This is a genomic window from Streptomyces sp. NPDC006733 (genome assembly GCF_040636125.1).
Classification (GTDB): Bacteria; Actinomycetota; Actinomycetes; order Streptomycetales; family Streptomycetaceae; genus Actinacidiphila.
Window position 1 is genome coordinate 1 of sequence record NZ_JBEYJD010000014.1, and the last position, 57269, is coordinate 57269.

The 57269-nt window shown below is 71.0% G+C and carries 44 protein-coding genes and 5 pseudogenes (1 of these 49 running past the window's edge); 22 read left to right on the plus strand and 27 right to left on the minus strand.

Annotated elements, in window-relative coordinates:
• The 8 genes and pseudogenes from ABZ721_RS14480 to ABZ721_RS14515 all read right to left on the minus strand — a co-directional run.
• The coding region (locus ABZ721_RS14480) for a glycoside hydrolase domain-containing protein (protein WP_358788951.1) at positions 1 to 801 on the minus strand (801 nt) is incomplete at its 3' end.
• 475 nt (positions 802 to 1276) lie between these two features.
• Complete coding sequence (locus ABZ721_RS14485; RefSeq protein ID WP_358788952.1) at positions 1277 to 1717, minus strand: DoxX family protein; 441 nt, start codon at positions 1715 to 1717, stop codon at positions 1277 to 1279.
• A gap of 84 nt (positions 1718 to 1801) precedes the next feature.
• Positions 1802 to 2236: a YdeI/OmpD-associated family protein gene (locus ABZ721_RS14490; RefSeq protein ID WP_358788953.1), complete on the minus strand. Its 435-nt coding sequence runs from the start codon at positions 2234 to 2236 to the stop codon at positions 1802 to 1804.
• A gap of 155 nt (positions 2237 to 2391) precedes the next feature.
• Entirely contained in the window at positions 2392 to 2805 is a 414-nt protein-coding gene (locus ABZ721_RS14495) for a VOC family protein (RefSeq protein ID WP_358788954.1), read from the minus strand.
• A gap of 108 nt (positions 2806 to 2913) precedes the next feature.
• A pseudogene (locus ABZ721_RS14500) lies at positions 2914 to 3195 on the minus strand (glyoxalase); the annotation flags it as partial.
• Positions 3196 to 3251: 56 nt separating this feature from the next.
• Complete coding sequence (locus ABZ721_RS14505; protein ID WP_358788955.1) at positions 3252 to 3773, minus strand: AraC family transcriptional regulator; 522 nt, start codon at positions 3771 to 3773, stop codon at positions 3252 to 3254.
• Positions 3774 to 4058: 285 nt separating this feature from the next.
• A complete protein-coding gene (locus tag ABZ721_RS14510) occupies positions 4059 to 4469 on the minus strand; it encodes a VOC family protein (RefSeq protein WP_358788956.1) in 411 nt (136 codons plus the stop codon).
• A gap of 387 nt (positions 4470 to 4856) precedes the next feature.
• Positions 4857 to 5420: a TetR/AcrR family transcriptional regulator gene (locus ABZ721_RS14515; protein ID WP_358788957.1), complete on the minus strand. Its 564-nt coding sequence runs from the start codon at positions 5418 to 5420 to the stop codon at positions 4857 to 4859.
• A 101-nt stretch (positions 5421 to 5521) separates the two neighbouring features.
• On the opposite strand from ABZ721_RS14515, the gene ABZ721_RS14520 reads away from it, so the two are divergent.
• The 3 genes from ABZ721_RS14520 (at position 5522) to ABZ721_RS14530 (ending at position 8536) form a co-directional block, all read left to right on the plus strand.
• Positions 5522 to 6388 (plus strand): hypothetical protein, encoded by an 867-nt coding sequence (locus ABZ721_RS14520; RefSeq protein ID WP_358788958.1) that lies wholly within the window; start codon positions 5522 to 5524, stop codon positions 6386 to 6388.
• Between the two features lie 145 nt (positions 6389 to 6533).
• Positions 6534 to 7403, plus strand: coding sequence for a PhzF family phenazine biosynthesis isomerase (locus ABZ721_RS14525; RefSeq protein ID WP_358788959.1), 870 nt, complete (start codon positions 6534 to 6536; stop codon positions 7401 to 7403).
• Between the two features lie 242 nt (positions 7404 to 7645).
• The gene (locus ABZ721_RS14530) at positions 7646 to 8536 is read left to right on the plus strand and encodes a TIGR04222 domain-containing membrane protein (protein WP_358788960.1); all 891 of its coding nucleotides are present in this window, start codon (positions 7646 to 7648) and stop codon (positions 8534 to 8536) included.
• A gap of 170 nt (positions 8537 to 8706) precedes the next feature.
• On the opposite strand, the gene ABZ721_RS14535 is transcribed toward ABZ721_RS14530, so the two are convergent.
• From ABZ721_RS14535 to ABZ721_RS14550, 4 genes and pseudogenes are all read right to left on the minus strand, one after another.
• Positions 8707 to 9237, minus strand: a complete 531-nt coding sequence (locus ABZ721_RS14535; protein ID WP_358788961.1) for a hypothetical protein — start codon at positions 9235 to 9237, stop codon at positions 8707 to 8709.
• 359 nt (positions 9238 to 9596) lie between these two features.
• A pseudogene (locus ABZ721_RS14540) lies at positions 9597 to 10121 on the minus strand (capsule biosynthesis protein CapD); the annotation flags it as partial.
• Between the two features lie 797 nt (positions 10122 to 10918).
• Positions 10919 to 11563 carry an NAD(P)-binding domain-containing protein gene (locus tag ABZ721_RS14545; RefSeq protein WP_358788962.1) on the minus strand — a complete coding sequence of 215 codons (645 nt, stop codon included), beginning with the start codon at positions 11561 to 11563 and terminating at the stop codon, positions 10919 to 10921.
• A 70-nt stretch (positions 11564 to 11633) separates the two neighbouring features.
• Positions 11634 to 12446 (minus strand): inositol monophosphatase family protein, encoded by an 813-nt coding sequence (locus ABZ721_RS14550; RefSeq protein ID WP_358788963.1) that lies wholly within the window; start codon positions 12444 to 12446, stop codon positions 11634 to 11636.
• A gap of 119 nt (positions 12447 to 12565) precedes the next feature.
• On the opposite strand from ABZ721_RS14550, the gene ABZ721_RS14555 reads away from it, so the two are divergent.
• The gene (locus ABZ721_RS14555; RefSeq protein WP_358788964.1) at positions 12566 to 13477 is read left to right on the plus strand and encodes a LysR family transcriptional regulator; all 912 of its coding nucleotides are present in this window, start codon (positions 12566 to 12568) and stop codon (positions 13475 to 13477) included.
• Positions 13478 to 13810: 333 nt separating this feature from the next.
• Here ABZ721_RS14555 and ABZ721_RS14560 read toward each other — a convergent pair whose 3' ends face one another.
• On the minus strand, positions 13811 to 14218 hold the full coding sequence (locus ABZ721_RS14560) for a RidA family protein (RefSeq protein ID WP_358788965.1): 408 nt from the start codon (positions 14216 to 14218) through the stop codon (positions 13811 to 13813).
• A 134-nt stretch (positions 14219 to 14352) separates the two neighbouring features.
• On the opposite strand from ABZ721_RS14560, the gene ABZ721_RS14565 reads away from it, so the two are divergent.
• Positions 14353 to 14733: a helix-turn-helix domain-containing protein gene (locus ABZ721_RS14565; RefSeq protein WP_358788966.1), complete on the plus strand. Its 381-nt coding sequence runs from the start codon at positions 14353 to 14355 to the stop codon at positions 14731 to 14733.
• 469 nt (positions 14734 to 15202) lie between these two features.
• Here the strand turns inward: ABZ721_RS14565 and ABZ721_RS14570 are convergent, their stop codons facing one another.
• A complete protein-coding gene (locus ABZ721_RS14570) occupies positions 15203 to 15865 on the minus strand; it encodes a class I SAM-dependent methyltransferase (protein WP_358788967.1) in 663 nt (220 codons plus the stop codon).
• 71 nt (positions 15866 to 15936) lie between these two features.
• Here ABZ721_RS14570 and ABZ721_RS14575 point away from each other — a divergent pair, with 71 nt between their 5' ends.
• Positions 15937 to 16605 carry a TetR/AcrR family transcriptional regulator gene (locus tag ABZ721_RS14575; protein ID WP_358788968.1) on the plus strand — a complete coding sequence of 223 codons (669 nt, stop codon included), beginning with the start codon at positions 15937 to 15939 and terminating at the stop codon, positions 16603 to 16605.
• The gene (locus ABZ721_RS14580) at positions 16602 to 16973 is read left to right on the plus strand and encodes a hypothetical protein (RefSeq protein ID WP_358788969.1); all 372 of its coding nucleotides are present in this window, start codon (positions 16602 to 16604) and stop codon (positions 16971 to 16973) included. The genes ABZ721_RS14575 and ABZ721_RS14580 overlap by 4 nt, the downstream gene beginning before the upstream one ends.
• A gap of 224 nt (positions 16974 to 17197) precedes the next feature.
• Here the strand turns inward: ABZ721_RS14580 and ABZ721_RS14585 are convergent, their stop codons facing one another.
• The 4 genes from ABZ721_RS14585 to ABZ721_RS14600 all read right to left on the minus strand — a co-directional run bounded on the left by ABZ721_RS14585 (position 17198) and on the right by ABZ721_RS14600 (position 21704).
• Positions 17198 to 17323, minus strand: coding sequence for a hypothetical protein (locus tag ABZ721_RS14585; RefSeq protein WP_358788970.1), 126 nt, complete (start codon positions 17321 to 17323; stop codon positions 17198 to 17200).
• Between the two features lie 1163 nt (positions 17324 to 18486).
• Positions 18487 to 19695: a hypothetical protein gene (locus ABZ721_RS14590; RefSeq protein WP_358788971.1), complete on the minus strand. Its 1209-nt coding sequence runs from the start codon at positions 19693 to 19695 to the stop codon at positions 18487 to 18489.
• A gap of 396 nt (positions 19696 to 20091) precedes the next feature.
• Positions 20092 to 20505, minus strand: a complete 414-nt coding sequence (locus tag ABZ721_RS14595; protein WP_358788972.1) for a hypothetical protein — start codon at positions 20503 to 20505, stop codon at positions 20092 to 20094.
• Complete coding sequence (locus ABZ721_RS14600) at positions 20502 to 21704, minus strand: alpha/beta hydrolase (RefSeq protein WP_358788973.1); 1203 nt, start codon at positions 21702 to 21704, stop codon at positions 20502 to 20504. The genes ABZ721_RS14595 and ABZ721_RS14600 overlap by 4 nt, the downstream gene beginning before the upstream one ends.
• A 113-nt stretch (positions 21705 to 21817) precedes the next feature.
• Between ABZ721_RS14600 and ABZ721_RS14605 the strand changes: the two genes are divergently transcribed.
• The 4 genes from ABZ721_RS14605 to ABZ721_RS14620 all read left to right on the plus strand — a co-directional run bounded on the left by ABZ721_RS14605 (position 21818) and on the right by ABZ721_RS14620 (position 25852).
• Positions 21818 to 22453: a GNAT family N-acetyltransferase gene (locus ABZ721_RS14605; RefSeq protein WP_317872945.1), complete on the plus strand. Its 636-nt coding sequence runs from the start codon at positions 21818 to 21820 to the stop codon at positions 22451 to 22453.
• A gap of 35 nt (positions 22454 to 22488) precedes the next feature.
• Positions 22489 to 23334, plus strand: a complete 846-nt coding sequence (locus ABZ721_RS14610; protein WP_358789081.1) for a PaaX family transcriptional regulator C-terminal domain-containing protein — start codon at positions 22489 to 22491, stop codon at positions 23332 to 23334.
• Positions 23335 to 23924: 590 nt separating this feature from the next.
• On the plus strand, positions 23925 to 24068 hold the full coding sequence (locus tag ABZ721_RS14615) for a hypothetical protein (RefSeq protein ID WP_358788974.1): 144 nt from the start codon (positions 23925 to 23927) through the stop codon (positions 24066 to 24068).
• A gap of 98 nt (positions 24069 to 24166) precedes the next feature.
• A complete protein-coding gene (locus ABZ721_RS14620) occupies positions 24167 to 25852 on the plus strand; it encodes a serine/threonine-protein kinase (protein WP_358788975.1) in 1686 nt (561 codons plus the stop codon).
• Positions 25853 to 26329: 477 nt separating this feature from the next.
• Here the strand turns inward: ABZ721_RS14620 and ABZ721_RS14625 are convergent, their stop codons facing one another.
• A complete protein-coding gene (locus ABZ721_RS14625; protein WP_358788976.1) occupies positions 26330 to 27199 on the minus strand; it encodes a universal stress protein in 870 nt (289 codons plus the stop codon).
• A gap of 495 nt (positions 27200 to 27694) precedes the next feature.
• Here ABZ721_RS14625 and ABZ721_RS14630 point away from each other — a divergent pair, with 495 nt between their 5' ends.
• Positions 27695 to 28651: a universal stress protein gene (locus ABZ721_RS14630; RefSeq protein ID WP_358788977.1), complete on the plus strand. Its 957-nt coding sequence runs from the start codon at positions 27695 to 27697 to the stop codon at positions 28649 to 28651.
• Between the two features lie 426 nt (positions 28652 to 29077).
• Here ABZ721_RS14630 and adhE read toward each other — a convergent pair whose 3' ends face one another.
• Positions 29078 to 31729, minus strand: coding sequence for a bifunctional acetaldehyde-CoA/alcohol dehydrogenase (gene adhE, locus ABZ721_RS14635; protein ID WP_358788978.1), 2652 nt, complete (start codon positions 31727 to 31729; stop codon positions 29078 to 29080).
• A 617-nt stretch (positions 31730 to 32346) separates the two neighbouring features.
• On the opposite strand from adhE, the gene ABZ721_RS14640 reads away from it, so the two are divergent.
• Both ABZ721_RS14640 and ABZ721_RS14645 read left to right on the plus strand, forming a co-directional pair.
• Positions 32347 to 33111, plus strand: a complete 765-nt coding sequence (locus ABZ721_RS14640; protein ID WP_358788979.1) for a GAF and ANTAR domain-containing protein — start codon at positions 32347 to 32349, stop codon at positions 33109 to 33111.
• A 268-nt stretch (positions 33112 to 33379) separates the two neighbouring features.
• Positions 33380 to 34450 (plus strand): zinc-dependent alcohol dehydrogenase family protein, encoded by a 1071-nt coding sequence (locus ABZ721_RS14645; protein WP_358788980.1) that lies wholly within the window; start codon positions 33380 to 33382, stop codon positions 34448 to 34450.
• Between the two features lie 63 nt (positions 34451 to 34513).
• Here the strand turns inward: ABZ721_RS14645 and ABZ721_RS14650 are convergent, their stop codons facing one another.
• The gene (locus ABZ721_RS14650) at positions 34514 to 36361 is read right to left on the minus strand and encodes a PAS domain S-box protein (RefSeq protein ID WP_358788981.1); all 1848 of its coding nucleotides are present in this window, start codon (positions 36359 to 36361) and stop codon (positions 34514 to 34516) included.
• Between the two features lie 264 nt (positions 36362 to 36625).
• Entirely contained in the window at positions 36626 to 37156 is a 531-nt protein-coding gene (locus ABZ721_RS14655) for a GNAT family N-acetyltransferase (RefSeq protein ID WP_358788982.1), read from the minus strand.
• Between the two features lie 260 nt (positions 37157 to 37416).
• Between ABZ721_RS14655 and ABZ721_RS14660 the strand changes: the two are divergent.
• From ABZ721_RS14660 to ABZ721_RS14670, 3 genes and pseudogenes are all read left to right on the plus strand, one after another.
• Positions 37417 to 37854, plus strand: a pseudogene (locus ABZ721_RS14660) (pyruvate formate lyase family protein); the annotation flags it as partial.
• A 366-nt stretch (positions 37855 to 38220) separates the two neighbouring features.
• Complete coding sequence (locus tag ABZ721_RS14665; protein WP_358789082.1) at positions 38221 to 39102, plus strand: universal stress protein; 882 nt, start codon at positions 38221 to 38223, stop codon at positions 39100 to 39102.
• A 64-nt stretch (positions 39103 to 39166) separates the two neighbouring features.
• Positions 39167 to 40272, plus strand: a pseudogene (locus ABZ721_RS14670) (putative PEP-binding protein); the annotation flags it as partial.
• A gap of 878 nt (positions 40273 to 41150) precedes the next feature.
• On the opposite strand, the gene ABZ721_RS14675 reads toward ABZ721_RS14670, so the two are convergent.
• From ABZ721_RS14675 to ABZ721_RS14685, 3 genes are all read right to left on the minus strand, one after another.
• On the minus strand, positions 41151 to 41984 hold the full coding sequence (locus ABZ721_RS14675; RefSeq protein WP_358788983.1) for an alpha/beta hydrolase: 834 nt from the start codon (positions 41982 to 41984) through the stop codon (positions 41151 to 41153).
• A 105-nt stretch (positions 41985 to 42089) separates the two neighbouring features.
• Positions 42090 to 42929 (minus strand): alpha/beta hydrolase, encoded by an 840-nt coding sequence (locus ABZ721_RS14680; RefSeq protein ID WP_358788984.1) that lies wholly within the window; start codon positions 42927 to 42929, stop codon positions 42090 to 42092.
• 434 nt (positions 42930 to 43363) lie between these two features.
• Positions 43364 to 44512 carry a serine hydrolase domain-containing protein gene (locus tag ABZ721_RS14685; RefSeq protein WP_358788985.1) on the minus strand — a complete coding sequence of 383 codons (1149 nt, stop codon included), beginning with the start codon at positions 44510 to 44512 and terminating at the stop codon, positions 43364 to 43366.
• Positions 44513 to 44963: 451 nt separating this feature from the next.
• Here ABZ721_RS14685 and ABZ721_RS14690 point away from each other — a divergent pair, with 451 nt between their 5' ends.
• Together ABZ721_RS14690 and ABZ721_RS14695 are read left to right on the plus strand one after the other, a co-directional pair.
• A complete protein-coding gene (locus tag ABZ721_RS14690) occupies positions 44964 to 48095 on the plus strand; it encodes a BTAD domain-containing putative transcriptional regulator (protein WP_358788986.1) in 3132 nt (1043 codons plus the stop codon).
• A 948-nt stretch (positions 48096 to 49043) separates the two neighbouring features.
• Positions 49044 to 49625, plus strand: a complete 582-nt coding sequence (locus ABZ721_RS14695; protein WP_358788987.1) for a sigma-70 family RNA polymerase sigma factor — start codon at positions 49044 to 49046, stop codon at positions 49623 to 49625.
• 610 nt (positions 49626 to 50235) lie between these two features.
• Here ABZ721_RS14695 and ABZ721_RS14700 read toward each other — a convergent pair.
• On the minus strand, positions 50236 to 50937 hold the full coding sequence (locus ABZ721_RS14700; protein ID WP_358788988.1) for a hypothetical protein: 702 nt from the start codon (positions 50935 to 50937) through the stop codon (positions 50236 to 50238).
• 574 nt (positions 50938 to 51511) lie between these two features.
• Here ABZ721_RS14700 and ABZ721_RS14705 point away from each other — a divergent pair.
• Together ABZ721_RS14705 and ABZ721_RS14710 are read left to right on the plus strand one after the other, a co-directional pair.
• Positions 51512 to 52912: an APC family permease gene (locus ABZ721_RS14705; protein ID WP_358789083.1), complete on the plus strand. Its 1401-nt coding sequence runs from the start codon at positions 51512 to 51514 to the stop codon at positions 52910 to 52912.
• Positions 52913 to 53017: 105 nt separating this feature from the next.
• On the plus strand, positions 53018 to 54700 hold the full coding sequence (locus ABZ721_RS14710) for an NAD(P)/FAD-dependent oxidoreductase (RefSeq protein ID WP_358788989.1): 1683 nt from the start codon (positions 53018 to 53020) through the stop codon (positions 54698 to 54700).
• 101 nt (positions 54701 to 54801) lie between these two features.
• On the opposite strand, the gene ABZ721_RS14715 is transcribed toward ABZ721_RS14710, so the two are convergent.
• A complete protein-coding gene (locus ABZ721_RS14715) occupies positions 54802 to 56976 on the minus strand; it encodes an NACHT domain-containing protein (protein ID WP_358788990.1) in 2175 nt (724 codons plus the stop codon).
• A gap of 291 nt (positions 56977 to 57267) precedes the next feature.
• Here ABZ721_RS14715 and ABZ721_RS14720 point away from each other — a divergent pair.
• Positions 57268 to 57269 (plus strand): annotated as a pseudogene (locus ABZ721_RS14720) (transposase); its annotated part runs 333 nt beyond the window's last position; the annotation flags it as partial.

The window sequence follows — 57269 nt, forward strand, 5'->3', positions numbered from 1 at the left end:
GGCGTTGCGGTCGACGGTGAGGGTGTAGCCGCCGCGGGTCTCCTTGCTGTTGGCCTGGTACTGGTGGGCCCGGCTGTGGTCGGTGTACAGCTTCGGGTTCCAGGGCCAGTCCTTGGTGGTGGTCTCCTGGCCGTTCCACAGGGCGTACCAGAGGTTGCCCGGCAGGTCCGTCCGGTCCGGGGCGGTGGCGATGGCCTTGGCGCTGGAGGTGCTGAAGCCGTAGAGGCCGCCGCGGTAGGTCTTGGCGCGGAGGGTCTTGCTGAAGGCCCGTACATAGGTCAGGGTGGCGTCGTTGCACGCCTTGTCGGCGCTGTTGTACGACTCCATGTTGAGGTAGACGGGGCTGCCGGCCTTCATGCCGAGCGCAGCCGCCTTGGCGATCGCGTCGTTGGCGTTGCTGACCCCGACTGCGGCGGCGGTGGCGGCGGTGAACCGCTCCTTGTTGCCGCTCGTCTGGCACGGCGGCTGAGCGCCGACGTAGAGGGGGATGACCCGCCAGCCGGCGGTGTTGACCGACTTCACCCAGGATTTGGTCAGATTGGGCTGGGAGCACCCGCGGTTCTTCCCGCCGATGTAGACCGCGACACCGCTGTAGTAGTTGTCCTTCTTCCACGCGTTCATCGTGGCGAGGGAGGGGGCGGTGCAGGCGTCGAACGCCCGGCCGGTGTAGGTCTTCTGCGCCGGCCAGGCCGTGGCCGCCATCGAGGTCTGCGCTACGACCCCGGCACCGGCCACGACGACGACGCCTGTCGTCGCCAGCGCGATGTAGCGGCCTTTTTTGGACAACCGGTGCTTCGACATTCCCCGCCCCAAAACGCATCAGGCTCCGGGTCCCCGGAGCTGGATCATCATAAGCGGGAGCGGTGGGACCGCCGTGGCCGGTCCGGTCCTCCGCCACTGCCCTCCGGGCGGGGCGGTCAGCGATCCGCCCGGCGGCCCGTACGGACCGCGGTCGGGTGCCCGTCGCAACCGCCGCGCCGGGCGGTCCTGCTCCGGTTCGCCCGCCGGGCACCTCCGCCGGTGCGAGAGGAGCCACCGTCGAGCCTCGCCCGTCGCCTCTTGCGACCTGCGGTTCTGCTGAGTTCGGTTCGCGTGTTGCGCGCTTTTCGGCAGGGCGGTGGTTTGATCGATGAGGCAGGGCTCTGGGCCCTTTCGTGCGGCGAGGAACGCTGCGGTATGGCCCGATACCGCCCTCACGAGCGGCAAGCGCTCACTCAAGGACATCCTCGCCCGCGCAGACGCGGGTCGGTGCAGGTCAGGGGATCCCTCGAAAGTGCTACATCGTGCTCATCTCCCTGGATGGATGTGTCGTTCGGGCTGTCTGCGCGGTGCGGGCCCGCAGGAGGTCGCGCCAGTCGGCGGGCCAGTTGGCCAGCGCCAGGATGCCCATGATGAGAAGGTGGGCCGGCGCGGCCCAGCTCTCCACGGCCGGGTCGTGGTTGACGATGTGGGTGGTGGCCGCGCCGGTGAGCACGAACATCAGCGTGATGGCTCCCAGGAAGCGGGTTCGCTTGTCGGGGATCACCAGCAGGACAGCTGCGGCACCTTCCAGGGCGCCGACCACGAAGCGCATCCAGGACGGGTAACCCCACTCGACGAACTTCACGGAGTACGCCGAGCTGAAGATCGTGTCGCCCGGCCAGTACTTGGTCACGGCGCCCAGTACGAACTCGAAGGCCAGGAACCAGTACAGGGCGGTCATGAGGCGCTTTGACATGCGTGTCCTTTCAGCAGGAATTCGGGCAGGGTCGGGCCTCCGCGCGGCGCGTTCCAGGCCGCGCGGAGGCGTTGCTGTCGGGGGTCAGCCCCGCAGGGCCGCGATGGCCTTGTCGATTCGCCGCCTGCGTGTCTCGGGCTTCTTCGCGCTCTCGATGGCGCGCACGTGCTCGCGCTGGCGGCTTTGGGACAGGGTGTTGTATGTGGCGCGGGCGAGCGGGTCGGCGTCGAGAGCCTGGGCGAAGTCGGGGGGCTCGACGACCACGCGCGGCTCGGTGTCGAGTTCCAGCTCGACCTCGACCTCCTCGCCGATCGCGACATCCGCGGCTTGGCGGTTGGCGTGGCTGAGGCCGAGCAGGTGGCGGCCGCGCAGGATGGCGACCCGGCTCTTCCAGCAATGCCCGTTGACCGTGATCGTCACGGGCGGCCGCGCGCCCCCGCCCAGCGCTGCTACGACTTCGGGCGGAACTTCCAGGCCCCGCATGGGATCCGGCGGCTCGACGTAGGCTCGAAACTTCATGCTCTTCCTCCTGCTGTTCTGCCCGCCCACGGCGGATCCGGCCCGCTCGGCTGCGATCAACGCTGCCACGTCTCCCAACGGCACCATCGCCGGGTCCGGGACGGCTGCGGCACGCGCCGCGCCGTTCCGGACGGCGATGGGGCACGCGAGCGCGGCTACTCGGCGTAGGGCTGGTCGGTTCCCTCGGCGCTGTAGCCGAGGCTCCAGATGTAGCCGTCCGGGTCGGCGAAGGTGCCGCCGTATCCGCCCCACGGCAGAGCTCCGGCGGGCTTGAGGATCGTGGCGCCGGCCTTCTGGGCCTCTGCCATGATCTCCTCGACCCGTGCCTCACTGCGGACGACGTAGGTCAGGACCAGCCCGCTGAAGCCGCTGCCTTCCTGGTCCGTGCCCACCTGGTCGGCGAGGCCCGCGCGGCTGTAGAAGCCGACGGGCGAGGCGCCGTCCGATGCGAAGAACACCGAGATGCCGAAGTCGTTCTGGATTTTCCAGCCGAGCCCCTCGGTGTAGAACTGCTTGGCCCGGTCCATGTCCCGGACACCGAGGAGGATGGAGCTGACGTGGGCTTTCATGGCGTACTCCTTGCATGGTAGAGGTAGGTGTGCCGGGCATCCGGGCAGGGGCCCGACGGCCCGCAGCGGCGCGTGGTGGCCGGTCGAGCAACAGGGCGGGGCGGAGCGTCAGTTCGGCGTGGCGGCGAGCGCCGCGGCGGTCTCCCAGGCGAACGCGTCCGGGTCGGTGAAGGCACCGGCGGTGCTGCCGAGGACGAGGCGGTGCGAGCCGGTGTCATCGACGGGGGCGCCGAGGTCCTTGGCCAGGGCGCGGCGCTTGTACAGCGCGAGCTTGATGGGGCTGGACTGGCAGGGGGCGAAATCGGCGTACGTGCCCCCGACGCTCTTGGCCACGGTCAGGCCCCGGTCGGCGTAGAAGCGGCGAGCGGCCTCGAGGTCGGTCACCTCGAGGGTGACCGACGCGAGGGACGTGGTGGCTGCGGTGGAAGCGGTGGTTGCCATGACCATCACGCTAGGGGCTGCCCGGCGGCCGGGGCTTCTCGATTCCTGACCGGTCGGGAGACGTGCTGCGCCACGCACCCCGGCATCTTCTCCACCGTGCTCGCCGACCGCGCATCGCAAGCCGTACCGGCGGCATCGGCCGGGTCGGCGGCCGCGTCCGCCGCTTGGCGCCGGAAGGCCCCGGGCGGCATGCCGACCAGCTCGGTGAAGCGCGCGGTGAACGTGCCCAGGGACGCGCAGCCGACCGCGCAGCAGACCGCGGTGACACTGAGGTCGCCCCGCCGCAGCAGCGCCGTCGCCCGCTCGATACGACGCGTCATCAGGTACGCGTACGGCGAGGCACCGTAGGCGTCCCGGAACTGCCGGCTCAGCTGCCCGGCGGACAGGTTCATCTCACGGGCGAGCGCCTCCACGTTCAGCGGCTGCGCGTAGTGCCGGTCGATCCGGTCACGGACACGGCGCAGTCGCGCGAGGTCAGTCAGGCGCTGCGCCTGCACGCGGGCACGCCGCCATTCAGGCTGACACATCAGGACCCTCCCCTTGGTCGGTCATTTCCGATGACGTTTGCGCGCGTCCGCGGGCCCGCCTCGGCCGGCACCGCGGACGCGCGGCGGTGTGGACCGGCCCTGCGGACGCTCGCAGCCGCCGGGCAGGGGCGGACGGGGTGCGGGCTCATGACCGGTGTCTCGAAGGCCCGGACGCGGTCGCGGCGCGCGACCGGCAGGGCCGGCACGTCCGCTCCGGTGCGCTGCCGTGTTCCTGAGGGGTGGTCACGGTGCCGGCCCGTGCGGCCGCGGCGATTGCCGCACGGCTCAGCGCAGCTCCTGGATGCGGACCAGGTTGCCCGCGGGGTCGCGGAACGCGCAGTCGCGGATCCCGTACGGCTGCTCGGTCGGCTCCTGGACGACCTCGGCATCACCGGCCTGCACCTTCTCGAACACGGCGTTGAGGTCCGGGGTGGCCAGCAGGATCCAGCCGTAGGTGCCCTTGGCCATCATCTCGGTGATCGTGCGGCGCTCGGCCTCGGTGATGCCGGGATCGGCGGCAGGCGGCGCCAGAAGGATTGACGTGCCCGGCTGGCCAGCCGGGCCGACCGTGATCCAGCGCATCCGGCCCTGCCCGACATCGCTGCGGATCTCGAAGCCGAGGACGTCGCGGTAGAAGGCGAGCGACGCGTCCGGGTCGTCGTGCGGAAGGGTCGTCGTGTGAATGGTGATGTCCATGGCGAGCAGGGTAGAGGCGACCCCAGGGGCCGCGCTTCTCGAATCCTGATCGATCCGGCCGCGCCCGGACCGTCAGGGGCGTGTCACGCGGAGCGCACGGTTCCCGCGGCGGTGCCTGCGCCACCCCGTCAGCCGCCCTCCCGGTGCACCGACGACGTGACGCCGGTCGGCCGTCCGCTGGATCGGCCGGCTGGTGCTGGGGCCTTGGCCCGGGGCCGGGCGAAGCGCCGCGTACCGATCGACTGCGGGCTGCGGCGGCCTCCTGGTCCCCTCACCACACGGTGCACTCGATGCTCCTCCCGCGAGCCGCCAGGTGGTGTCCGCACCCTGTGATACCGCTTTTCCGCACGAGCGCGTGCCGCTGCCGCTGACCGCCAGGCGGTGTCGCTACTCACGCACACGGCCAGGACGGAACATCTCGGCCGTGAGCGCCCGGAACGCCTCTTCGGGATCCCGTCCGTCCAGGGGGCCGTCGAGGTTGTGGGAGAGCAGCAGTGTCGCGAAGCCGTGGGCTACCGACCAGGCCGCCATGAAGCCGATGAGCGGGTCGTCGCCGTAGCCGGCGACGGCCGTCCGGAGCTGGGTGCGCGTTGCTTCGCGCGCGGCGATGAGGTGGGGGTCGTCCGGGCGCAGGAGTTCGGGGCTGAACATGATCTGGAAGTGGGCGGGGTGGGCGGTGGCGAAGCGCACGTACAGCACGCCCAGGTCGCGCAGGTCTTCCGCCTCGCTGAGCGCGGTGGACAGGATGCCGTAGCCCTCGGCGGCGATGGCGCTGAGCAGGCCGGCTCGGTCCTTGAAGTGGTGGGCGGGCGCGGCGTGGGAGACCCCGGCGCGGCGGGCCAGGTCGCGCAGGGACAGGGCCGCGGGTCCCTCGGTGGCGATGACGTCGAGGGCCGCGGTGATCACGGCGCGTCGCAGGTCCCCGTGGTGGTAGGCGCGTTCGGTGGGCATGGTCAGCAGATTACCCGCAATCTAGGCGTTGACAAGTTAGGATCGCGGACGGCAATCTAGTCGATGTCAAGATGTGCTGGGTCACCGGAAGAGGGATCGTCATGGACCACGACAACGGACGCGTGCGGCAGATGTGGCACCTCCTGGAGCCGGTGCACGCTGTCGTCTACTACGCCCCCGAGGTCTTCGACGAGGTCGGGGCGCTCGGGTTCGACACCGCGCAGCGCTGGCCGAGCTACTTCGCGCTGCGGGCGGCGCCACTGGGGACCCCCGGCGCCGGTCAAGTGGCCTCCGCCTTCTACAGCTTCGATCCGCACATGGTCGCCGAGCACATCCCCGCCGCCTGGGACATCGCCGCACCCGAGGCGGTGCTGGCCGCCCGGGAGCGGGGCGTCGATCGGGCGTACCGCGCGCTCCTCGGCGACCGGATAGTCGGCGCGGACCTCGCCGAGGCGGCCACGCTCGCCCGCCGCGCGGCGGAGGCCGCGCCCACCGCGGGCCGCCCGCTCGCTGCCGCCAACGCCGCGCTGCCCTGGCCGAAGGAGCCGCATCTCGTGCTGTGGCACGCCGCAACGATTCTGCGCGAGCACCGCGGCGACGGCCACCTTGCCGCCCTGCTGACCGCATCACTCGATCCCGTGGAGGCGCTGGTGTCCTTCGCCGCGATCGGCGCGGCCCCGGAAGAGACCTTCGCGAGCCGCGGGTGGGGTGAGCCCGCATGGGCAGCCGCCCGCGAACGGCTCATCGCGCGGGGCCTGCTGGATGCCGACGGGGCGGTGACCGATGCGGGACGCGCGGTGCGCGCCGAGGTCGAGCGCCGCACCGACGACCTGGCCGCGGCCCCCTGGCGCGCGCTCGGCGCCGACGACACCGCACGGCTCGCCGAGCTCCTGGGCCCTTTGTGGCTGGAGGTGCTCGGCTCCGGCATGCTGCCGTCCCAGAACACCCTCGGCATCGGGAAGGTCTGAGGGAGACCTCGCCGCCGCGAGGGCCGCGGCGCGGGCGGCGCCGCCCGCGGCAGGGCGGTACGCTCCGGGACGCGGTCGGGCGGCCGGTGCGGCCAGGTCCGCCGTGCGCGGTGGCCGGTTCGTCGAGCGTCCAAGGGGGTGGCCGATGTTCTGGCCGGAAGTCACGGTGGTTGACGCGTGCGTGCGGCGCGACGGCCGGGGCGGCAGCCCCACGGCCGTCACCGACGACGACCCCGCGGCCACGGACGCGGACCGGCGTGCGCTCGCTGCCGCGGCCGGCACCTCGCACGCGGCGTTCCTCGGCCCGGGGCGGGCCCCCGATGGTGGCCGGCCGGTCCGGTTCTTCACCGCCACCGCCGAACTGTCCGGCTGCGGCCACGGCACCGTGGCCGCGCAGGCCGTCTGGTTGACCCGCACCGCGCGGGGCGAGCTGCACGACCGCCAACACACCGGCGGGCGCACGTTCGACACGGTCGCGATCCGCCGTCCCGCCGGGATCGAGGTGTGGTTCGACCAGGGCCTGGTCGCGCTGCGTCACCCGGCACCGGACGAGCGCGCCGCGCTCGTCGCCGCGCTCGGGCTCACCGCGGACGACCCGCATCCGACCCACACGTCACGGATCGCCGCGCCCGGCACCCCCCGCCTGCTGGTCCCGGTCCGCGACCGGGCGGCGCTGCTCCGCGTCCAGCCCCGCCTCGGAGAGTTGGCCACGGCGTGCCGGCGGTACGGGCTCCTCGGCTGTTTCGTGTACGTACCGCCGGTGGGCGACCGACCGGGGGCGGCGCGGATGTTCGCGCCGGCGATCGGTGTCGCCGAGGACGTCGCCAACGCCAACAGCACCGGGGCCCTGGCCGCCCACCTGCTCGACACGACCGGGGCGCAGACGATCGCGATCGAGGTGGAGCAGGGCGACACCCTCGGTCGACCGTCCAGCGTGCTCGCGTCAGCCCGCCGCGGGCCGGCGGGCATCACGACCCGGGTCGGCGGGTTGGCGATGGTCCGCGACGCACCCTGAGGCACCGACTGGACCGTCCTGGGGCTGGCGCGGGGGCCACCGACGACGACCTGCTCGGGTCTCCTGGTTCCCGCCCACGACACCACGACGATCACCGGGATTCGCCGGGGGCCGCCACCGGGGCGGCCTGGCGGAGCGGGGAGTTCCCCCGCCGGCGGCCGGGCATAGTGTCCTGGGCGGATACGGCGTCACGGGCCTTTGGGGCGTCGGGCGTAGGACGCTCAGAGAGTGGGGAATGGCTTGTGGGGAGCTGGTTAGGGAACCTGGTGGGGTGTCTGCTCGCGCTCGGGGCGATCGGCGCCGTCGTAGCATCGGGGCGGCGCTTGCGGTCCGCGCAGCGGGCCCGGCGCGCCCGCATCGGGCCGGTCCGATCGGCGCAGAGCCCGCTCGATCTGTACGAGCTGGCCTATCTGTGCGGGCGGGGGCGCCGTGTGGCCGCGGCGGTCGTGGTGCGCCTGCACGCCCAGGGCCGGTTGGTCGTGGGCCGGCCGGCGGACCGGTGGATCACCGCGGAGGCCGTGGGAGAGGCACGGGACGGCATCGAGGCCGCGGTGCTCGCCGCGCTGACCGCGCAGCGGAACGATCACGGGTGGGTGCCGTGGCCGGTGGAATTGTTCGACAGCGATCCGCCGCTGCGGGCGCTACGCGAGCGGCTGATTGTGGAGGGACTGCTCCAGGATCAAGGTGCCCTGGTCGGCGTGCTGCACCGTGATCCGGTGTCCCGCTCGTACTATCGCGCCCGATATCGCTTCACGCAGACGCTGCGCTGGGTGCCGGCCGTGGCCGTCGCGGGAGTCGTCGTCGCGGTCGTCTGGCGGGCCTACCTGCCGCTGGTGGCGTATCCGCTGCTGGTGTGGGCCGGCCGTCGACACCGTGACCGGTACGCCGACGACCCCGACTCCTTCGGCGTCGTCACGGCGGCCGGTCACAGCGCGGTGCGGGCCGCCGAGACCGAGGATCGCGTGCCTGCCGTGGAGCGCCTGGTCCATGACGTGGCTCGGTCCGGTCTGAATGCCCTTCCCACCACCCATCCGCTCACCGCGCCCACGCCGCTGCCGCGGCAGCCGCCACAATCCGAGCCGGAACCACCGGAGAGCGTGATCGATGCTTCGCCGGGCCTCGGCGGCCTTTGACGAACGCGGGCCCCTGGGGCGCGTTCCGTATCCGCCACATCGATCCGCCCACGGCCGTCTCGGATGGCGATCCCCCTGCGACATGCGGCACCTGGAGGAGACCGCGTACCGGACGCAGGAGGGACGCTCGGCGGCACGAGCCGAACGGCGCTGGGACGTACGGGGCGCGGTCAGCAACCGCTCGTGATCAGCACGGTGTGAGCCGCATACAGCGCCGTTTTGGCCTGCGCGACGCGGTCGCCGGCGGCGTCGGCGCAGATGGCGATGAGGGTGCGTCCGGTGGCGACTTGGTGGAAGAGCAGGGCCGCCTCCGTCTGGGCCCGCAGGTACGTGAATCGGACCGGGGTGTCGTGTTCATCCGACTCGTCGGTCTGCAGGAGCTCATAGGGTTGGCCACCGAGCCAATACCCCACGGGGGAGGGCTCGCCGGCGGACAGGGCCCGGTGGACGGCCCGCTCGTCGACGGTCACCGTCTGGGTCGTGCCATCCGCATCGACGGTGATCTCCGCGTCGTACGGCTGCGAGCGGATCACCCGGTCGTCGTAGGCGGCATCGACGCTGTACACCCCGTAGGGCCCGGTCTGTTCGGTGTAGAACATCGCGATCCGGGCGCAGGGGTCGTAGCCGCCGCTGGGGTTGCGAACCGTGTTGACCACGTAGTCCGCGGTGGTGGCGGACCATTCGTCCTCGTGCACGCTCATACCCGTCCCTCCGGTCCGGCGGCGGGTGCTGCGGGGTCGCCGACAGCGTTCCACCGGGTGCCTACCCCCCTGGGACGTCTTCCCCCAGACAGCTCGCCGACGCGCCGCACTGCAGCGGAGCTGGGGACGTTGCGGTACCGGAACTGCTCAGGAGCATCTCGAGCCGCCTGAGCCCGCTGCGGCCCGCGCGGTCGTGGGGCGAAAAGGCGGCGCACCGTGGGGCCGACGGATATCGGTGCTGCGGCCGGGAGACGGTGACCGGGTCGGCCCGCCGAGCCGGATTCGGTACGCCGTCACCCGTCCGATCACCGCCCGGCCAGTGTGCGGTGACGGGACGGCAGGTCCAACTGCCGGGTTGTTCAGCGGAACGCGTCCGCGTTCTCCGCCGCCCATTGGCGAAACGGGCGGGCCGGGCATCCGGTGAGCCGGGGAACCGTGTCATGGACCCGCAGTACCTCCGGATTCACGTCACCGCCGATGACGTCGAGCACCGCGTCCGCGGTCTCAGCCCCGAGGATCGCGGCCATGTCCGCGTGGGCGTGGCGGCGACTGCTTTCGGAGAAAGGAGCCACCCGGCCCAGCGCTGCCGCGATGGCCCGCATTTGCTGCCGGGGCGTGATCAGCTCAGGACCGGTCAAGGCGTGGATATGCCCTTGGTGGCCGGGCTGGGTGCAGGCCACGCGTGCTACGGCGGCGATGCCGCCGCGGTGGATGGTCGGCAGTGCGGCCTGTGCGTACGGTGCGTGGACCGTCTCGTCGTTGCGCACGGTGGCCGCCCACATCACTGCGTTGGAGGCGAACTGTGTGGGCCGCAGGATCGTCCGGGCCATCCAGCTGGCCTGCAGCAGTTGCTCCACGGCGAGGTTTTCGGCGGCGGGGCCGAGGCCCCGTTCATCGGTCGGCGTTTGCCGTGTCTCAACTCCGACCTGCCCGACGCTTGTGCTGACAACAATATCGGCACGGACCGTGCCGTGCCGATGCTGAGATCATCATGGGCATCCAGGCAGAGCATGTCAACGGCACGCGGCCTGCCGAAAGAGACGGGACTCGTGAGGGCGAGGCCGCATTCCCGTCGTGGTGCAGCACGCACCCGACGGCCTGCTTCAGGTGACCTGGGAGCCGAAGTCGGCGAGGTGGTGCGGAGCTTTGAACCGCTTGCCCGCAGGCCAGCGTCGGCGAGCGCACTCCCGACCGGGACTGGCCGTCCGGACGGACGCCGGCAGCGTTCTGGTGCAGGCGGGTGGGTCGGTCCCGGGGCCGATGGGCGGGGTTGGGGGCCGGTGGGTGTCAGGGGCGTCTCGGTGCTAGCGAACCGCCGCCGTCCACCTCGCGGGCTCCCCATCGCAGGCACCTTTCGGATCGGACGGCCGGGGTGAGGCTTCGTCCGGTCCGGGTTCTCACGTGCTCGGTGCCCGCGCCGGAGCAGCGGCGACCGGGGGTTTCCCCGGGTGTATACGGCCCTCGGTCCGCCCGCCTGTACCCTCGAGCCGGATCCAACCCCTGGACGAAATGGTTCGAACGCCGAGTGGAGCAGCCCAGCTGCACGTCCCCACGTCGTCCAAGCCCGGGGATTCCTCGTCCCACCGTGACCGGCCCCGTTGTGCTGGCAGCACGCCGGGCCCCTGGCGCGCTGGGGGGCGGCGTGCTGCGTGTGGTGCGTTGGCCGGTGCCCCGCAAGGGGTCAGCGGGCGAGGGAGACGGCGAAGGGTTGGAAGCCGTGTCGGCGCAGGATGTGGGGGACCAGGAGGATGAGGGATTCGGTGGCGCGGGCGGTGGTGATGTCGCCGAGGTCCTCGATCCAGGCGGGCTGCCAGCCGAGGTCGCCGAGTAGGCCGGTGACGGTCTTCTTCGCGGTGTCGTCGTTGCCCGAGACGTAGACGGTCGGTGGGGTGGCCAGGGATTGGGGTGCGGTCATGACCATGAACAGCATGGTGTTGAGGGTCTTGACGACCTGGGTGTCCGGGAGCGCGGCCTGCAGCTTTTCGGCGAGGCTGCTGCCGGGATAGCACAGGTCGCCGGGCAGGCCGTCGTCGGCGTCGCGAGTGGCGTTGGAGACGTCGATGAGGATTTTCCCGGCGAGTTCGGTGCGCAGGTCGGCCAGGCGATCGAGGGAGCTGTCGCCGGGCGTCGCGTTGATGACCAGGTCCGTGGTGCGGGCGGTGGTGCGCTGGTCGGCGTAGGTGGGGTGCGGGCTGGATCCTGCGGCCAGGGCGGCGATGTCGTCCGCGTCTCTGACGCCGAGGGTGACCTGGTGGCCGGCGGCGGCGAGGTGGGTGGCGAGGTTGGATCCGACGCGGCCGGCGCCCAGGATGCCGATGCTGCTCATGTGGTGGTGCTCCTTGTGAGGTCAGGTAACGCGTGCGGGGGTGAGCGGAGTTCGAGCGGCGGGCTGCCGGTCAGACGATGGGCGCCAGGACCTTCAGGACGCCGACGTGCACGCCCGGGGCGGCGGCCAGGAAGTCGCGGCTGCCGGTGTGCCAGGGCGCGCCGGCCAGGTCGGTGACGGTGCCGCCGGCCTCGGCGACCAGCAGGGCACCGGCGACCAGGCCGGAGCGGACGTCGGAGAACTGCCAGAACGCGTCCATCCGGCCGGCGGCGACGTGGATGAGCTGCATGGTGGCGGGCACGGACACCCGGACGACCAGGCCGTTGATGAGCATGGCGGTCACGGAGTCGCCGATGCGCCGGAAGGTGGCGTCGGTCTCGCCGGGCTTGGCCTGGCCGGTGCCGATGAGGGTGGCGCCCAGGTCGGTCTTGGCCGACACCTGCAGCTTCTGGCCGTTGAGGTGGGTGCCGCCGCCGGCCACGGCGGTGTAGGTGTCGCCGGTCAGCGGCAGGTGCACCACGGTCAGGACCGGCCGGTTGTCGCGGACCAGGGTCGCGGTCACGGACCAGTCGTCCATGCCGTGTACGTGGTTGATGTTGCCCTCGGCGGGGTCGACGACCCACCACTCGCCGGCCGGCAGCGCGCCGCCCGCCAGTTCGTCCTCGGCCCACTGCGATCCTGCGCGGGCCTGCAGCAGCGGCTCGCGCAGCACCGCGAGCACGGCGTCGTCGTTGGCGTAGATCTCGGCGACGACCTCGTCCAGGCTCACGCCCCGGGCGTGCGTGGTGTAGCGGTCGCGGAGGGTGCGGCCGGCGGTCTCGACGGCGGCGGTGACGTCGGCCAGCAGGGTGGTGTCAGCGGCGAAAGGCAGGGCGGTGCTCATGGCGGGCTCCTTGAAGTGGTGGTGCGGGCTGGTGGGTTGGTTTCCCTGCCCGCCCTGTGACGGTAGGCCGCCCTGTCATTAACAACAAGTGCATGCTTGTCACTTGTAGAGTTACCCGCATGCAACTGGATTTGAATTTGCTCACCGCCCTGGACGCGCTGCTGGAAGAGGGCAGCGTCGCCGGCGCCGCCGCCCGCCTGCATGTCACCTCCCCGGCCATGAGCCGCACGCTGGGCCGCCTGCGCAAGGCCACCGGTGACCAGATCCTGGTCCGCACCGGCCGCAGCATGGTCCCCACCACCCGCGCCCTGGCCCTGCGCGCCCCGGTCCACGCTCTCGTGCAGCAGGCTCACCACCTGCTGTCCGCGCAGGAGGAGCTCGACCTGGCCGCTTTGGAACGGGTGTTCACCGTGCGCTGGCACGACGCGCTGGTCGCGGCCTGCGGGACCGCGCTGACCGCGACCGTGCGCCGCCAGGCCCCCGGCGTCCGGCTGCGCCTGTCCGCCGAACCCGCCACCGACACCCCCGAACTGCGCCGCGGCGAGGTCGACCTGGCCTCCAGTTCCAGCCCCCCGACCCGCCCCGACATCCGCCACCGCCTGGTCGGCACCGACCGGCTGGTGGTTGCCGTCCGGCCGGGCCACCCGCTCACCGAGGCCCCGCTGAGCCTGGAGCGCTACGCGGCGGCCGAACACGTCACTGTCTCGCGGCGGGGAAATCTGCGGGATCCGATCGACGACGCCTTGGGCGCCCACGGCCTCCAGCGGCGCGTCGTTGCCGCCGGGCCCACCGCCGCCTTCGCCCTGCAACTCGCCCTCGAAAGCGATGTGGTGGTCACGTTCCCCGACGCGGTCACCCGCACGGCCCGCGACCACCTCGGGCTGGCGACCTTGCCCCTGCCGCTGCAGGTGCCCGACGTCTCCCTGTACTTGCTGTGGCACCAGCGCTACGACGACGACCGCGCGCACGCCTGGCTGCGCGATGTGGCCGCGGGCACGATCCAGGCGCTGTTCTCGTCGCCCAGTGCGTGATTCCCCTGCCCGTCGGCCCCGCTGACCGGAGGCGAGGGCGGGGGCGCCGGGTGCGGTCGGCCGCGCGCGGCGCCGGGCCGGTGCGGGGCGTTCCGGGGCGAGCGCGGCGGCCGGGAGGTCTCTGGCGGGCGTCCGGCCACGGGGCCTGTGGGCTGCGGTCGTATCCCTCCCGCCGTTCGGCGCGGGGCTGTTGCGGTGATCGGCCGTCCGGGCCCGTGGGGGTCGCGTGGAGGCGCCTGTGGAGCGCAGTCCCTCGTCGGGGCCGTCTAGAAGGTAACGGGGCACCCGTTGCTTGCGGCGCGGCTGGCCCGCGCAGCGGATGGTGGCAGGGGGTCAGTTGAGGACCGCGATGGCTTCGACCTCGACCAGATGCTCCGGTACGTCCAGGGCCGCCACCCCGATCAGGGTGCCCGGTGCGAGTGGGGTGATCCCCAGGGTCGCCGAGGCCCGCGCGACGCCCTCCAGGAACAGGGGCATCTTGTCGGGGGTCCAGTCGACGACGTAGACGGTCAGCTTCGCCACGTCGTGGAAGGACGCGCCGACCTCCGCCAGGGCGATGCCGACATTGAGGTAGCCGCGCTCGACCTGCGCGGCGAGGTCGCCTGCGCCGACCGTGGCCCCGGCGGCGTCCCAGGCGACCTGCCCGGCGATGAAGACCATCCGCGAGCCGGTGGCGATCGCCACCTGCCGGTACACCGGGATCTGCGGCAACCCGTTGGGGTTCACCAGGGTGATGGCCATGCTGCCCGCCTTCGTGTCAGGAGCGCCCCGGTGCGTTCGACCCGGGCATTGTCGGTTTCTTGTGGTTACTGGGGAACTGTAGGAGAGTGGCGCCTGACGTGGAAGAACGCACTTTTTGGTGACGGGGGAACCTGATGGGAACCAAGCAGCTCAACGGCCTGCCCGAGGACACAGACCTTCGACGCGCGGACTCCCTGGCGCGGGAGATCTTCTCCGACGTCGCCAACAAGTGGGCGTTGCTGATCATCGAGGCTCTCGGCGGGGGCACCCGGCGCTTCAGTGAACTGCGCGACGCGGTCGAGGGCATCAGCCACAAGATGCTCACCCAGAACCTGCGCATGCTGGAACGCAACGGCCTGCTGGAGCGCACGGTGCACCCCGTCGTGCCCCCGCGCGTTGACTACACCCTCACGGAGTCGGGCCAGGCGCTGCAGGCGACCATCGACGGCATGTGTGACTGGACCCAGCGGTACCTCCGGCACATCGAGAGCGCCCGCCGCCGCTTCGACGCCTGACGGGCGTCCCGGGCCGTCGGTGCATCGCCCTCCGGCAGTCGGACGGGCGGCAGCGATCGGGTCGGCGGTCGGACGTGGCCGCGCGCCGGCGGGCGAGGTGGCACGCGATCACCGCCGCCGCACCTACCACCCGGCGGTGTGGGGGAGGGGGCGGGCGGGGGCTGTCGCCGACCTGTCTGGCGGTCGGGGCCGGGACGCGCGGACGGCGCCTACGGTCCGCGGTGCGCTGCAGGGGGCTGCTTCATCTGCTCCGGGGTTTGCCGCGCCGCGCATCCTTGCGGCGGTGCCCTCGTCGGTCCCGGCACGGAGCCGGCGTCCGCCCCCGCTCGGGGTGCGGGCCGATCGGCGGTTGGGGCTCGACCAACGTCGGCGGGGCGGAGGCAGTGCCGACGCGTCGCGCCCCCGGGCCTCCCGGAGTTCACCCCCCAGGACGCAGGCGAGACGCGCAACGGAACGACGCCGGCCGGGTCTAGAGGCGGCAGCTGATCTCCATGCCGTCCTCCACGGGGAAGGTGACGCTCTGGTAGCCGTTGCGGGGGTCGCGGACGTAGTCGAGGTAGGGCGCGAGGTCTTCCAGGTCGACGTCGTCGGCGATGACGAGGGTGCCGGGGGCGAGGCGGGGTTCGAGCAGGTGCAGGACGGGCAGGCACAGGTCCTTCCAGCCGTCGAGGAGGACGAAGTCCGCGGGGTCGGTGAGGGTGGCGAGGGTCGTGCGGGCATCGCCGTCGAGGACGGTGATCAGGTCGTCCAACCCCGTCTCGGTGAACGTGCGGCGGGCGGCCGTGGCCTTGATGGCACTCAGTTCCGTGCTGATCACCCGCCCCGCCCCGTTGTCGCGCACCGCGGCGGCGAGATGGAGCGTGGAGATGCCGAAGGAGGTGCCGAACTCGACGACGGTGGCGGGGCGGACGGCCCGGATCAGGTTGTACAGCAGGCGCCCGCCCTGGGCGGAGATGGGCATGTACACCTCCGCTTTGGCGTCGGCCTGCTCCTGCGGGGTGAGGGGCGCGGAGCCAGGGGGTGACGCCGCCCGGATGCGTCGGCTGGCCGCCTCGTCCTGCTCGGCCTGGCGGAACATCCGGTCGAGGGCGGTGGCGACGCGGGGATCTTCGAGGGTATTGGTGGATGACATACCTCTAGACTAGACGCACCGTTGCGTAGCGTCTAGAGGTTCTGGCCTAGGCTGGCCCCCAGGAGGCAGACATGGCACGAGGAAGTACGGCCGCCGCGGCGGCCGGGCCAGAACCGGCGGCACGCCACCACGGCAACCGGCACGGCCGCAGTGAACAGGCCCGGCAGGCCGTGCTGGAGGCAGCCGACGACCTCTTGGTCGAGAAGGGCTTCGCCGGCGTCACCATCGAGGGCATCGCCGCACGGGCGGGCGTCGCCAAGCAGACCGTCTACCGCTGGTGGAAGACCAAGACCGACATCCTCCTGGACGCCTTCCTCCAGGACGCGGCCGAAGCCCTGACCCCGCCGGACCACGGCAACCTGGCCGCGGACCTGCGCGCCCACCTGCACCACCTGGCCCTGTTCCTCACCGGGTCCGACGCGGGCGCGGTCTTCACAGCCCTCATCGGGCACGCCCAACACGATCCCGCGTTCGCCGCCGCCCTGCGCTCGGGCTACCTCGACGAGCAACGCCGCCGCGACTTGCTCCCGCTTGAGCGCGCGGTGGAACGCCGCCAGCTCGCCGCCGGACTCGACCTGGCCGCCGAGCTCGACCAACTCGTGGGACCGATCTACCACCGCGTCCTGGTGACGGCAGAACCCGTCGACCAGGCCTTCACCGACCGCCTCGTCGAGGCGTTCTTGCACCGCACGCACGTCGCCGACGGCGCCGCCGCCGTCGGGGAGATGGGGAACCGATGACGCTGCAGGCAGGCCAGCGGGTAGCGCTGGCCGCGGACACCCGGCTGACCGACGCCAGTGAGGTGGCAGGGGTCGTCCTCGGGTTCTTGTCCCTGGCGGCGGGCACCGGCGGGACCGTCGAGCAGGTGATCGGCCACCAGGACGAGAGCGAGGACGTGCGTGAGTACGAGCGCCTCAAGTCGCTGCTCGACGCCTTCGGAGGTGCGATGCCCCCGGAGAGCAAGCGGCAGCTCGAAGAGAAGATCGGCGCGCTGGAACCCGCCTGGACCGCCTTCCAGGAACGGGGCCCGCGGGTGAGCGTGCGGGTCCGCTTCGACAACGGATTCATCCTCGACGGGGCCGACGAGAGCGTCTTCGTCCCGGCCTGAGGACGCGACCCCGGGACGGAGCGGGGGCGCCGCGCTCGCGCCCGGGGGAGAGGGAGGGCCGGCCCGGGCCGGCGGGGATCACCGCGGGCGATGAGTTGGGGCCGCCGCCAGAGCGCGACCTGCCGCACCCGCCGGTACCGCGTGCGCCGATTCAGGTGTGGTTGGGCGAGCGGCGCAGGCGCGGCACCGTCCCGGTCGCGGGAGCGGGGTTCCGACGCGGATGGTCAGCCACCGGCCGCACCTTCGGTGGTGAACCGGATGATCCATCGGCGCCGGCTCGCTGAGTCCTGCTCCAGCAGGATGGCGATCTGCGCAGGTGGCAGACCCTGCAACGCCGGCAGCACCGTCACCGCCTGGATCGCGACGTGCCATGGCCCGCGCACGTCGCGTCGGAGGAGGCAGGGGTGATTACCGCAGGCGCGCGCTCACGGACCACCACCTCGCCGGTGGGGGACGTTGTCGGCACGTCGATCGCGCACCCGGCGGGTCCCCTGTTACCGCCCACCCCACAGCAGACCCCATCACTGCGCCACGGACGAGACTTCTGGATTCCGGCTCAGTATCCCCAACGCCCCCGGCTGCCGTCCTGGCGGCAATAGATCATGCGCCCGTTTCCGGCGTGCGTGGAGCTGCCGATGTCGGCCTTGCGGCAGAATTGGCCCGCGTTGTAGCAATTCCCTGCGTTGGAAACGATCTCACATGCGGCGGGCGCGGGTTTTGTCGTCTTCGGGGGGTTGGTTGTAGGCCGCGGGGTGGCCTTGGTCGTGTGCCGGGTCGTCGGGGCGGCGGTCGGCGTCTTGGCGACGGGGGTCGCGGCGGGGGTGGTCGACGGGGAGGGCGCGGCTGTGGTGGGGGGAGCGCTGGTGGCGGACGGCGCCGGGGGCGCGGCGGCCGTGGTGGGGGCCGCGGCAACAGCGGTCGAGGTGGGCGCCGTGGCGTGCGTGTTGTCGGCGACAGGACCGCAGGCGACGGCAGCTCCCGCGACCACCATGGCGACCAGCGCCCGCCGGAGGGCTTCCCGACGCCGTCCGCGTCGGAAAGTGCGATCGGATATGCCGCCGTTGACGTCTCTGTCGCTGTCTGAATCCGCGCTGCGCATCGGTTACCCCCACCTGAAGCTGTCAGAGAAGGCACATCCTAGGAACGGCCGTTTCGGCACCGGAGGGAATGGTTGAATCGTAACCAACCCTTTATGTCCGGAGATAAAGAGGGTGAGAGCATGGCGCGGTTTGTTCCGGGACCTGCTGGGGCGGCGTGAGCGCGGAACTGCCGGATGTGGCGGTATACCGTTGCGGCGTCCGCCGGTCCCCAGATGGGCGCGTTCGATGGCGCGTCTGAAGCTGTTGCCGCTGATCCGGCCGGAGCCACCAGTCGCTCCCGCTCGTGCGTACCCGTCCCCGCCCCCGCGGGAATGGGCCGTCCGGGATCGTGCAGTTGTCGGCTCTGCCGAGCCCCGACGTGCGGTACGCGATCGCCCGGTTCCTCCCGCGCAATCCCCGGGCGCGGCGGTGGTTCACCGCTCTGTCGCAGCACGCCGCACCCGAGCGACGGCCCGGTCGGTGCCGACGCACACAGCCACCGCCGTCCCGAGGAAGGCCGACGCGGCCTGCAGCAAGGGGACTTCGTAGTACGCAGCCGTGGTGCCGTGGGCAGCGGCGTAAGCCGCCGCAGCCCCCGCGAGCACGGCGCCGCCGAGCTGGACCGGTAGCACGAGTGCCGGCCGCCAGGCGTGGGCTTCGCGTGCCGCGGACAGCGTGTCGCGTAGAGCCCATCCGGCCGCAGTCCCGGCAAGGAGCACGGCGGCGCCCGCCGCGAGGGCGGGCGTACCGAAGGTCACCCCGTAGCGGATGGTGAGGGCCGGGACGAAGAACAGCACCAGCCAACGGCGCAGTGCGTGGCCGATGAAGGTCACCGCCAGGCCGGCGGTCGGCCCGACCGGCCGGCGGGCGGCGGCGAGACGTAGCAGGGCCAGCGTGGCCACGGCACCGGCGGCCAGCGGGGTTCGGGCACCCAGCCGGCCCAGGTTGTAGAGCAGCGCCGTGTCGTACACGACCAGGACCAGGACACCCAGCGCCCCGAGCGAGCCGATGAACACGAGCAGGCGGACGGCGGACAGCGGCCCGGGGTTGTCGGGTGCTGCCGGATCTCGGGCCGCCAGGGCCGCCAGGAGCAGCGGAGTGATGACGGCCGAGCAGGCCCGGACGACGATGTCCTGGACGGTGTAGGGATTGCGCAGATCCCATTCGACGATGCAGAACACGCCGGTGTATGCGACGGCGGCGAGCGGCAGCAGGGCCGAGCGGAAGACTCGTCGGTACAAGGTGGCGTCCAGCCAGCGCAGTGCCGTCGCGAAGGCCAGCAGCACGAACGGCAGCTCCAGGAAGGCCTGTACCCGCAGGACGGAGGGCGCGAGGAGGAAGGGCGCGGGGAAGTGGGCGGCGAGCCACCGCAGGACCGGGGTGTCATCGGCGAGGTGGAACCAGCCGGTGGGCAGATACTGGGCGACGAAGGACGGATCGCCGCCGTGCACGTCCAGGATGTAGACCGTGAAGAGCACCTGGTTCAGGTAGAGCAGCGCGGTCACGCCCAGCAGCGCGGTGAACGGCGTGACGCCTCGGCCCCCGGCCCGGGCTCCGGCGGGCCCGCCGGCCCGGAGGCGGCCGGCTGTCGCGGCCCCCAGCAGGACCGACAGCAGCACTGCGGCGTCCACGCTGTTTGTCACTCTCGCGTCTCCTGATCCGCACGCAGTGCAGCGCTCCTGGTGGAGACGGTCCTCACATGCGGCCCGGTTGAGGGTAGTGCGTCGCAGCCGCTCGATCGGAGCGGGGCACGATCACGCACGATGGACGGTGCACTGCGCGCACGCCCCCAGTGAAGACCGGCTGCCGGAGGCTGCGGGGTACGCCTGCCGTCGTCCCCGCGCCGGGGCCCGGTAGCGGGTGGGGCGGTCCGCGTCGGCCTGCCGACGGGGTCGGCCCGCTGGTCCTTCTGCGGGGCGGGCCCGTGGCCGAGCGCGGGGCGCCGGCTGCTCTGTAGGATCTCGCGGCTCGTGTCATAGAGAACAGTCTTGACCAGCGAGTTTCTGCGCTGTCTCAACCCGTGTCCGGGTGCCCGTGTCTCAGGTCCGCGGCATTTCTTCAGGACCGACATCAGGAGCCGTCCGCTCCGACCACTCGCGCACGGTCACGGCATGCTCTATGCGCCTGACGATGTCCTTCTTGGACGCCGTGTCCAAGGTCTCCGGGATCTTGTCGAAGGTGCCGGGAAGGACATCGAGCAGACCCCAGATCTGTTCCCCGGTCCGGACGGTCAGCAGTTGCTGGCACCTCCACTGCAGCGGCACCTTGGGACGGTGCGTGAGCCGCTGCACGAGCGTAGGGAACAGGTAGTGCGTCGCCTCCGCGGCGAGGTGCTCTTGGAGCCAATCGACCGGGAGGCGCTGGCTGAAGCCGTGCATAGCGGCCTCCTGGGCCAGGTCCAAGAGCTGAGCGGTGTCGACGGCTCGGACGCTGCGGGGAAGGGGCGGAGTCATGTCGAGATGATCCCAAGAAGCCTCAGCGGGGCCGAGAGGTCAGCGGAGCCAGGATGCGATCTGTTGTCGGCGTTCGCGTCAAAGTCAAAGTGCACCGGGTGGTACACGTGAACGTGCACCACGCGGGCCGAGCTTGCGGCAGTGGCATGGCTGCCTCGGCCGAGTTCCTTGAGGAACTGCCGCTGGCTGTCCAGGAATCCGTCCGCGAAGAGCGAGTGGGGGGAGAAGAGCGCGGTGAGCGTGATCTTGAGGTCCGACTGCTCAATGGACTGCTTGAGCAGTGAGTGGGTCGCGTCCGGGTAATGCTTGACCGTCAATGCGCCACCTGCGTCCAGCACCTTGTGGTAGATGCGCTCCGTGTCGGCGGTGTCCACGTTGATGTCATGGCCTGCGAGGGTCAGCAGCACCGGTACGCCGCGCAGGGCGCGGAGGTCTTGCGTGGCGTCCGCGGTGTAGTTCTTGGAGATGAAGCCCCAGCGGTCGGCGGTCATGCCGTCCGCGTCGCCGCCCATCGCCTTGACGTACTCCTCGAAGGTCGCCTGGCGTTCCAGCAGCCGGAGGGTGGTGTCGCTCTTGGCGACCTCCGCCTTGGTGCGGGCTGCTGATGCGCCGTCGGCGCGCAGCTCGGCGAGGAGGTTGTAGCGGCCCTGCTGGAGCCAGTTGATGGCGGGCGAGACGGCGATGACGAAGCTCACGGGCGTCTTGGCGGCGATCTTCGGCAGGACCCAGCCCGCCTGGCTGGCGCCCCAGAGCCCGATCCGGTCGCCGTCGATGTCCGGGCGGGCGCGGGCCCAGGCGATGGCGGCGGCTGCCTCGTTGGCCCGGTCGTCCATGGACTGGTCGAGCCAGTCGCCGGGTGCACCCGCGACGCCGGGCTTGTCCCAGGACAGGGAGGCGTACCCGGCCTTGGCGTTCGCCTCCCACATGGGCTTGTAACCGTCGTCGTGGGTGGCGTCGACGGGGCCGTCGCCGTGGACGTACACGACCAGGCCGTGGTGCTTGCGGCCGTCCCTGGGGATGGCCAGTACGCCGTTGAGGGTGTGGCCGCCGTGGCGGATCGTGACCCGCTGCTCGTCCATGTCGTAGGAGTTCTGCCATAGCACCACACCGACGAGGCCGGCGGTCACGACCAGGGCCGTGGCGAGCGACCACACGGCGATGCGGAGTCCGCGCCGTCCGGGTCGGATCTTTGGACACATGAGATCTGTCCCCTTTGGTCGGGTCTGGGCACAACTAAAACTATCACATCGAGCACGATCGTCATGAGGATGGTAGTTTTAGGTGAGGGTTGCAGCGAGAAAAGGGGCACGGCATGGGACTGGACGTGACAGGCACCGGCACTGGACCGGTGACAGTGCGGCGGGGCGTTCCGGCCGGAGCCGAGCGGCGGGCGGCCGAGCTGTACTGGGACGCCTTCGGCCGCAAACTCGGTCCCGCCCTGAACCCGCCGGGCAAGGCGGTGCCCTTTATCGCCGCCCACCTGAACGCCGATCGCGCGGTCTGCGCACTCCTGGACGGGCAGCTCGTCGGCCTCGCCGGCTACCAGCACGACGGGCGGGCCCTCACCGGAGGATCGGCCTGCGCCGTACTGCGCGCATACGGACACCTGCGAGGACTGCACCGACTCCTGCTCCTCGCCCTGTTCGAACGTCACCCGGCCCCCGGACAGCTCGTCATGGACGGCATCGCCGTGGATCCGGACATGCGCGGCCGGGGCGTCGGGAGCCTGCTCATCGAGGAAGTAGCCGCCGTCGCGGCGGAGCAGGACTGCCGGGAGATCAGACTGGACGTGATCGACACCAACCCGCGCGCCAGGGCCCTGTACGAGCGGCGCGGCTTCACGGCCGTACGGACCGAGCACACGCCCTACCTGCGCGGACTGCTCGGATTCGGCGCGGTGACCACCATGCACCGCCCGGTCGGAACAAAAGGAGTGAGAGAACTGTGAGCGCCGAGACCGACCACGTCGAGGTCCCCACCCGCATGCTCGTCCACGCGCTGATCCGCGAGGACGGCACCGTCGACGCGGACGAGCTGTACACCGTCGCCAACACCCTGGGCATGAGCGACCAGCAGGTACGGCTGTGCATCAAACGCCTCGTGGCCGAAGGCCGATTCACCTACGAGGGCCGAGGCCGCAAGGCGGAGCTGCACGCGACCACGGACACCACGCGTGCCCTCGCCCCCAACGCGGACTTCCTGCGGCACGCATTCCAGCAGGACGCCGGGCTCGCGCCCTGGGACGGCGTCTGGCACCTGGCCGCCTTCGCGGTGCCCGAATCGGCGCGCACCGCCCGGGACACCCTGCGCGAGACGCTCGTCCACCTCGGTGGCGCCCCGCTCCAGGGCGGACTGTACGTCTGCGCCAACACATGGGAACCGTACGTCGAAGAAGCCGCCCACCGCCTCGGCACCCACGGCGCGCTCACCCTCCTCACCACGACGGACCTGCGCAGGGGCGACATCCAAGAGCCTGCCGAACTCGCCCGCCGTCTATGGCCCCTGCAGGAGATCGCCGACCGCTACCACCGCCTCAGCCGCATCGCCCAGCCCCGCCTCGCCCAGCTCACCGGCCCTGCCGAACTCTCCCCATCCGCACTCCTCACCATCGCTGTCGAGCTGGCCGCCGAACTCACCCGCACCATAGAGCCCGACCCGCTGCTGCCGCCTCAGCTCCTGCCCCAGCCCTGGCCCGGCACCCAGGCCCGGGAGCTCATCGCCCAGTGCTGGGCGGCCCTGCACGAACGTGACCAGGGCGAAGCCCGCCCGACTCTCTTCCGCCACTACACCGACATCACCCGAGAAGCAGCAGACCAGGCCACGCACTGAAGACGGAACGGACGGCGCAGGTCGTGCCTGATGGGCGAAGGTACCGCGAGGGCGCCTGCCCTTGCGGACGGACAGGCGTCAGATCAAGGTTGTGCACTTTGATTCGTACCGACCGGTGATGTTCGGGTGTACGCCTACATCTGGCGACGGGCAGGGCCGGGTGCCCAGGGGCGATGCTGTGAACTGAGGCTTTTCTCGCTGTCTCACGGTTCAGCCGAGGTGTCAGCGGAACTTCAACGCGCGGTACGAGCCGGAACCCACTCACCCGAAAGGGTGAACGCCCCGACCGGCGAGTCTCACAACGGCGACATAAGTGCCATCGATGTGCCATCGGAGATGAGATTGTGCCGCGAAATCTGAGACCCTACATGCTCGGTCGCCCGCAGGAGCACCGCCGGGTGCCGGCGCTCGCGTAAGGGAGGATCGTTCCCCCGTGCGGCGCCTGCTGATCTCGTGGGGGGCGGGCCGGTCACGTCGACCGACGCTCGACCGCCGAGTTGACCCTCGACCTGTGGCCGGGTGTGGTCGCGGGGGTGCCACGTTGCGCTGCGCTGTCGTACGGGTGTGGATCAGTGCAGGTGCGCCTTCACGTGCTGGCCGAGGCGGCGACCGTGACGGTGACCAACACCGTCGCGTACGACCGGCAGGCGATCGAGGGGAGGGTCGTGGAACGCCTGTCGCACGATAGCGGCTCGCGACGCTTTTCTGGACAGCACCAGGAGCCCCATCTGTAAAGGCCCTGTCCGCTGGTCGAGTTGACCTGATCTCTCAGCGCACCCTTCGTATCCTGGTTCCGCAGGACTGGCATGCAGCATCAACGGGGGGTGGGCGCGTGGAACGAGGCGAGACGATCGCGGGTCGGTATGAGCTGGTCAAGCGGCTCGGCCGCGGGGGGATGGGCGAGGTGTGGGCCGGACGGGACCGCAGCTTGCAACGCGACGTAGCGATCAAGGTGCTCGTCCCGGACAACGCGGCCTTCCAGGAGCTGGCTTGGCGGTTCGAGCGGGAGGCGGTGGCCGCCGCGCAGATCAGCCATGCGAATGTCGTCGCCCTCTACGACCGCGGGGTTCACGAGGACGTCCTCTTCCTGGTCATGGAGAAGGTCGAGGGGGCCACCCTCGCGGAACACATCAGCGACGAGAGCCCGATGGACCCCTCCCGTGCGGTGACCATCGCCCAGGACATCTGCGCGGCCCTGATAGCCGCGCACCGGGCAGGCGTCATCCACTACGACATCAAGCCGCACAACGTGATGCTCACCCCCGACGGGCAGGTGAAGGTCGTCGACTTCGGGATCGCCGGATTCGTTCAGACCGCCTTCGCTCTGGCGCGTTCCTCCCAACTGTCGCCGGCCGGCACCGTCGAGTACGGCGCGCCGGAGCAGTTCCTCACCGAACGCGGGGACGAACGCTCGGACCTGTACGCACTCGGCAGCGTGCTCTTCGCCCTGCTCGTCGGCCGCCCGCCGTTCACCGGTCACCATGTCATGGCGGTCCTGCGCCGCAAGCTGGACGAGGACGCACCCCGGGTGGACTCCCTTCGCCCGCACCTGCCCCCTGCGTTGACCACGCTCGTCGCCGAACTGCTGGCCCGTGATCCGGCACGACGCCCCTCGTCGGCGGCTCAGACGCAGGAGCGGCTGGGCCGCCTGCGGGCGGAACTGGCCGCCCGCGAGGGCGTTACGGCCGCAACCGTGGACCTGAGGTCTGCCGGAGGGGGCGGGGAATTCGGCGCTGGGGGGAGCCCGGCCGCATCCCGTGCGGTGGTGCTGGCCCAGGTGGCCGGTGTGATGCAGGCGGTGGTCACCCAGCGGTCGACGCCCCTCCAGAGCGCGCAGCGGAGCATCGTTCCTCAGCCCTCGCCACGATCGGCTCCGGCGGCAGCGCACACGCGACCGTCATCCCGTGCGGCCCGCCCGTTCCAGATGTCCTGGACGGGCACGGAAGCGCCGACGACCTACGCGGTCCGCCGCGACGCGGACAAGCACTCCTACTGGTTCTGGACCGCTCTGTGGTCGCCGGTGGCGGTGGCCGGTACCTCCTTGTCCCTCCAGCACACGGGGTCCGAGGCCGGTGTGTGGCAGGTCATCCGCTTCCTGTGGCCCTTCCTTGTGCTCATCGCGGTCGGCTGCCTCATCGAGGCGGTTTTGGGCTCGCGGAAGCACGCCAAAGAGGCGCGGGCGCTTCCACAGCATGCGGCATGGACCCTGCAGGTTGGTCCGCACTCGATCGTGACCGCCGGCGTCCACGGACGACGCGAGTTCGCCTGGGATCAGATCCGGAGCGTCAGCATCGAGGAAATCGACGGTACGTCGCCCTATCGCTTCACCGGCGTCCACGTCCAGCTCGTCTCCAGTGCCGGTCGGCCGCGCAAGCTACCTCCCGCCGGATGGCCTCATCCCGAGTCGACGATCACCATCCGCGAGCAGGGGAAGGTCCCCATCTGCGTCCTCGGGCCCATGACGGGCCAGCAGCGCATAGCGCTGACCGAGGCCCTGGCCCGGCACGGCGGCGGGTAAGAGACCCCAACGAGGTGACGTCCTGGCAGCCGTAAGGGAGGGGGCGCGGCCCTGGACTTCAACCGGTGGTGATTCCTCCATCGCGGTGGAGACGACCGCGATGGAGGGCGAATGCGAGATCGGCGCCCCGGCGGCGACCTGGGGCTTCCCCTACGCCAGGAGATCGCCCCAGCCGTTCACGCTCAGCAGGTCCAGCCCGCCCTTGGCCTGGTGGATACGCCGGGTGCGGGTGCGCATCTCGGTGGGACCAGGTCCTGAGGCCACCGCGCGCCGCTGATGGCTTCGCGGCTCAGTCCGGAACTGAGTGATCGATCGCGTGAACCGCGAACCATCACCTCACGGGGGAGTCGCGCGCTGGACAGCCGGTGAGGACGCGCGCACTGCGTGAGCCCCCTGCGCAGGCGCTGCCGAGCTTTGGGCCGGTCACACCAATCATCCGGCCCCCGGCCCCTGCACACCGTCGGTCGTCCGATGGGCTCAAGCGGTGGGCACCACTGCCACCGGGCAGGGGGCGTGGTGCAGCAGGGCATGGTTCACCGAGCCGAGCTGAAGGCCGGGATGATCGTGCCTGCGCGCGCCCAGCACGAGGAGGTCGGCGCCGGCGGCTGCCCGCAGCAGACTGGCGGCAGCCCTGCCCTGCACGGCACGGCGCCGCACCCGCAGACCGCCGGTGGCCGTCCCGGGAAGCGGCACGGCACCCAGCAGGGTCTGGGCGCGGTCTGCCGCCGCGCCGGCGTCCATCACCACCGACATTCCCGACAGGTCCACCTCGGGGAGCCAGGCATGTACGAGTTCCAGCTCGGCGCGCCCAGCCACCGCTTCGTCGACCGCGAACTCGGCCGCTGCTGCCATAGCGTGGGCGCCCACCCCAAGGACCACCCGGCTGGGCCCGGTCTCGGCGGTCGGCGCGCGTTCGTCGCGAACCACCACGACGGGGTACGCGGCTCGAGCGGCCACGTGCAGGCTCACCGAGCCGAGCAGCAGCCCGGGGAATCCGCCGCGGCCACGGGTCCCCATCACCAGCAGCGGGGAGTAGCGCTGCAAACCCAGCAGAGCGGACACATCCTCGCCGGCGAGCAGTTCGGTATCCACCGCTATGCCGGGGCTGCGCTCGACAGCCCGCTCACCAGCAGAGTCCAGGATCTCCTGGATGGCCTTGCGCTCGGGCACGAGTTCGGCGTCGTCCTCGGTTTCCTGCTCGAAGCGCTCCCATACGCACGCGTGCACCAGCCTCAGCGGCACGCCCCGACGGTTGGCGTCGTCCACCGCCCAGTCCACGGCGCGCACACTCTCCGGCGAGCCGTCCACCGCCGCCACCACGCACGCGATGCTCATGATCTCCTCCACACCTCAAGCCGATCCCGGCCCTGCGCGCAACGACCGCACGGTCCGGTAGACGGGTGCGGAACGCACCTTTTGCCAGTCCACACGGGGTGTGCCGAACACGATAGGGCCGGTCGGTCCCGCTGTGCGGCCCGAGCGGCTCCGGCGGGCTCCGCACGTTCAGAACGTTCCTTCGCGTGGGCTGCGATCACGGCAGCCGGGACGCTCGACTCCACTGCCCTGAGACCGGCGGCCTGCCTCCTGCCCCGGAAGATCCGGGGCAGGGGGCTGCTCCCGGATCGCATCCGCGCCGCAGTGCCCCATCCCGGCGGAGTGGCACACGATCCGGTCTTGCGCGGTGCGTCCACACCAGGGCCAGGATCCGGTGCCGTCCCGGCCTCGCCCCCGTAAGCATCTCGCGGAGATCCGAGGGTCCGGCGAGTGCTGAGCCCTGCGCCCAGGCGGGCCGATCGGCCCCGTCCGGGGACGTGCGGCCCCTGTCCCGGGCGGGCCGGCGGCATGACGCTGCAGGACATCACGTTCTTCGCATCCCTGTGTTGGAGGCAACCCGTGTCTACCGCTATCGCCGTCGGGCTGGACGGTTCCGCTGCCAGCATGGCCAGCGCTCACTGGGCAGCGCGTGAAGCGTTACGAAAAGATCTGCCCGTACGGCTGGTCCATGTGTGGAACTGGCAACCACGTCGTGCGGAGGCACCGGCGGAGCGGGGCGCCAGACGCCGACGGGCTCAGCAGATCACCCGGGAGGCAGCGGTCCGGCTTCGAGGGGCGTATCCGTCGCTGAAGGTCGTCACCGACCAGATGGGTGGCCAACCCGGCGCGGTGCTGCCGGTCGTGGCGGAAGAAGCGGAACTCCTTGTGCTGGGGTCGCACAAAGTCCCTGGCCTGGCGGGCTTCCGGATCGGGTCGGCCGCGTTGGCCACGGCCGCTTGCGCCGAACGCCCGGTGATCGTCACCCGCGCCGGTCGGAGCAGGGAGATCGAACAGCCGGCGGCCGCCCCCGGAACCGGGTCGAAGGCCGCCCGGGTCCGCGATGTGGTGCTCGGACTCGACCTCGCACGAGCGTGCGAGGACCTTCTCGAATTCGCCTTCGCGACCGCGCTCGCACGCGCCGCGACGCTGCACGTGATCAACGGCCGTGCAGCGTCATCGCGCCCCCAGCCGGGTGAGCGCGCTCCTGGCCTCGAGCCCAGCACGCCGGCACCGCCTCGGACCCGGAGCCAGGACCTCACCGAAATGCTGCGCCCGTGGAAAGAGAAGTTCCCGGAGGTCGCCGTGGTGGAAGAGGCCGTACCCGAAGGACCGGTGGAGGGGCTCCTGGAGGCCGCCCACGGTGCCTCGCTGCTGATTGTCGGGCGGCGCGCCAGCCGCCTACCGTCGGGCTGGCGCCTGGGTCCCACGGCGCTGGCCATGTTGCACCACTGCGCTGCCCCGGTCGCCGTGGTGCCGTACACGTAGCTGCGCGGGTCGGATGCGGTCGAGACCTGCTACGCCCGGTCCCGCCAGGAGGCGGGACCGGCAGAACAGCGTGGCTGCGCGGGCCTGGTAGCCCGCGCAGCCACGTGCTGCGCTCCGGGACGGGGTGCGGTCGTCCAGCAGGCAAGGGTCGTCGACGGCGCTTGGACATCACCGCAGCCCCCGGTAGCGGTGCGGGGCGTGGTGGCCACCCCCTGCGCCGACCGACTTGGTAGGACAGCGCGGCGCGGAACATCCCACCTGGGGCGGTTCCCGAACAGGCCAGGGTGTTCCCCCTCGCGGTCGGCGCTGCCCGGGATGGGGGGCGTGATCGGGTCGCTGGACCTGTCGCTCGGCTCCGCGTCCCAACGCTGCCGGGTCCCGAACCGACCGTGGGGGCAGATGAAGCACAAGGTGAGCTGGTGGGGGTCAGGCGGGGGAGCCGTAGTAGGCCTGGCGCATGAGCTGTTGCATGTCGGCGAGCATCGGCATGCGGGGGTTGGCGGGGGCGCACTGGTCCTCGTAGGCGTTCATCGCCTGCTGGGGCAGGGCGTCGAGGAACGCCGTCTCGTCCACGCCCGCGGCTTTGAAGGACGGCGGGATGCCGACGGCGTCGCGCAGCCGCTCGACGGCGGTCGCGAGGGACTCGACGCCCTGCTCCGGAGTGGAGGCCGGCAGGCCGAGGGTTTGGGCGATGGCCTGGTAGCGCTCCGGGGCGATGTAGTGGCGGTACTTGGGCCAGGAGGTGACCTTCGCCGGGGCGCCGCCGTTGTAGCGGATGGCGTGCGGCAGCAGCAGCGCGTTGGTGCGGCCGTGCGCGACGCCGAAGGTCCCGCCCAGGGTGTGCGCCATCGCGTGGACCACGCCGAGGAATGCCGACCCGAATGCCATGCCGGCGATGGTGCCGGCGTTGTGCATCTTCTCCCGGGCGACCAGGTCGTGGGCGCCGTCGGTGACGGCGCGCTGCAGGTGGTCGAAGATCAGCCGGATGCCCTGCAGGGCCAGTCCATCGGTGAAGTCGTTGGCGTAGACCGAGACGTACGCCTCGATGCAGTGGGTCAGGGCATCGAATCCGGTGTCGGCGGTGACGGCCGGCGGTAGGTGGGTGGTGAGCGCCGGGTCGCAGATCGCGATGCTGGGGGTGAGGGCGTAGTCCGCCAGCGGATACTTCTGGCCGGTGGTGGTGTCGGTGATCACGGCGAAGGGTGTCACTTCGCTACCGGTTCCGGAGGTGGTCGGGATGCACACCAGTTGGGCCTTCGCGCCGAGGTCGGGGAAGGTGAAGGCACGCTTGCGGATGTCGAAGAACTTCTCCTTCAGGTCCGCGAAGTCGATGTCGGGGTGCTCGTACATCAGCCACATCACCTTGGCCGCGTCCATCGGTGATCCGCCGCCGAGCGCGATGATGGTGTCCGGCTGGAAGCCGTGCATCAGCTCGGCTCCCCGGGTGACGGTGTCGATGCTGGGGTTGGGTTCGACGGAGTCGATGACGCGGATCTCACACGGCGTCGTGCGCTGGTCGAGGATGCTGCGGACCCGCTGGAGATGGCCGATGTCGACCATGGTCCGGTCGGTGACGATGACGACCTTGCGGGCCCCGCGCATGTCGGCCAGATACGTGAGGGAGTTGCGCTCGAAGAAGATCCGCGAAGGGACCTTGAACCACTGCAGATTGGTGTTGCGGCGCCCGATCCGCTTGAGGTTCAGCAGGTGGAAGGCGGTGACGTTTCCCGCCACCGAGTTGTGGCCGTAGCTTCCGCAGCCCAGGGTGAGCGAGGGCAGAAAGGCGTTGTAGACGTCGCCGATGCCGCCTTGGGAGCTGGGGGCGTTCCAGATGATCCGGCAGGCTTTGACCGCGTGCCCGAACTCCTCGGCGAAGGCGGCGTCCTCGGTGTGGACGGCGGCGCTGTGGCCCAGCCCGTGGAACTCCACCATCGCCGCGGCGAGCCGCACCCCTTCCGGCCGGTCCGCGGCCCGTAGTACAGCCAAGACCGGGCAGAGCTTCTCGCGGGTCAGCGGCTCCCCGTCGCCGACGCAGGAGACCGGTGCGAGGATGATGGAGGTGTCCTGCGGGATCGTGAAGCCGGCTGCCTGCGCGATGTCGGCCGCGGACCGGCCGACGGCCGCGGCGTTCAACGCTGCACCTGCGCAGTCCCGGTCGGGACTGGTCCCGACCCCGAAGACATACTGCTCCAGCGCCGCCTTCTCCTGCGGGCTCGCGACATGGGCCTTGAGCGCGCGAAACTCCTCCAGCGCCGCCTCGTACACCGTGTCGTCGAGGATCACGGCCTGTTCGGAAGCGCAGATCATGCCGTTGTCGAAGGACTTGGACAGCACGATGTCGTTCACCGCGCGCTTGAGGTCCGCGCTCCGGTCGACGTACGCGGGGACGTTTCCGGCTCCGACCCCCAGCGCCGGCTTGCCGCACGAGTAGGCGGCCTTCACCATCGCGTTGCCGCCGGTCGCCAGGATCGTCGCCACACCGGGGTGGTGCATCAGCGCCGCTGTCGCCCGCGCCGAGGGCTCCTCGATCCACTGCACACACTGCGCGTGGGCACCGGCTCTGACGGCAGCGTCGCGCACGATCCGGGCCGCGGCCGCGGAGCAGCGCTGTGCGGCGGGATGGAAGGCGAACACGATCGGGTTTCGCGTTTTCAGCGCCATCAGGGCCTTGAAGATGGTCGTCGAGGTCGGGTTGGTCACCGGGGTGATCCCAGCGATGACCCCGACAGGCTCGGCGATCTCGACGATGCCGGTGATCTCGTCGCGGCGCACCACGCCGACGGTCTTCATGGCGGCCATCGAGTGGGTGACGTTCTCGCAGGCGAAGACGTTCTTGACGGCCTTGTCCTCGAAGACCCCCCGGCCGGTCTCCTCAATGGCCAGTGCCGCCAGCGCCGTGTGCGCGGCCAGGGCCGCCAAGGACGCCTTCTTGACGATGAGATCGACCTGCTCCTGAGTGAAATCCGCATACGCCTCCAGCGCCTTGAGCGCTCCATCGACCAGATCGTTCACCGGAAGGTCGACCTCCCGGCCGGCGGCCGGGGACGGCATCGTGTGCGGGTGTGCGTCAACGGGCATGGCACCGGTGTTCGGCTTCGACGGGGTCATGGGACGGCTCCCTGGAGCAGAGGTGGCGAACAACCGCGCTGGCAGCGGTCTGGGACTTCACGGGCGCTCTCAGCCTGCACCGCACCGTCTCGTCGTGCAGGTGGCCATTCGGCCCTCGTCCCAGGGTTGAAGGTCACCCGAGGGGGACCGATGGGGCCGAAGGGCCCCTCGGGCTGAGCTGCTCACCACAAGGCGGCACGGCTGGCGGCCGGTCCGAGCCGGTGCCTGCGGGTGAATTGGGTCGCCGAGCCGCTTCACCGCACTGGGCAAGGACGGCAGCCGTCTGTCGCAACCGGGCGCAACGGGACCTTCGGCCGGTGCGCCAGGGCCGGTTCGGCCCATGGTCGGCGGAGTGCGCGTGCGGGAGTCTGGCCATGGGAGACGTACGGGTGAAAGCGGGCCGTATGGATGAGCGTGTGCTGGTGCGTGGAGGTCCGGGGGACGGCCGCCGCGGCACGAGGTCCCGACCGCTCCCAGCAGTAGCGCGCGAGCAGTCAGACCCGGCCGCACAGACCGGTGTCCCGTGCCGACCCAGAGCGCCAGGACCGTCTGCGGGGGTCGGGTGAACACGGGTGATCAGTGATCGGGTGGCGAAGATTGTCGGGCTCCTGCAGTCCGGGCAGGGCCTTGAGGTCGGTTCGGATGTCGCGGTGGCGGCCGCCGAGGCGCTGCAAGTGGACGGCCTGTCGGTGTCGTTGACGACCAAAGGCGATCAAAGCGAGCTGATCTGGTGCTCCGGCGATGCAGCACGGTCTTTCGAGGACACGCAGTACATCGTGGGGGAGGGACCGGGGCCGGACGCCGTTCGCACGGGGGCGATGGTGTGGGTTCCGGACCTGGGCAAGGTGCGTGTCGAGCGCTGGCCGGCGCTGAGTCTCGAGGTGTCGAACCTGCAGATTCGCGCGGTCTACTGCTTTCCGCTCACGACCGGGGCGATCCGCGTCGGGGTTCTGACGGCGGTGCGCCGCGCCCCAGGATGGATGAGCGCCCAGCAGGCCGAAGACGCCCTGGTGTTGGCTGCGGCCCTGACCCTGCGGTACTTGAAGGGTGAGCCGCCCGCAGCACCCGGACCGGCTGTCACCGAAGGGGCCGATACCAGTAGCGAACCCGCCCTCCAACCGGAGTACCTGCCGCAGATACAGAACGGCGTCGTCCACCAGGCGACCGGCATGATCAGCGTGCAGCTCCTCCTGCCTGTGTCGAAGGCCCTCCTCCTGTTGCGCGCGCATGCCTATGGCAGCGGGCGGCCCCTGAACGATGTAGCGCAGGACATCGTGGACCGCCGACTTCGTCTGACCCCCATCCACGCAGGCAGTCCGCCGACCGCGCCGCCCGCCGCAGACGAGGACTGACCGCCATGACTCAGGCAGGGCATCGACCGACCAAGATCGGATCATGGTCTCGGAAGCGCGGTTCTTCAGGTGCCTGAACGCCGCTGGCGACGAAGCCCTGCCGCAGATGGCCCGGGATGGGCTGGTCGGGCCCCCTGGACTGGGCCCGACCGGCCCATGCGGTCGACTCCTTTTCGAGCCAGGATTCAGCTGACAGGCCATGAAGGGAGGATCAGCTCTGACCTGCGCTTTCAGACAGCAGCCGGAGTAATCGACGAAGGGATCGATCATGAAGGCATTCGTTTTCCACGGCCTGGGGCAATCCGCATGGGCAGACGTTCCGGATCCGGGCATTGTGGACGCCACCGACGCCATCGTCCGCGTCGATGCTGTCACGATCTGTGGTACAGACCTGCATATCCTCAAGGGCGATGTCCGGGACGTTGCACCGGGCACAGTCCTGGGCCACGAGGCCGTCGGCGAGGTCGTCGAGGTCGGCAGCGGGGTGGGTACAGTGCGCCCCGGTGACAGGGTGCTGGTCTCCTGTATCTCCGCGTGCGGCCGCTGCCGCTTCTGCCGGGAGGGTGCGTACGGGCAGTGCCGTGGAGGAGGCGGCTGGATCCTCGGCCACACGATCGACGGCACGCAGGCCGAGTACGTGCGGGTGCCGTTCGCGGACCTGTCCCTGCACCCGCTGCCGACCGCTGTCAGCAGCCAGGACGCCGTGCTGCTGGCCGACATCTACCCCACGGCGTACGAGGTGGGGGTCCTGAACGGGCGCGTGGGTCCGGGCGACACCGTCGCCGTGATCGGCGCCGGCCCCATCGGGCTGGCCGCGATCGCCACCGCTCAGCTGTTCTCCCCAGGCCGGATCATCGCCGTCGACCTCGCTCCGGCACGGCTGGAGGCAGCCAAAGTCATGGGTGCCGACACGGTGGTCCATGCCTCGGACAACCCCGAGCAGCTGGTAGCCGACCTCACCGACGGGCTCGGGGCCGATGCGGTCATCGAAGCGGTGGGCGTGCCCGCGAGCTTCGAGATGTGCATGCGCATGGTGCGGCCGGGCGGCCGGGTGGCCAACGTCGGCGTGCACGGCCAGCCCGCGACCCTGCACCTGGAGGATCTGTGGAGCAGGAACGTGACGATCCGCACCGGGCTGGTCGACACGTACTCCACCCCCACCTTGCTGCGGATGATGACGGCCGGGAGACTGCCGGCGTCGTCCCTCGTGACGCACACCTTTGAACTCCACCAGATGGAGGAGGCGTATGAGGTCTTCTCCCGGGCCGGTCACACCGGTGCGCTGAAGGTTGTCCTGCGGGGGAAGTACCACGAGACAGCCGCCCTCAGCGTGGTGTGAAGGTTCGAGGGCAGGAGATGGGCGTAGCTGCGGCCGTCGTGTCGGAGCGGGCGCGGTGGCGGGTCACGTCAACGGCAAGGTGAACCATACGGTCTTGCCCTGGTCGGTGGGCCGGACCCCCCAGTCGGTGGCCAGGGCTTCGACCAGCAGGAGACCTCGCCCCGACTCGTCCCCCATTTCCGCGTGCCGGAGATAGGGGATGTGGGTGCTGCTGTCGGTGACTTCGACAGTCACCTCCAGTGCGGTGCGGTGCAATCGCAGGCCGAGGGCCCCGCGCGGGTGGCTGTGGCGGACCGCGTTGGTGAGCACCTCTGAGGTCAGCAGGCATGCCGACTCCGCCACCTGCGAACAGCCCCAACGGCTCAGCGTGGCCATGACGAATCGGCGGCCGGCGGAGACCGAGACCGGCTTGGCCGGGACGTTTGTCGAGGCCGCGGCGACCGGCGCCGCCGGGATGCGGGCCAAGAGCAGCGTCACGTCGTCGGCGTGTCCGTCGGCGTCCGGCCGGAGCGCTGCCAGGACCCGGTCCGAGACCTCTTCCAAATCCGCTCCGGACCGGAACGCGGAGGTGAGCTCCTCGGCGAGAAGATGCAGCTGCACGTCGATGTCCGAGCGCGGTGTTTCGACGAGGCCGTCGGTGTAGAGCACGAGCGTGGACCCGGCCGTGATGGGAATGCACGCCTGCTGGTAGGGGATGCCGCCGACCCCGAGCGGGACGCAGACAGGTGCGGGCAGATGCCCGGCGGAGCCGTCGGGATGCACCAGCAGGACCGGCAGATGACCGGCCGAGCAGATGGTCACCTCACCGGCGTCCGGATCCACCACCAGGTAGCAGCAGGTGACGAGTTGGTCGGGCAGGTCCGCCACGAACGCATCCAGGGCCTTCATCAGCTGCCGAGGCGCGATCCCGGTTTTGGCGAGCGCGCGGGCGGCGGAGCGCAGTTGTCCCATGACGGCGGCGGCCTCCAGGCCACGTCCCATGACATCACCGATGAGCACGCCCACCTGGCCGCCGCCGAGCGGTATGAGATCGAACCAGTCGCCGCCGACCCCAGCCCCCTGGGTCGCCGGGAAGTACCGGCTCGCCACCTGCATCTCGGGAAGGTCGGGAGGAGATCCCATCAGACTGTGCTGGAGTGTCAGCGCGATGTGGCGCTGCTGTCGATAGAGCTCGGTGAGCTCCTCCTGGGCCCGCTTGCGATCCGCGATGTCCCGGACGATCGAGCAGGCGCCGACGATGGCGCCGTCACGTCCCTTGATCGGCCACAGGGTGACGTCGACGTCGAGCAGGACTCCTGACTCGGTGACACGGAACATCTCGAAGTGCTCGACGCGCTCGCCCCGGCCGAGCCGTTCCAGGAGGCTGGTGATCTCGTCCTTGCACTCGGGTGGGGCGAGCATGGCGATGGACCGGCCGATCGCGTCCTCCGCGGCGTAACCGTAGAGACGCTGGGCCGCGGCGTTCCAGTAGGTGATCGTGCCGTCCAGGGTTTTGGCGAGGATCGCGTCCTGGGACGACTCGACGAGGACCGCGAGTTCGTTGATGCGTTCCTCGGCGGCCTTGCGCTCGCTGACGTCCCGGACGGCGGCCGATACCAGCAGCCCGTCCGACGTCTGGAGGGGGCTGAGGCTGATTTCCACAGGGAATTCCCGGCCGTCCTTGCGGCGTCCGTACAATTCGAGCCCGGCACCCATGGGGCGCACCTGTTGATTCGCGGCGTAGCGGTGACGGTGCGTGGGGTGATTGCCGTGGAATCGTTCGGGGACCAGGATCTCCACCGGGTGCCCGAGGAGCTCGCTGCGCGCGTAACCGAACATCGACTCCGTCTGGGCGTTCACCAGTCTGATCGTTCCGGAGTCCTCGATGATGACCATGGCGTCGGGGGCGGATTCCAGTAGCGCGCGGAACATGACTTCGGCCGGACTTCCGCCATGTACCGACGTCGGCATCCTGACCTCTTTCTCTTGCCCGCACAGGTTGTACAGGATTTAACGAACGATAGCCTTCTTGTTTCACGCCCATTTGAGACGACCGAACATGACCTTGGATGGCTGAATTTGTTCATTTGCCGTGGGGCGTGCTGTTCCGGTGGGCAGACACCTCAATCGGGTCAAGCGGGGGAGTCGAAGTACCCAGTTCGGATGTAGGCGACGAGCGTGTGCTGGGTCGTTCGGTCATGGCGATGTCCTCCTCGGGCAGAATGCGCGGCCCGGGCGGCGCACTTCGGTGCCGGCGAAGCGGCGGGTGGTCCGCAGGCCGAGATCGGCGACGACCTTCAGCATGAGGTGGTTCTCCGCGGGGGCGTCGGCGGTGAAGGACGTGATGCCGTCCTGCCGGGCCGCGTGCACCAGGTGTTCCAGCAGCAGGGTGCCCGCCCCGCAGTGGTGGAAGGCGTCGGCGACCGCGAGCGCGATCTCGGCGGAGGCGGCGTCGGCGCCGCTCTCGTACTCGGCGACCCCCACGACCTCGCCGTCGCAACGGGCGATCAGTGCGTGGTGGCCGCGCCGGGGGCCGGAGCAGGGCCGATCGGCGGCCTGCGGTCCTGACCGCCGGCTCACACCGAAGAAGCGCAGCCGCTGGTTCTCCGACGACATCCCCTCGTACCACCGCAGCACCGGGGTGCGTCCGGCGGGGCGGATCTCGACCGTCCGGCCGTCGCTGAGCGGTGCGTGGATCGTCGCGGCGCGGTGCGCGGTGGGCGTCATGACGGACCTTTCCCGCCCGAGGGGTTCGGAGTCCCACGATCCGGGCTGGCCAGGGGCGGTCCACAGGCGCTGAGCGGGCCTGGTCGGGCCGTTCAGCCCCTGTGTTCCCGCCCGCCAGGAACCGGGGCCGATCGTCCGTCACCAGGGCCGAACCGCCCCTGGTTCGTGCGGTGCTGCCAATGCGACGGTTCCTGCCAGGGGCGGCGTTTCGCGGTCACCGGATACCGATGAGGAGACACGCCATGCCGCAGATGATCGGGATGGACACCCAGCCTGTGACCGATCCGTGGCGAGGATTCTCGGGTCGTGGCTGGCAGCGGCGGATCGACGTGCGGGCCTGCATCCAGGACAACTACACGCCCTACGAGGGCGACGCCGCGTTCCTGGCCGGCCCGACGGAACGCACCCGCACGGTGTGGGAGACGGTGTCCGACCTGCGCGCCGAGGAGCGCCGAAAGGGCATTTTGGACGTTGATGCCGCCACCCCGTCCACGATTACCGCGCGGGCCCGGGTGGATCGACCAGGAGCGCGAGCTCATCGTGGGTCGGCGGACGGACGTCCCGCTCAAGCGCGCGATCGCCCCCAACGGCGTTCTGCGGAGAGCGGGCTGCGCGCCTACGGCTTCGAGCCCGACCCGTTCGTCTCCCGGGTCTTCGGCACCTCCCGCAAGACCCACAACCAGGGTGTCTTCGACGCTTCCATGGAGCACCCGGGAGGCGTATCCGGCGCGGACCGTCCGGGCCTCCGGCTCCGCGGTCACCTTCGTCCGGCGCACGCGCTGGTTCCCGGCCGAACCGACGACGAGGCGGCCGTCGACGGCCTGGCCGCCTTCGCCGCCGGGTGGGCACCGTCGAATGCGTCGACGTCCTGCCGTTCCACAAGCTCGGCACCGCCAAGTACGAGGCCCTGGGCATCCCGTTCCTGCTCCGCGCCGACTCGACACCGTCCTCCGAGGTGGCCGACCGGGTGCGGGGTCAGTTTCGGAGCCACGGCCTGCGCATGGTCGAGAGCCGTGCGGCAGGACGGCGAAGTCCCCTTTCACGAGACTCAAGGAGGAGAGATCATGACTGCTCAACGTGTGGTCGTCGGGGTTGACGGCTCCATCGTCTCCATGCGAGCGCTGGATGAGGCAGCGGCAGAGGCCGTACGGCAGGGAACGGACCTGGAGATCGTTTTCGCCGTCAGCGACATCGATGAGGCCGGACCAACCCTGAAGTCCGCTGCCGCGCGGGTGGGGCAGCGGCATCCGGACTTGTCGGTCAGGGCCATACCGGTGGTCGGCGACGCAGTCGAGGTCCTGGTGCGCCGAGGCCGCGACGCTGCTCTGACTGTCGTCGGGACCCGCGGGTTGCCAGGTTTCGCAGGCCTGCTGCTCGGATCGGTGAGCCTGCGGATGGCAGCACGCACGGTGAGCCCGCTGCTGGTCGTGCGGGGCGATCAGGTGTCACGCTCAGGCGGTATGGGCCCCGGGAGCGACGTGCTGCTGGGCATCGAGAGCGACGACGACACCGACGCGGCAGCCTACGCCTTCGCCGAGGCCGAACGCCGCGCATCACCGCTGCGAGTCGTGCATGCCTGGACCTACCGGCACCTGGCACCGGCCGGCCTTGAACCCCTCCCCACCCGGCGCGTGCAGGAGGACATCGACCGTCGTTCACGGAACGAGACCGCTGTGCCGCAACGCGCCGTGGCCGCGCTGCGGGATTGGTACCCGGGTGTTCCGGTACTGACCAGTGCGGTTCGCTCCGGCCCGGCACACGCACTGCTGCAGGCTACGTGCAACGCCGCTGTCATCGTGGTGGCCGCTCACCGACGCCCAGTCCGTCTGGGACCCCAACTGGGGCCCGTCACCACGGCTCTACTGCACCATGCGCACTGTCCTGTGGTTATCGTTCCCACGGGGCCAGACCGCGCATCGCGGGTTACTGCTTCGACAGCTCGATAGCGGTGGGGCCCTCCCGGCAAACTACGACCCTGCCGATCGGTGCGTGGACACGGCCCGTCGTCTTGGCATTGGCCTGTGCCGGATAGAACACAGGTTCCTCGGGGAACGGCGCCCGCTGGTCGAGGCGATGATCCTGGCCCGTACGGACGCCGAGCGCGAGACCGTCCTGGCAGCGCTGCTGCCGCTCCAGCGGGCCGGCTTCACCGGAATCCTGGTCGCCATGGACGGCCTGCCGGTCATCATTCGGCTGCTCGTCCCGCCGCTGCACGAGCTCCTGCCCGACCACACCGAACTCGCTGTCCGCATCGCCCGCATCGTATCGGCAGGTGACACCCCGGACGACCGGGACGTGCGGCTGCTGGCGGCTGTCGAGCGCACCCATGAGGAGAACCCGGCGCTGGGCCCGCGTGGCGTATGTCTGGGCCTGGTGGTGCCCGGGCTGGTCGCCATGCAGGTACGGGCCGTCGGTGAGGCGGTCGCCGAGCGCAAGCGTGCCGGAGGGGACCCGCAAGCGGAGATCACCGTCCCGCTCACCGCCATGGTGGAGGAGCTCCGCATTATCCGGGACGCGGTGGAACATGTCCTGGCCGCGGCGTCCGAAGAGACCGGTACGGATGTGCAGTGTCCCATCGGTACCATGGTCGAGTTGCCTCGCGCAGCGCTCACGGCCGGCCGGATCGCGGAGGCGGCGGAGTTCTTCTCCTTGGCACCAACGACCTGACCCAGACCACCTGGGGCTTCTCCCGCGACGACGTCGAGGCAGCCTTCTTCTCCACCTACCTCGACAGGGGAATCTTCCCGACCTCACCGTTCGAGACCCTCGACCGTGACGGGGTGGGCCGCCTGGTCAAGATCGCCGTGGTAGAGGGCCGCGCTGCTCGCCCCGGCCTGAGAGTGGGCGTCTGCGGCGACTCGGTCACCCAGCTGCACGCAAGGCTGCGGTTCCGGTTGGTGGTTCAGCAGGCCGCGGGCGTGCTGGCCAGCCGCGACCGGATTGCGGTCGCTGACGCCCAGGCCGTACTGGGCGCCCGGCCCCGCCGCCATCGCCCGCTGCTGGAGGTGGCCGCCCATGTCGTGGCACACCAGGCCCTGCCGGTCGCCGATCAGGGCCAGCACGAGCCCAGAGCCGCTACCGGGGATGCCGCCGCGTCCCCTGACCAGCCGCGCTGAGTTCCATGGAGGTGCTGCACGCGCCGTGCTTGCGGCAGCCAGGGCACGCATTTCGCCGCGCACACCATGCTGGTGGCATGGCCCCAGGTGACCGTCGCTGAGGCAGCAGCGGCGCCGTAAGGGTGCCCCCAGCTAATGGGTCGCGGCCCCAGCCGTCGTCCATCAGCTGATGGACCGTCTGCTCGCCTCGAAAGACGTGCTGCCAGCGCGGCAGATCGGCCCGGTGCACGAAGGAGGTCGGGGCGTGTTGGCCTGGCGGGTGCCGACCTCTCGGCGGCGTGGTCGGAGACCAGGGCGGCGACGGGCGCGTAGGTGGCGTCGACGACCTCGCGGCGCTTGAGGTAGCGCTGGAGGGTTCGCCACTGCTGGTGTTCGGCGTTGGCGTGCTCGACGTGGAGGCGCTCCGAGGACTGCTGATGGCGGGCCGCGTCCCTGGCGGCGATGTCTGTCGGCTTGGCGCCCTTCTGCGCGGTGAGCCGGGGGGGGTAGGCCTGGTCGAGAACTGCTCCGCCAGGCCGCGGTAGCCTGGGTCGACCGTGGCTCGGATCTGGGGCGCACGGTTCGAACACGTCGCAGTTCTCCTTGGTCTGCAGGGCTGTTTGGTCGCTCGTTCGCTCGGGGTCGTCGGGCCCGGATTGCCGTGCCGTCCAGCCGCAGCTCGCCGTCCTCGACGCCGCATAGGCGCAGCCATCCGCGAAAGGGGCAAGCCCCAGGTCGCCGGGGGTCGTTGGTGCACCCCGCCGTCACGAGAGCGACGACGGGGTGCAGTGCACGGCCCCGGCACCGTCGGCGAGAGCCACGGACGAACGGACCAGGCCGTTCGCGGCTGCTGCGCGTCAGGGGCCTGCGTGCCAGGTCCCAGAAGGGGGAGCGGTCGGCTACTTGGCCAGGAAGGCCAGCAGGGCCTGGGTGACTTCGTGGGCGTGAGTCCACAGCAGCCCGTGGGGGGCGCCGTCGATGACGACGTAGTCGGCCTGCGGCAGCGCCTGGTGGAAGCGTGCCCCGGTGGCTTCGATGGGCAGGATGCGGTCGGCGGTGCCGTGCAGGATCAGGGCCGGGACGTCGATCTTGGGCAGGTCGGCGCGGAAGTCGGTTGACCAGGTGGCGACGCAGGCCAAGGAGGCGTACGCGGAGGCGGCGGCGGCGACGTTCCAGCTGTGGCGCACCGCTTCTTCGCTGATGCGGGTGCCGAGGTTCTCGTCGAGGTTGTAGAAGTCCTGGTAGAACGCGGTGAAGTAGGCGTAGCGGTCGGCGGTGACGGCGTCTTCGATGGTGGTGAAGATGGTGCCGTCGACGCCGCCGGGGTTGTCGTCGGTCTGCAGGAGGAACGGTTCGAGGGAGGCGAGGAAGGCGGCCTTGGCGATCCGAGCGGAGCCGTAGGTGCCCAGGTAGCGGCCGACCTCGCCGGTGCCCATGGAGAAGCCGACCAGGACGGCGTCGTGCAGATCGAGGGTCTCGAGGACCGTGTTGAGATCGGCGGCGAAGGTGTCGTAGTCGTAACCGGTGGTGGGCTGGCTCGAACGGCCGAACCCGCGCCGGTCGTAGGTGATCACGCGGTAGCCGGCCGACAGCAGAGCTGCGGACTGCTTCTCCCAGGAGTGGCCGTCGAGCGGGTAGCCATGGATCAGGACGACCGGCTGTCCGGTGCCGTGGTCCTCGTAGTACAGCTCGATGTCGGTCGAGTTTTCCTGGCCGACGGTGATGAACGCCATGAGGGGTGCTGCCTTTCGGGGTGAGGTGCGGGGGTGGTGCGGTGTCCTGGCGGACACGGGTGGGGTGACCGGCGGTGAGCCGGCTGGGAAGGGCAGTCGGCTCGGTCAGCGGACGGTGCGGGCCGCCTGCTCCACGATGCGGGTCACGGCCTCGGGACGGGAGACGGACACGGCGTGCGACGCGTTGATGGTCGTGATGTGCGCCTTGGCGCGAGCCGACATGAAGCGCTGGCTGGCCACGGGGATGTTGAGGTCCTCGGTGGTGATCAGCGACCAGGAGGGGATCGTCTTCCAGGCGGCCTGCGTCGACTTCTCCTCCAGCGCGGCGGCGGCGACCGGCCGCTGCCCGGTCGCCATGAGCCGGGCCTTGTCGGCCGGCACGTCTGCGGCGAACTGGTGGCGGAACTTCTCCGGCTGGATGTAGACGTCCGCGCCCCGGCTCCCGTCGGGCAGCGTGTAGTCGACGGACTCAATTGCCTGGCCGAGGGTGCTGCCGGGGAATTTGTTCGTCAGTCCGAGGGAGCTCTCGCCCGTGTCGGGCAGGAACGCGGCGATGTAGACGAGCGCTTTCACCTTGTTCTCCAGGCCAGCCGCGGCCTGACTGATGACGGTGCCGCCGTAGGAGTGACCGACCAGGACCACCGGTCCGTCGATGTGGTTGACGACGCTGCGCAGGTAAGCGGCGTCGGTCGCGGGACCGCGCAGCGGGTTGGCGGCGGATACCACCGGGTATCCCGCACGCTGCAGCCGGGCGACGACCCCGTCCCAGCTCGCGGCGTCAGCGAACGCTCCGTGCTCCAGCACGATCGTCGGACGGTGCGGGGCGTGCGGCGATGCCGCGGCCGCGCCGGGCAAGGTGGCCGCCGCCACGGACAACCCTACGGTCGCGGCGACACCGAGCAGGGCAACGCGGCGGTTCGGACGGGTCAGGGGGGTGATGCGCATCGGTGATGTTCCTTCGTGGTGTGGCGGTCGGCCCGGGGCGGGCCGTACCGGTGAAGGGGCGGGTGCGTTCGCGGGGCGACGCACCGCTTCGCTCCCATAACTTGGCGAGGTGGGATGCGGTCCGTCCGCGCCACGTGGTCGTCGGCGCGGAGGGCACGGAGGGAGCGACGCGCGACAGCGGGCCGGAGTGTGCCGGCCGGGCTGCGGTCGAGCGGGCCTGGGAGCGAGGACCCGACCCCGGCTGCCGGGGCGAAGCGCCTTCCTCCTGCTTCTACGCTGGGAGGCCAGGATCGGTTCACCCCAAGGTCGGGGTGTTCGTTCGCGGGTACCGAACCGGGCCGCGTGCAGCCCAGCGATCGGCCGTGGTCCGAGGGGATCGAACCCCCGGTGGGCGGTCTGCCGCGGCTCTCCAGGGCGAGGCGGGGTCGTGTGCCTCAGGCGGTGGAGGCGAGGACGGCGTAGACCTGCTGGAGGTAGTGGTGGGTCCGCTCCGAGCCGAGGAGACCGTCGCCCAACCGGTTCATCGTGTAGGAGAACGTGACGCGTCGATCGAGGTCCATCAGGACGATCGAGCCGCCGTGGCCGACCCAGAAGCAGACACGCCCGGTGGGCATGTGCGGCATCGTCCTCGCGTCGGCGAGCGCATATCCGACGCCCCAGCGCACGGGAACGCCCAGGAACAGATCGACGCCGTCCGCCTGCACGTCGAGGATCTTGTCCACCGTATCCGCGGAAAGGAGCCGGCGGCCGTTCACCTCGCCATGACGTGAGATCACGGAGAGGGCCCGGGCCAGGCCGCGGGCGTTGCCGTGTCCGTTGAGGGCTCCGAGTTCGGCACGGCGCCACTGCGGGGTGTCGACGTGCTCGTCGCGGGCGGGGCTCCCCAGCAGCGTCCTGGTGAAGATCGCCTCGGGGTCGAGGGTGGCCGGCAGGGCGGGCAGCTTCGACGGGGCGATCAGCTCGGCGATGCGCGGCCAGTCGGCGGGGCGCGCCCCGATCTGGACGTCGGCCTGCGACGGCTTGGCGATCTCGGTGTCGACGAACTCGGTCAGGGTCCGGCCGCTGACTCGCCGGACCAGCTCCCCGATCAGCTGCCCTTGCGTCTGCAGGTGGTAGCCCGAGGCGCTGCCCGGCTCCCACCAGGGGGCCTGCCCGGCCAGCCGGGCGCTGGCGGTCGGCCAGTCGTACAGGTCGTCCATGGTGAAGGGCTGCTGCCAGCCGGAGAGCCCTGAGGTGTGGCCCAGGATGTGCCGCACCTCGATGTCCTGCTTGCCCTGGGCGGCGAATTCGGGCCAGTAGTGCGCGACCGGGCGGTGGAGATCCAGCGCGCCCCGGTCGACGAGGAGGAGGGCGGCCAGGCTGCTGAGGGTCTTGGTGGTCGACCACAGGTTGACCACGGTGTCCTGGCCCCATGGCACCCGGTACGCCGCGTCGGCGTGCCCGCCCCACATGTCGACTTCCATGACGCCGTCGACATCGACGGCGATCGAGGCCCCCAGTTCCTCGCCGGACTCCAGGCGTGCGGCCAAGGCCGCGCGGACCGGTTCGAACCGGGCGGTGCACGTTCCTTCGACGATGACCATGTTGCTTCCCCACTGTGGATGATGATCGTTCGCTCCCACAACGGCAGGAAGGCCCTCGCGGTTCATGCTTCGTCCCAGGTCAGGGGAGCTTGGGGGAGTGCCTGCGCGGCGAAGGGGCCTTCAGGGTGCGGGCACGCAGCTGCGCCCCGCCCCGGCGCCCGGGTATCCGGGCACGGAAGCAGCCGAGCGGGGCAGCGTCGGCGTTGCGGTCCCGGCGCCGCGCGCACAGCGTCCCCTCGCCGCGGCGCCCGGCACCCGATGACGGGGTCCGGGCGCCCGGGGGCCTGCTGATAATGTCGTGTCCGATATACGGAGAGCAGACGACGGGGTCCTCGCCGCGTAGACCACCTGCGCCGTTCCTCGCCGCGGTCGGCAGGGCACCGGGACGAGGATCGCGCAGGCGACCGGGTAGGTCGGGTGGCGCCGTCGAGCGGGATTCCAGGTGAGTGCGGTGACAGCTGTGGGACAGGGCCTCGACTTCGGGCTGCTGGGTCCGCTGGTGGTACGGCGGGCGGACACGGTCCTCGATCCGGGTCGGCGCAGGCAGCGACTGCTGGTGATCCGGCTGCTGCTCGCCGACGGCCGGGCGGTCGCTCCGCAGGCACTGTGCGAGGATCTCTGGCCGCAGCAGCAGGGGCGTGCGGCGGACGGGGCGATGAGCTCGCTGCACGCCCACATCAGCAAGGTCCGCGCGGTGCTGGAACCGCGACATCTGCGCCGACAGGGCACGTTCGAGGTACTGGTCACCGAGCCCCTGGGCTACGCCTTGCGCGTGCCGCCCGAAAGCCGTGACACCGTACGCTTCGAGCGGGCCCTTGCCCAGGCGCAGCGGCTGATGGACCAAGGCCGGCCCGAGCAGGTCGTGGAAGAGGCCCAGCGGGCCTTGGAGATGTGGCGCGGCACCGCGTTCGCCGATGCCGCACACCACCTGTTCGTCGCCAGTGAGGCGGCACGCCTGGACGAGCTGCGGCAGACCACCCGCGAGATGCGGGCCACCGCGCTGCTCCTGGGAGGTCGGATCACCGAAGCCCTGGACGCGGCGCAGGAGATGACCACGCGCCATCCCCTGCGGGAAACCGGTTGGGCCCTGCGGCTGCGCGCCCTGTACCTCGCCGGCCGCCATCCCGAAGCGCTGCAGTGCTATGCCGACCTGCGCCAGTACCTCGCCGACGAACTCGGCCTCGAACCCGGCCCACCCCTGCGCGCCCTGCACCACGGCATCCTCCACCATGACCTGCCACCGCTGCGCACGGCCGCTGAGGTGCACCGATTCGGTGCAGCGCCCGGTGCCGCCCCGGTCGGGCCGGCCGGGTCCGGGGCGCCGGGCGGGGGAGTGCGGGCCGTGCCCGCCGGGCGGAACGCCGATGCACCGGCCGAGGCGGCGGATCGGCCCGGCCCGGGGAGCGGTGCCGGACCCGATGACGAGACCACGCCGCCGGTGGCACGTCCGGCCCAACTGCCCCGCGACCTTGCGGCGTTCGCGGGGCGGACGGCCGAAGGTGCGCGGCTGTCGGCCGTGAGCGGCGCACCGGACGGAGCCGAGCCGACCGCTCTGCCCACCGTCGTCATCAGTGGTGCTCCCGGAGTGGGCAAGACCACCTTCGCCGTCCACCACGCCCACCGCATCGCCTCCTCATTCCCCGACGGGCAGCTCTTCGTCAACCTGTGCGGGTTCCACCCCGACGCACCCGCCGTCGATCCCGGCACCGCCCTGCACGGATTCCTTGTCGCCCTCGGCGTTCCGGCCCAGCGCATCCCCGAGGAGACCGCGGGGCGCAGCACGCTCTTCCGCAGCCTCCTCGCCGGCCGGCAGGTCCTGCTCGTCCTGGACAACGCCCGCGACGAGCAGCAGGTCCGCCCCCTGCTCCCCGCAGGCGACGGCTGCCTGACTCTCATCACCAGCCGCAACCGGCTTCCCGGCCTGCTCGCCACCGACGGGGCCAAAGCCCTCACGCTGTCGCTGCCCTCGCCGGCCGAGGCCCATCAGGCCCTCGAGCAACGCCTGGGCCCCGAGCGACTGGCCGCCGAACCCACCGCCGCAGCCGACATCATCCGGCTGTGCGGACGGCTGCCCCTGGCGATAGCCATCGTGGCCGCCCGCGCTGAGATCGACCCGTCCTTTCCCCTGCGCGCCCTCGCCGACGACCTGCAACAGGTCCAGGGCGGCCTCGACGCCTTCACCGGCTCCGACGCCACCACCGACGTCCGTGCCGTGTTCTCGTGGTCCTACCGGTCCCTGGACGACTGCAGTGCCCGGCTCTTCCGCCTCCTGGCCCTGCACGCCGGCCCCCACATCACGGCCCCAGCCGCTGCGAGCCTGGCCGGCATCCCCCTTTCCCGTGCCCGCCGCGCCCTCGCCGAGCTGGCCGGTTCCTGCCTCGTGGAACAACCGCTGCCCGGCCGGTACAGCCTGCACGACCTGCTGCGCTGCTACGCCACCGAGCTCACCCAGGCGCACGACGCCGCCCCGGAACGCCGCGAGGCCACCCTCCGCGTGCTGGACCACTACTTGTTCACCGCCTACGCAGCCAATCAACTGCTCAAGCAGGACATATCCTCCGATCTCGACCTGGGGGCGCCCCGCCCAGGCGTCACACCGGAACACCACACCGGCATCGGCCAGGCGACCAGGTGGTTCAGCGCCGAACACCGGGTGCTGTCCGGCCTGCTCCGCACCGCCGTGAGCCAGGGGCTGGACCACCACAGCAGCGGGCTGGCCTGGTCGCTGAAGGAATACCTGCACCGCCAGGAGTTCTGGCCCGAAGCCCTCACCGCACTGGCCCCGGCCCTTGCCGTCGCCCGCCGCCAGGGCGACCGTCTCGAAGAGGGCCGCTGCCTGCGCCACCTCGGCCACCTCCACGGCTATCTGGGCCATCAGGACGAAGCGCTGCATCACCTGCGACGCGCCACCGCGCTCTTCGAGCAGCTCGGCGCCACCGGTGAACAGGCCCGAACCCACTACGTCACCGCGTGCGTGCTGTTCTTGTGCGGCCGCACCCAGGAGGCCGTGACGTTCTCCGAGCGGGGTCTGGAGCTGTCCCGGCAGACCGGTGAGGAGTTGTGGCTGGCCGAGTGCCTGCTCGAACTCGCCTGGTTCCACTCCAACCTGGGGCAGCTCGAGAAGAGCCTGCTGTACAGCGAAGAGGGCATCGCATTGTTCCAGCGCCTGGAGGCGCCGTGGCAGCTGGCCCAGGGGTGGGACATCTTGGGGTACAACCTCCGCCTGCTCGGCCGCTACGAACAATCGCTGGCCACCTACGAGCGGGCGAGGCGGGCGTTCGAGGAGCTGGGCGACCACAGGAACGCCATTGGCTCACTGATGCGGCTGGGCGACGCGCGGCTGGCCTCGGGCGATCGGGACGGCGCACGAGCGGACTGGGCCCGCGCTCTGGAGGACGCCGACGAGCGAGCCATGCGCCACAGCGCCCAGCAGGTCCGCGACCGGCTCACGGCCTTGGACCTGGATGCTGACCCCACACCCACCGTGCCGGAGCGAGCGGTCGGGAGCCATCGGCTCCCGGCCCCGCGCCACGGTGGTGCCGCGCGCGCGGAGTCCGACACGAGTCAGGGCGCGCGACGCTGACGGCGGCCATCTCGCGGCGCGGGGCCTCACCTCTGGGCTCCCGATCGCACGACCGGTGCGTTGTAGCGGGTCCGGGGCAAACGAGCCGGGATCGGGTCAACCCGGTGGTGCGCAGCGTTCGTACGTCCGGCGCTCCACGGGTGTGACAGCCCCATGCGGTCGCTGCCGCCCTCGTGCCGAAACGTACCGATGCTGCGGTGGGCCCGGTCTCGAACCGAGGTCGCACGGCCGTGACATGGGCCCCGGCAGGGGGCGTGCGGGCTCGAAACGAAGCGGCCCTCGAAAGTGCTGTGCTGCTAGCCGCAGAAGGGGCCCGAAGGGCACATATTGGTGCGAGGCTGCGCCGCCAGGGCGCGGGCCGGCACTGCTGGCCAGCCCGTGAAGCGATCACAGAAGTTCCCTTTCGTTGCGGCACCGGCGGCAGTACCGGCACCTCGGAGGCAGGAGCACTTCCGCGGAGGGCACGACGGAGCGCGCTGGTCGTGGAACCGCGGGCCCTGATCTGCGAGCCGGCCCTCCCCCCTGAGAACGCCTGGATCAGGGCGGCGGTTCACCCTGCGCCGTAGAAGGGAGCAGCGGCGCACGGAGCCGGCCCGACCTCAGGACACCCATGGCGGGGCGAGCTGTGGCGGGCGGGTCCCCGGGGCGCCCCGGCCGGCGAGCCGTACAGGCCGGCTCGCCGCGCGGGGCCGAGCACGGGCCGGATACGCGAGGGCGGACCGGTGCCACCGGGCGAGGCAGGCGTACGCCTTCGTAACGGATGGCGCGACGCGAGGACGTCCGCTGCGCAGGAGATCCGGGGACCTGACCCAGGCCGAGGGCGGACAGTGCCGCGAGGCACGACAAGAAGACGACAAGGTTGGGTCAAGGGGCCCCCACGAGTGTTGAGCCACTCGCCCGCCCAGGGCGAGCACGCCACAGAACACTTGACCAGGAACGGGCTCCACCATGAACGGGATCAGAGAAGCAGGGACCACCCCCCTCGCTCCGGCTCGGGCGCAGGCCCGGCGCGTCGCGTCGGACGTCGATTGCACTGCCTTTGTCCGCGACGTCTACGACCAGCACGGGCCCCCGCTCGTCCGCTATGCCACGCGGCTGCTGGACGGTGATTGGCACAAGGCGGAGGACATCCTTCAGGAGACCGCGGCCCGCGCCTGGAAGCACGCCGGATTCCTGGACGCCCGGGAGGACCACATCCGACCGTGGCTGTTCACCGTGGCGAGAAATCTCGTCATCGACCACCACCGGGCCCGGCAGATCCGCCCGCTGGAGCTCATGCCGGTCGAGGACCTGGACGCCTCCTGGGACAGTACAGAATCCACGATCACCACTCACGTGGTGCGCAAGGCCCTGCGGGAGCTGAACGAGCAACAGCAGACCGTCATCCGCCTCATGTACTACCTGGAGTGGAGCGTGGCCCAGGCGGCCGATCATCTCGGCGTCCCGCCGGGCACCGTGAAGAGCCGCGCCTTCTACGCGGTGCGGGCACTGCGCAAGGCGCTGGAGAAACAGGGCCTCCGCGCAAGCTAGCCCTGGCACCGGTGGGTTGGCGGTGTCCGCTCCACGACGTTGAGCTACGGTTCGTCAACGATCACTGGTGCCGGGTTGGTCTCCCTGGCGCTCTCCTCGCGGTGACTGCCTAGGCTGACCGGCTGCTGATGTCGACCGACGTCTCCGGTGCTGGAGAGCTTCGGCACTTCGCACGCATCCTCGCTGCGGCGAGTGGCCGCGGAAGCACTGCCGACACGGGCATCTCCCACAGGGTCCAGGAGGCCCAGGATCGAGGCCTGCCGTCATCTGGTCGGGGCCACCGGCACGGCCGCCTCCATCGGATCGCGCGACGCCGCCGCGATCCTCGCCGGCGACACGGGCCCACTCGTGATCCCCGGCGCTTCTGCGGCTGGGGGCAGCGGGGACACCGCGATCTGACCTGCCCCCGCCATCCCCACCGTCGGTCGCCCGATGAGTTTCAGGCGGTGCGTTGGCCAGTGGTGTCCGGAGGGTGTGCGCCTGTCGGATGCCGCCGCGCAGGCGGGGGCCGCGAGGTGTGCGGGGCCCGGGGACGGCGGCAGACCACCAGGGGAGGGCTGGTCCGCGCAGGCGGACCAGCCCTCCCCTCACCGGCGGCCGGAACTGCCGGTCAGTGGTGCCGTCCGTGGCGACGGCGCATGGCGAGGGCCGTGCCGCCGCCGAGCAGGAGGACAGCGGCGAAGGCCAGGCCGCCGACCGACGCGCCGGTCTCTGCGAGGTTGCCGTCGCCCGGCGTGCCGGAGGCGGTGGGGGCGACGCTGGGCGCACCGGTGGTCGCGCCACCGGAGGTGGCCCCGCCGGTGGTCGGGGCCGTGGTCCCGGGGGAGGACGAGGTGCTCGGGCTGCCCGTGCCGGTGGGCGTGCCCGTACCGGTGGTGGTGCCGCCGGTGGGTGTGCCGGTGGATCCGCCGTTCTTGCAGTCGGTCCAGAAGACCTTCTGCTTGGCCTTGCCGTGCTCCCCGTCGAAGGTCCAGCTGAGCTTGTAGTGCCCGTTGGGCAGGCTCAGGTCCTCGGTGCGGCCGTGGCCCTTGCCGTCCAGGGCGATGGCGCCGGTCTTCGCCTCCTGGTTCTTGCCGGTCGGCGGGATCTCGACGATCTTCCAGGCGGCCTGCTGCTGGCCGTCGAAGAAGAACGCGTCGAGGTAGAACGTGCAGACGTGCGGCTCGTTCTTGACGAGCTCCTCGCCGGTCTTGGCGTCATGGATCTTGATGGTGCCGTTGTCGCCGGGAGGGGCGGCGAAGGCGGCGGGAGCGAGCAGCAGGGATGCTGCCGCCACCGCGGTCGCCACGCCGGCCAGGGGAAGGGTGCGCATGGGCATACCAACCTGAAGATGAAATGGAGCGGGGGGAGGTGGCCAGAATGGTGCTCCCCGATCGGCACGTCAAGGACAATGACACCACCTATATCCGGCTATGACGCCTGTGTCCCAATAGCCTGGGGTAACAATCCGGCCATGGAGATTCGGTGCGGTGCGGGCCGATCCAAGTCCGTTCCGGTCGCGGGCTCTTCGGATCCGTCGGCCCCCAGGTCTGCGCGGTCGATGGCGCCTCCGCGGCCATAGCAGGCTGACACGGCCGTAACGAAAAGCCTCACAGCCTGTCGGTTACGGCCCGTGTCGCCCCGCCTCCAAGCTGACACCTGCGTCTTACGCGTTCGACGTGGCACGGAAGTTTCCGGAGATTCCCCTCCGGTGTGCGCAGCTTGGCCCGCGCACTCCTTTCGGACTATGTCTCCTTCTCCAGCTCAGGAGGTCGGCTATGGCTCAGGTTTCCACCAGTGACAGCGGACAGGCGGTGGCGGGTCCCGTCTGCGCGGACCAGCCGAACGGAACCGACGGCGTGCAGCGCCTGAAAGCCAACTCGGTGGGCCTGGTCGGGGTGCTGTTCATGGCGCTGGCCACCGCCGCCCCTGTGACCGCGATGGCGGGCAATCTGCCGATCGTCATCGGATCGGGCAACGGGGCCGGCGCCCCGGCCGGCTTCATCTTCGTCACCGCCGTCCTCGTCCTGTTCGCGGTCGGCTACGTGGCCATGGCCCGTCACATCACCGCTGCCGGCGCCTTCTACGGCTACATCTCGCACGGCCTGGGCCGGATCACGGGCATGGCCTCCGGCCTGGTCGCGGTTCTGGCGTACGTGGTGTTCGAAGCGTCGCTGGTCGGCATCTTCGCCTCGTTCGCGCAGACCGCGGTCCAGGCCCAACTCGCGATCGATCTGCCGTGGATCGTCTACGCCGCGCTGATGGTCGCCGTCACCGCCGTGCTGTCCTACTTCGACTTGGACATCGCGGCCAAGGTGCTCGCCGTCTTCCTGATCGGCGAGGTGCTGATCCTGTCCGTGCTCGCCTTCTCCATCCTGTTCCACGGAGGCGGCCCGGACGGCCTGGTGGTCTCCTCGGTCAACCCGGCCAAGGCCTTCACCGGACCGTCCGCCGGACTCGGCCTCTTCTTCTGCTTCTGGTCCTGGGTCGGCTTCGAGTCCACCGCGATGTACGGCGAGGAGTCCCGCAACCCCAAGCGGATCATCCCCAAGGCCACCCTGCTCGCCGTGGTCGGCCTCGGGATGCTCTACACCTTCGTCTCCTGGATGGTGATCGCCGGCAGCGGCCCCGGCGCGGCCATCGCGCAGGCCGGGTCCTTCGACGTGTTCTCCGCACCGCTGCAGCAGTACCTCGGCCACTGGGCCGTCAGCCTGTTCCAGTGGCTCGCCTGCACCAGTGCCTTCGCCTGCGGGCTGGCCTTCCACCAGTGCGCCTCGCGCTACCTGTACGCGATCGGCCGTGAGGGGTTCATCCACCCGGCGCTCGGCCGCACCCACGCCCGGCACGGCTCGCCGCACGTCGCGTCCTTCGTGCAGACGGGCATCGCGGTGGCGATCATCGGTGGTTTCTGGGTCGCGGGCAAGGACCCCTACGTCCACCTCTACACCTTGATGGCGATCCTGGGCACGCTCGCCCTGCTGATCGTCCAGTCGCTGTGCTCGTTCTCGGTGATCGCCTACTTCCGCACGCACCACCCGCAGTCCCGGCACTGGTTCCGCACCCTCCTCGCCCCCGCACTCGGCGGCCTGGGCATGCTGGCGGCGGTCTATCTGCTCGTCGCCCATTTGGACACCGCGGCCGGGGACGCCTCCAACACGTTGGTCTTCACCCTCATCCCCTGGATCGTCGCGGGGGTCTTCGCCGCGGGTCTGGGCATCGGCCTCTACATGAAGAACCGCCGTCCCGAGCGGTACGAAATCATGGGCCGGATCATCCTCGAGGACGCCCAGGAGCGCCCCGCCCCCTGACCACCGTCCCTCACATCGGCCGCTCTCCGTCACCGGCGGCGGAGCGCTGCCGCGACCGCGCACGTGCTGACCATCGACGCTGACCAGTGAAGGGACCACCTCCCCATGGCACGCACCGCTCCGATGAAAGCCCTGCAGCAGCTCGTTGAGGAACACGCCGCCGCCCGCCGTCTGCGGCTGCCGGTGGACGATGTGCGCGGCCTGCGCGCCGCAGCCGCCGCGGACCGCGATCCGGTCGGCCGCCGGGAGTTGCTGCGCTGGGCCGCGGCAGCCGGGGTGACGGTCGCCGCCGCGGGCTCCGGGGTGCTCGCGACCCCCGGTCGCGCGCACGCCGACGCGGCGGCCGTCGCGGCCAAGCCCGCGTACCGAAGCGCCCGGGTCGCGGTGATCGGCGCGGGCATCTCCGGGCTCACCGCCGCCCTCACCCTCGCCGACGCCGGGGTGCCGTGCACCGTCTACGAGGCGCATCCGACCCGGGTCGGGGGCCGGATGTACTCCGAGCACAGCTACTGGGCGAACGGCCAGACGTCCGAGTACGGCGGCGAACTGATCGACACCGGCCACAAGAAGATCCTCGAACTGTGCCGCCGATTCGGCCTGACCACGGTCGACGTCGCGGGCGCGGGACCCAACGGGGCGCAGGACGTCCTGTGGTTCGACCACGCCTACTACCCGCGCTCCCAGGCCGACGACGACTTCAAGGCCGTCTACCAGGCCCTGCACACCGACCTCACCGCGGCAGGCGAGGTCACCTGGAACCGCACCACCGCCGCGGGCACGGCCCTGGACAACCTCTCGCTGTACGACTGGATCGAGACCCGGGTCCCGGGCGGCCACTCCTCGCCGCTCGGCCAGTTCATGGACGTCGCCTACAACGTGGAGTACGGCGCGGACACCCAGCAGCAGTCCGCGCTCGCGCTGGTGCTGCTCATGGGCTACCAGCCCAACCCCGGCAGCTTCAACATGTGGGGGCTGTCGAACGAGCGCTACCACATCGCCGGCGGCAACGACCAGCTCCCCAGGGCCGTCCAGGCGGCCCTGCCGTCCGGCACCGTCCAGATGGGCTGGAAGTTGCTCGCGGTACGGGCCAATGCCGACGGTACCCAGACCCTCACCTTCGACAACGACGGGGCCACCCGGACCGTCGTCGCGGACCAGACCGTCATCACCGTCCCGCTCCCGATCCTGCAGGGACTGGACACCAGCCGGGCGAACTTCGACCCGCGCATGGTCAACCTGCTGCGCGACGCCAGGATGGGCTACTGCACCAAGCTCAACATGCAGTTCACGAGCCGCACCTGGGACGGCGCCGGCCCCTGGCCGGGCGTCGCCGAGGGCAGCTGCTTCACCGACCTGCCGTTCCAGCAGATCTGGGACACCACCCAGGGCCAGCCGGGCCGCACGGGCATCCTCATCCAGTACGGCGGCGGCTCCCTGGCCCGGGCCCTCACCCCGCCCGCGCCCTTCGCCTCCGACGCCGCCCCCTACGTCAGGAACCTGGCATCCACCGTGCTCACCGACGTCGACAAGATCTTTCCCGGGACCAAGGCGCAGTGGAACGGCAAGGCGCTGCTGTCCGCCTGGCACACGAACCCCTACGCGCTCGGCGCGTACTCCTGCTGGCCGGTCGGCTACCTCCACCGCTACGCCGGCTACGAGGGGACCCGGCAGGGCAACATCCACCTCGGCGGTGAGCACTGTTCGTACGACTTCCAGGGCTATATGAACGGCGGCGCCGTGGAAGGCGAGCGGGCGGCCGGCGAGGTGCTCGCGGACCTAAGGATCTGACCGCGCCTCTCACGATGGGTTTCCGCCCCCCGGCCTGCACCGGGGGGACGGAACCCCGGGGGAGGGCTGCGCGCGGTCGCGCACGACGGCGCGCCGCGCGGTCAGGGCCCCGGGAGCGCGTCGTCCGCGCTGCGGGGCTGCGCGGCGAGATAGCGCTGCAGGCCGACATGGCGGAACTGATAGACCGTGCCGACTTGGCGCAGGACCCCGCGCTCGTGCGCGTCCTGCAGGAACGCCATCACCGACCACGGGGTCTGGCGGCGCAGCGCCAGACAGGCCGTGGTGACGGCGTACTGCGCCCAGGCCGTCTCGCTGAAGCCGACGTAGAACCCGCGTGCCAGTCCCGCGGCGAGGCCCACGGCCAGACCGCCGCCGATGCCCAACGCCGGGATGACCCACAGCCGGCCCGTCAGCCCGAACTGGAAGACCCCCCAGGCCCCGAAGCCCAGGACGTAGAGCAGCAGGATCCGGCAGAAGATCCGGCGATCCTGGTCCACCAGCGTGCCCGGTCCGACCTGCACGGCGAGGTCCGCGCGCTCCAGTGTCAGGCGTTGGTTGAACCGGCTCCACAGCAGGGCCGCAGTGATCAACGCGGCCCACTGGGCGGCGCGGGCGCCGACCACCTGATACACCGCGAACGCGGTCACGAACGCCGCCAGGAGCCCGAAGCTCACCGCGGACCGGAACCGGGAGCTGGGGTACACCACGGCGGTCGTCTGGGCCAGGCCGAGGGCGGCCGCGCATGCGGACAGCAGGCCGGCGCCCAGTAGGCCGGCCAGCCCCCAGCCGACGCCCGTGGGGAGACCGGCGTCGAGACCGGCGCTGACCCCGGCCACCAGGCCGACCGTGACCGCACCGACGAGACCGGTGGCCAGCTCGGCCATCTGGTGGCGCTGCGCGGCCGGGACCGCCGAGCTGAGTTCCCACCAGGCGATGTCGGTGCTGCCGCCGCGCTGGGTCTCCAGATGCCGGGCCAAGGTGGCGAGCGTGTGCCGTGCCCGCTGCGCGGACCAGCGCGGCCGCACGCCGCGATCGGCGCCGTCGTCGTAGACGGTGGTGAGGAAACGGCTGAAGAGGTGGCGCTCGAGCGCGTCGCGGGAGTGCCCGCGCGTGGTGTCGCACAGCTCATCGGGGTGCGGGGTCGGCGTGGTGGCCCCGAGACGGGGTGGCGGGGCGTAGCTGGTGCGGGCCAGGAACAGGCCCAGCGGCGTGCTCAACACCTGGCCGAGGGGAGTGGCAGTGCCCAGATGGGCGATGACCGCATCCCACCGCTCGGGATGCGGAAGGCCGTGGCGCAGGTAGTCGGCGGCGGGGCCGGGAGACAGCGGTTCCAAGTGGATGCCGGCAGCACCGTCGAGTCGCCGGGCATCGGGTGCCTGCAGGGCAGCACGGTAGGCGTCGGTCCGGCTCGCCAGGACCAGCGGCCGGGTCCGCCAGGCCCGGTTGATCTCATGCAGGGCCACGGCGTGCACGGCGGGCGGAAGCTCATCGAATCCGTCCAGGAGCGGCAGAACCAGTCCCTGCTGCACCAGGGCCGCAGCCCGGTCGAGGTCTGAGCCGGCCGCGGCAGAATGCCGCAGGGCGACGTTGCGGTTGCGGCGCAACTGCTCGGCCATCCATGCCGTCAGATCCTGGGCGGAGGGGTTCCAGGACGCGAGGGAAAACAGCACCGGCACCGGCCCGCTGCCTCCCTCGCGCCCCAGTTCCTGCAGCAGACGGATCAGCAGCTCACTCTTGCCGGACCCGGGCTCGCCCACAATGACCAGGCGGCGCGTCGGCACCCGTCGGGTGAAGACCTCGCCGATCTGCGGGTAGGTCCCCTCCAGTCCCGCGGCCTCCGCCGGCCATGCGTCGGCGCTGCCTGGCGGGCCCCCGGGCAGCCCCCGGGCCGCCCCGACCACCTGCGCCCACTCGTCCACCAGCCCGGACTCGGCGGGCCGCCATGCCACCGGCAGTGCGAAGGACCCGACCGCGGTGCGCGCGGCCTTGGCCTCCCACTCCCGCTGCACGTCGATCGCCAACTCCTGGGCCACCGCGTCCAGGTCGCGCGCGTCCGTGCCGCCACGCGACACGGTGTCCGGAACCAGGCCCCGCAGGGCTGTGGCGAGGCCGATGACGGCCGTGAGGACCGTTACGGCGAGCAGGAAGCGCTGCAGCGCCTGGTCCCCGATGTAGCCCAGCTCCAGCCACAGCGCCAACGCCACGAGGGCTGCCACCGTCAGCGGCAGCATCCTGCGCGCGTTGCGCCGCGCCGGGCCGATCCCCCGTCTGCGCACACCACGCCATCATGCCGCACCCGCGCCCACCGGGCACCGTTCGCGACGAATCCCACCCACCGCGCCGGGCTTCCGAAAGGTCACCATCGGGCACAGCCGATACACGGCGCTGCGCGGCCAGCCGCAGATGCGTGCCGGGCGGGGCATCTTGCGTCCCAACCACCCGGACACCAGCGGACCTCGCGTCCTGTGAGGGCGAGCGGGGTGAGGGGGTGGTGGGGGAGCGGCCCAGGGGCGGTCGGGCGACGGGTTTGCGCCGCGGGCAGCGTTTTTCCTCATGCCACCGAGCGGAT

Bases quoted from the DNA above. Each gene is read 5' to 3' on its own strand.
- ABZ721_RS14485 (WP_358788952.1), bottom strand. From the start codon at position 1,717: ATGTCAAAGCGCCTCATGACCGCCCTGTACTGGTTCCTGGCCTTCGAG.
- ABZ721_RS14490 (WP_358788953.1), bottom strand. From the start codon at position 2,236: ATGAAGTTTCGAGCCTACGTCGAGCCGCCGGATCCCATGCGGGGCCTG.
- ABZ721_RS14495 (WP_358788954.1), bottom strand. From the start codon at position 2,805: ATGAAAGCCCACGTCAGCTCCATCCTCCTCGGTGTCCGGGACATGGAC.
- ABZ721_RS14505 (WP_358788955.1), bottom strand. From the start codon at position 3,773: ATGTGTCAGCCTGAATGGCGGCGTGCCCGCGTGCAGGCGCAGCGCCTG.
- ABZ721_RS14510 (WP_358788956.1), bottom strand. From the start codon at position 4,469: ATGGACATCACCATTCACACGACGACCCTTCCGCACGACGACCCGGAC.
- ABZ721_RS14515 (WP_358788957.1), bottom strand. From the start codon at position 5,420: ATGCCCACCGAACGCGCCTACCACCACGGGGACCTGCGACGCGCCGTG.
- ABZ721_RS14520 (WP_358788958.1), top strand. From the start codon at position 5,522: ATGGACCACGACAACGGACGCGTGCGGCAGATGTGGCACCTCCTGGAG.
- ABZ721_RS14525 (WP_358788959.1), top strand. From the start codon at position 6,534: ATGTTCTGGCCGGAAGTCACGGTGGTTGACGCGTGCGTGCGGCGCGAC.
- ABZ721_RS14535 (WP_358788961.1), bottom strand. From the start codon at position 9,237: ATGAGCGTGCACGAGGACGAATGGTCCGCCACCACCGCGGACTACGTG.
- ABZ721_RS14545 (WP_358788962.1), bottom strand. From the start codon at position 11,563: ATGAGCAGCATCGGCATCCTGGGCGCCGGCCGCGTCGGATCCAACCTC.
- ABZ721_RS14550 (WP_358788963.1), bottom strand. From the start codon at position 12,446: ATGAGCACCGCCCTGCCTTTCGCCGCTGACACCACCCTGCTGGCCGAC.
- ABZ721_RS14555 (WP_358788964.1), top strand. From the start codon at position 12,566: ATGCAACTGGATTTGAATTTGCTCACCGCCCTGGACGCGCTGCTGGAA.
- ABZ721_RS14560 (WP_358788965.1), bottom strand. From the start codon at position 14,218: ATGGCCATCACCCTGGTGAACCCCAACGGGTTGCCGCAGATCCCGGTG.
- ABZ721_RS14565 (WP_358788966.1), top strand. From the start codon at position 14,353: ATGGGAACCAAGCAGCTCAACGGCCTGCCCGAGGACACAGACCTTCGA.
- ABZ721_RS14570 (WP_358788967.1), bottom strand. From the start codon at position 15,865: ATGTCATCCACCAATACCCTCGAAGATCCCCGCGTCGCCACCGCCCTC.
- ABZ721_RS14575 (WP_358788968.1), top strand. From the start codon at position 15,937: ATGGCACGAGGAAGTACGGCCGCCGCGGCGGCCGGGCCAGAACCGGCG.
- ABZ721_RS14580 (WP_358788969.1), top strand. From the start codon at position 16,602: ATGACGCTGCAGGCAGGCCAGCGGGTAGCGCTGGCCGCGGACACCCGG.
- ABZ721_RS14595 (WP_358788972.1), bottom strand. From the start codon at position 20,505: ATGACTCCGCCCCTTCCCCGCAGCGTCCGAGCCGTCGACACCGCTCAG.
- ABZ721_RS14600 (WP_358788973.1), bottom strand. From the start codon at position 21,704: ATGTGTCCAAAGATCCGACCCGGACGGCGCGGACTCCGCATCGCCGTG.
- ABZ721_RS14605 (WP_317872945.1), top strand. From the start codon at position 21,818: ATGGGACTGGACGTGACAGGCACCGGCACTGGACCGGTGACAGTGCGG.
- ABZ721_RS14610 (WP_358789081.1), top strand. From the start codon at position 22,489: ATGCTCGTCCACGCGCTGATCCGCGAGGACGGCACCGTCGACGCGGAC.
- ABZ721_RS14630 (WP_358788977.1), top strand. From the start codon at position 27,695: ATGACGCTGCAGGACATCACGTTCTTCGCATCCCTGTGTTGGAGGCAA.
- adhE (WP_358788978.1), bottom strand. From the start codon at position 31,729: ATGCCCGTTGACGCACACCCGCACACGATGCCGTCCCCGGCCGCCGGC.
- ABZ721_RS14645 (WP_358788980.1), top strand. From the start codon at position 33,380: ATGAAGGCATTCGTTTTCCACGGCCTGGGGCAATCCGCATGGGCAGAC.
- ABZ721_RS14650 (WP_358788981.1), bottom strand. From the start codon at position 36,361: ATGTTCCGCGCGCTACTGGAATCCGCCCCCGACGCCATGGTCATCATC.
- ABZ721_RS14655 (WP_358788982.1), bottom strand. From the start codon at position 37,156: ATGACGCCCACCGCGCACCGCGCCGCGACGATCCACGCACCGCTCAGC.
- ABZ721_RS14665 (WP_358789082.1), top strand. From the start codon at position 38,221: ATGACTGCTCAACGTGTGGTCGTCGGGGTTGACGGCTCCATCGTCTCC.
- ABZ721_RS14675 (WP_358788983.1), bottom strand. From the start codon at position 41,984: ATGGCGTTCATCACCGTCGGCCAGGAAAACTCGACCGACATCGAGCTG.
- ABZ721_RS14680 (WP_358788984.1), bottom strand. From the start codon at position 42,929: ATGCGCATCACCCCCCTGACCCGTCCGAACCGCCGCGTTGCCCTGCTC.
- ABZ721_RS14685 (WP_358788985.1), bottom strand. From the start codon at position 44,512: ATGGTCATCGTCGAAGGAACGTGCACCGCCCGGTTCGAACCGGTCCGC.
- ABZ721_RS14695 (WP_358788987.1), top strand. From the start codon at position 49,044: ATGAACGGGATCAGAGAAGCAGGGACCACCCCCCTCGCTCCGGCTCGG.
- ABZ721_RS14700 (WP_358788988.1), bottom strand. From the start codon at position 50,937: ATGCGCACCCTTCCCCTGGCCGGCGTGGCGACCGCGGTGGCGGCAGCA.
- ABZ721_RS14705 (WP_358789083.1), top strand. From the start codon at position 51,512: ATGGCGCTGGCCACCGCCGCCCCTGTGACCGCGATGGCGGGCAATCTG.
- ABZ721_RS14710 (WP_358788989.1), top strand. From the start codon at position 53,018: ATGGCACGCACCGCTCCGATGAAAGCCCTGCAGCAGCTCGTTGAGGAA.